Annotated in this window: 41 protein-coding genes, 1 tRNA gene and 5 pseudogenes; 29 read left to right on the top strand and 18 right to left on the bottom strand. The window is 71.7% G+C overall.

The genetic code is table 11. The annotated features are described in order from the left end of the window. Positions 1-248: 248 nt before the first annotated feature. From ACFYUZ_RS37010 to ACFYUZ_RS37000, 3 genes are all read left to right on the top strand, one after another. A complete protein-coding gene (locus ACFYUZ_RS37010) occupies positions 249-1,076 on the top strand; it encodes a helix-turn-helix domain-containing protein (RefSeq protein ID WP_389316900.1) in 828 nt (275 codons plus the stop codon). Between the two features lie 82 nt (positions 1,077-1,158). Then, positions 1,159-1,629, top strand: coding sequence for a cupin domain-containing protein (locus ACFYUZ_RS37005; protein ID WP_389316897.1), 471 nt, complete (start codon positions 1,159-1,161; stop codon positions 1,627-1,629). After that, the gene (locus tag ACFYUZ_RS37000) at positions 1,626-2,345 is read left to right on the top strand and encodes an SGNH/GDSL hydrolase family protein (RefSeq protein ID WP_389316894.1); all 720 of its coding nucleotides are present in this window, start codon (positions 1,626-1,628) and stop codon (positions 2,343-2,345) included. Before ACFYUZ_RS37005 ends, ACFYUZ_RS37000 begins: the two co-directional genes overlap by 4 nt. A 212-nt stretch (positions 2,346-2,557) precedes the next feature. On the opposite strand, the gene ACFYUZ_RS36995 is transcribed toward ACFYUZ_RS37000, so the two are convergent. Continuing rightward, positions 2,558-2,631: transfer RNA gene (locus ACFYUZ_RS36995), tRNA-Met, on the bottom strand. A gap of 260 nt (positions 2,632-2,891) precedes the next feature. Between ACFYUZ_RS36995 and ACFYUZ_RS36990 the strand changes: the two are divergent. From ACFYUZ_RS36990 to ACFYUZ_RS36970, 5 genes and pseudogenes are all read left to right on the top strand, one after another. Continuing rightward, positions 2,892-3,058: pseudogene (locus ACFYUZ_RS36990) on the top strand (IS5/IS1182 family transposase); the annotation flags it as partial. A gap of 568 nt (positions 3,059-3,626) precedes the next feature. Next, complete coding sequence (locus tag ACFYUZ_RS36985; RefSeq protein ID WP_389316891.1) at positions 3,627-4,715, top strand: UDP-glucuronic acid decarboxylase family protein; 1,089 nt, start codon at positions 3,627-3,629, stop codon at positions 4,713-4,715. Positions 4,716-4,822: 107 nt separating this feature from the next. Next, the gene (locus ACFYUZ_RS36980; protein ID WP_389316888.1) at positions 4,823-6,712 is read left to right on the top strand and encodes a glycosyltransferase family 2 protein; all 1,890 of its coding nucleotides are present in this window, start codon (positions 4,823-4,825) and stop codon (positions 6,710-6,712) included. 34 nt (positions 6,713-6,746) lie between these two features. After that, positions 6,747-7,769 (top strand): UDP-glucose 4-epimerase GalE, encoded by a 1,023-nt coding sequence (gene galE / locus ACFYUZ_RS36975; RefSeq protein ID WP_389316885.1) that lies wholly within the window; start codon positions 6,747-6,749, stop codon positions 7,767-7,769. Positions 7,770-7,815: 46 nt separating this feature from the next. Further along, positions 7,816-9,252: a UDP-glucose dehydrogenase family protein gene (locus ACFYUZ_RS36970; protein WP_389316882.1), complete on the top strand. Its 1,437-nt coding sequence runs from the start codon at positions 7,816-7,818 to the stop codon at positions 9,250-9,252. A 317-nt stretch (positions 9,253-9,569) separates the two neighbouring features. On the opposite strand, the gene ACFYUZ_RS36965 is transcribed toward ACFYUZ_RS36970, so the two are convergent. Next, the gene (locus tag ACFYUZ_RS36965; RefSeq protein WP_389316928.1) at positions 9,570-11,204 is read right to left on the bottom strand and encodes a right-handed parallel beta-helix repeat-containing protein; all 1,635 of its coding nucleotides are present in this window, start codon (positions 11,202-11,204) and stop codon (positions 9,570-9,572) included. A 619-nt stretch (positions 11,205-11,823) separates the two neighbouring features. On the opposite strand from ACFYUZ_RS36965, the pseudogene ACFYUZ_RS36960 reads away from it, so the two are divergent. Then, positions 11,824-12,298, top strand: a pseudogene (locus tag ACFYUZ_RS36960) (IS5 family transposase); the annotation flags it as partial. 123 nt (positions 12,299-12,421) lie between these two features. Here ACFYUZ_RS36960 and ACFYUZ_RS36955 read toward each other — a convergent pair. Further along, positions 12,422-12,832, bottom strand: coding sequence for a hypothetical protein (locus tag ACFYUZ_RS36955; protein WP_041133290.1), 411 nt, complete (start codon positions 12,830-12,832; stop codon positions 12,422-12,424). A gap of 232 nt (positions 12,833-13,064) precedes the next feature. Here ACFYUZ_RS36955 and ACFYUZ_RS36950 point away from each other — a divergent pair, with 232 nt between their 5' ends. Together ACFYUZ_RS36950 and ACFYUZ_RS36945 are read left to right on the top strand one after the other, a co-directional pair. Next, complete coding sequence (locus tag ACFYUZ_RS36950; protein WP_389316879.1) at positions 13,065-14,948, top strand: galactose oxidase-like domain-containing protein; 1,884 nt, start codon at positions 13,065-13,067, stop codon at positions 14,946-14,948. A 43-nt stretch (positions 14,949-14,991) separates the two neighbouring features. Next, positions 14,992-17,265 carry a Dyp-type peroxidase gene (locus ACFYUZ_RS36945; protein ID WP_389316877.1) on the top strand — a complete coding sequence of 758 codons (2,274 nt, stop codon included), beginning with the start codon at positions 14,992-14,994 and terminating at the stop codon, positions 17,263-17,265. 641 nt (positions 17,266-17,906) lie between these two features. Here ACFYUZ_RS36945 and ACFYUZ_RS36940 read toward each other — a convergent pair. Beyond that, on the bottom strand, positions 17,907-18,284 hold the full coding sequence (locus ACFYUZ_RS36940) for a hypothetical protein (protein WP_389316874.1): 378 nt from the start codon (positions 18,282-18,284) through the stop codon (positions 17,907-17,909). An 839-nt stretch (positions 18,285-19,123) separates the two neighbouring features. Continuing rightward, a complete protein-coding gene (locus ACFYUZ_RS36935) occupies positions 19,124-19,255 on the bottom strand; it encodes a hypothetical protein (protein ID WP_389316871.1) in 132 nt (43 codons plus the stop codon). Positions 19,256-19,456: 201 nt separating this feature from the next. Here ACFYUZ_RS36935 and ACFYUZ_RS36930 point away from each other — a divergent pair. Next, a pseudogene (locus tag ACFYUZ_RS36930) lies at positions 19,457-19,600 on the top strand (pyridoxamine 5'-phosphate oxidase); the annotation flags it as partial. Between the two features lie 98 nt (positions 19,601-19,698). On the opposite strand, the gene ACFYUZ_RS36925 reads toward ACFYUZ_RS36930, so the two are convergent. Beyond that, complete coding sequence (locus ACFYUZ_RS36925) at positions 19,699-20,694, bottom strand: alpha/beta hydrolase (protein ID WP_389316868.1); 996 nt, start codon at positions 20,692-20,694, stop codon at positions 19,699-19,701. 62 nt (positions 20,695-20,756) lie between these two features. Further along, a complete protein-coding gene (locus tag ACFYUZ_RS36920) occupies positions 20,757-23,540 on the bottom strand; it encodes an AAA family ATPase (RefSeq protein WP_389316866.1) in 2,784 nt (927 codons plus the stop codon). A 680-nt stretch (positions 23,541-24,220) separates the two neighbouring features. Here ACFYUZ_RS36920 and ACFYUZ_RS36915 point away from each other — a divergent pair. From ACFYUZ_RS36915 to ACFYUZ_RS36890, 6 genes and pseudogenes are all read left to right on the top strand, one after another. Then, entirely contained in the window at positions 24,221-24,478 is a 258-nt protein-coding gene (locus ACFYUZ_RS36915) for a hypothetical protein (protein ID WP_389316864.1), read from the top strand. A 12-nt stretch (positions 24,479-24,490) separates the two neighbouring features. After that, positions 24,491-24,784 (top strand): annotated as a pseudogene (locus ACFYUZ_RS36910) (hypothetical protein); the annotation flags it as partial. After that, complete coding sequence (locus tag ACFYUZ_RS36905; RefSeq protein ID WP_389316925.1) at positions 24,785-25,216, top strand: helix-turn-helix transcriptional regulator; 432 nt, start codon at positions 24,785-24,787, stop codon at positions 25,214-25,216. Between the two features lie 63 nt (positions 25,217-25,279). Continuing rightward, positions 25,280-26,251, top strand: coding sequence for an alpha/beta hydrolase (locus ACFYUZ_RS36900; protein WP_389316862.1), 972 nt, complete (start codon positions 25,280-25,282; stop codon positions 26,249-26,251). Positions 26,252-26,601: 350 nt separating this feature from the next. Next, positions 26,602-27,504 carry a PP2C family protein-serine/threonine phosphatase gene (locus ACFYUZ_RS36895; protein WP_389316860.1) on the top strand — a complete coding sequence of 301 codons (903 nt, stop codon included), beginning with the start codon at positions 26,602-26,604 and terminating at the stop codon, positions 27,502-27,504. A 111-nt stretch (positions 27,505-27,615) separates the two neighbouring features. Then, entirely contained in the window at positions 27,616-28,581 is a 966-nt protein-coding gene (locus tag ACFYUZ_RS36890) for an MASE1 domain-containing protein (RefSeq protein ID WP_389316858.1), read from the top strand. Between the two features lie 159 nt (positions 28,582-28,740). Here ACFYUZ_RS36890 and ACFYUZ_RS36885 read toward each other — a convergent pair whose 3' ends face one another. From ACFYUZ_RS36885 to ACFYUZ_RS36870, 4 genes and pseudogenes are all read right to left on the bottom strand, one after another. Further along, the gene (locus ACFYUZ_RS36885) at positions 28,741-29,214 is read right to left on the bottom strand and encodes an ATP-binding protein (RefSeq protein ID WP_389316855.1); all 474 of its coding nucleotides are present in this window, start codon (positions 29,212-29,214) and stop codon (positions 28,741-28,743) included. 200 nt (positions 29,215-29,414) lie between these two features. After that, positions 29,415-29,630 (bottom strand): DUF6243 family protein, encoded by a 216-nt coding sequence (locus ACFYUZ_RS36880; RefSeq protein WP_389316851.1) that lies wholly within the window; start codon positions 29,628-29,630, stop codon positions 29,415-29,417. 396 nt (positions 29,631-30,026) lie between these two features. After that, the gene (locus tag ACFYUZ_RS36875; protein WP_389316848.1) at positions 30,027-31,403 is read right to left on the bottom strand and encodes a DUF5685 family protein; all 1,377 of its coding nucleotides are present in this window, start codon (positions 31,401-31,403) and stop codon (positions 30,027-30,029) included. Positions 31,404-31,549: 146 nt separating this feature from the next. Then, positions 31,550-32,037, bottom strand: a pseudogene (locus ACFYUZ_RS36870) (transposase); the annotation flags it as partial. A 334-nt stretch (positions 32,038-32,371) separates the two neighbouring features. Between ACFYUZ_RS36870 and ACFYUZ_RS36865 the strand changes: the two are divergent. The 6 genes from ACFYUZ_RS36865 (at position 32,372) to ACFYUZ_RS36840 (ending at position 41,106) form a co-directional block, all read left to right on the top strand. Further along, on the top strand, positions 32,372-33,682 hold the full coding sequence (locus ACFYUZ_RS36865) for a peptidoglycan DD-metalloendopeptidase family protein (protein ID WP_389316845.1): 1,311 nt from the start codon (positions 32,372-32,374) through the stop codon (positions 33,680-33,682). Between the two features lie 522 nt (positions 33,683-34,204). Continuing rightward, positions 34,205-35,362 carry an acyl-CoA dehydrogenase family protein gene (locus tag ACFYUZ_RS36860; RefSeq protein WP_389316841.1) on the top strand — a complete coding sequence of 386 codons (1,158 nt, stop codon included), beginning with the start codon at positions 34,205-34,207 and terminating at the stop codon, positions 35,360-35,362. Then, a complete protein-coding gene (locus ACFYUZ_RS36855) occupies positions 35,362-36,990 on the top strand; it encodes a 5-guanidino-2-oxopentanoate decarboxylase (RefSeq protein WP_389316838.1) in 1,629 nt (542 codons plus the stop codon). Before ACFYUZ_RS36860 ends, ACFYUZ_RS36855 begins: the two co-directional genes overlap by 1 nt. After that, positions 36,987-38,192: a Glu/Leu/Phe/Val dehydrogenase dimerization domain-containing protein gene (locus ACFYUZ_RS36850; protein ID WP_389316835.1), complete on the top strand. Its 1,206-nt coding sequence runs from the start codon at positions 36,987-36,989 to the stop codon at positions 38,190-38,192. The genes ACFYUZ_RS36855 and ACFYUZ_RS36850 overlap by 4 nt, the downstream gene beginning before the upstream one ends. Next, complete coding sequence (locus ACFYUZ_RS36845; protein ID WP_389316831.1) at positions 38,189-40,324, top strand: acetate--CoA ligase family protein; 2,136 nt, start codon at positions 38,189-38,191, stop codon at positions 40,322-40,324. Before ACFYUZ_RS36850 ends, ACFYUZ_RS36845 begins: the two co-directional genes overlap by 4 nt. Beyond that, on the top strand, positions 40,321-41,106 hold the full coding sequence (locus ACFYUZ_RS36840; RefSeq protein WP_389316828.1) for an SDR family oxidoreductase: 786 nt from the start codon (positions 40,321-40,323) through the stop codon (positions 41,104-41,106). Before ACFYUZ_RS36845 ends, ACFYUZ_RS36840 begins: the two co-directional genes overlap by 4 nt. A gap of 191 nt (positions 41,107-41,297) precedes the next feature. Here ACFYUZ_RS36840 and ACFYUZ_RS36835 read toward each other — a convergent pair whose 3' ends face one another. Further along, positions 41,298-42,857, bottom strand: coding sequence for an APC family permease (locus tag ACFYUZ_RS36835; protein WP_389316825.1), 1,560 nt, complete (start codon positions 42,855-42,857; stop codon positions 41,298-41,300). A gap of 132 nt (positions 42,858-42,989) precedes the next feature. Between ACFYUZ_RS36835 and ACFYUZ_RS36830 the strand changes: the two genes are divergently transcribed. The 4 genes from ACFYUZ_RS36830 to ACFYUZ_RS36815 all read left to right on the top strand — a co-directional run bounded on the left by ACFYUZ_RS36830 (position 42,990) and on the right by ACFYUZ_RS36815 (position 48,103). Then, positions 42,990-43,610, top strand: coding sequence for a TetR/AcrR family transcriptional regulator (locus ACFYUZ_RS36830; RefSeq protein WP_389316822.1), 621 nt, complete (start codon positions 42,990-42,992; stop codon positions 43,608-43,610). A gap of 88 nt (positions 43,611-43,698) precedes the next feature. Further along, on the top strand, positions 43,699-45,189 hold the full coding sequence (locus ACFYUZ_RS36825) for a flavin monoamine oxidase family protein (RefSeq protein ID WP_389316819.1): 1,491 nt from the start codon (positions 43,699-43,701) through the stop codon (positions 45,187-45,189). Continuing rightward, a complete protein-coding gene (locus tag ACFYUZ_RS36820; RefSeq protein WP_389316816.1) occupies positions 45,186-46,064 on the top strand; it encodes a TetR family transcriptional regulator C-terminal domain-containing protein in 879 nt (292 codons plus the stop codon). The genes ACFYUZ_RS36825 and ACFYUZ_RS36820 overlap by 4 nt, the downstream gene beginning before the upstream one ends. Positions 46,065-46,126: 62 nt before the next feature. Then, complete coding sequence (locus ACFYUZ_RS36815; RefSeq protein ID WP_389316812.1) at positions 46,127-48,103, top strand: FAD-dependent oxidoreductase; 1,977 nt, start codon at positions 46,127-46,129, stop codon at positions 48,101-48,103. Between the two features lie 97 nt (positions 48,104-48,200). Here the strand turns inward: ACFYUZ_RS36815 and corA are convergent, their stop codons facing one another. The 6 genes from corA to ACFYUZ_RS36785 all read right to left on the bottom strand — a co-directional run bounded on the left by corA (position 48,201) and on the right by ACFYUZ_RS36785 (position 56,438). Further along, positions 48,201-49,280 carry a magnesium/cobalt transporter CorA gene (gene corA, locus ACFYUZ_RS36810; RefSeq protein WP_389316922.1) on the bottom strand — a complete coding sequence of 360 codons (1,080 nt, stop codon included), beginning with the start codon at positions 49,278-49,280 and terminating at the stop codon, positions 48,201-48,203. A 320-nt stretch (positions 49,281-49,600) separates the two neighbouring features. Beyond that, a complete protein-coding gene (locus ACFYUZ_RS36805) occupies positions 49,601-52,732 on the bottom strand; it encodes an NACHT domain-containing protein (protein ID WP_389316809.1) in 3,132 nt (1,043 codons plus the stop codon). Between the two features lie 191 nt (positions 52,733-52,923). Next, positions 52,924-53,409 (bottom strand): hypothetical protein, encoded by a 486-nt coding sequence (locus ACFYUZ_RS36800; protein ID WP_389316807.1) that lies wholly within the window; start codon positions 53,407-53,409, stop codon positions 52,924-52,926. Between the two features lie 226 nt (positions 53,410-53,635). Further along, positions 53,636-54,622, bottom strand: coding sequence for a hypothetical protein (locus ACFYUZ_RS36795; protein ID WP_389316804.1), 987 nt, complete (start codon positions 54,620-54,622; stop codon positions 53,636-53,638). Between the two features lie 44 nt (positions 54,623-54,666). Continuing rightward, complete coding sequence (locus ACFYUZ_RS36790) at positions 54,667-55,182, bottom strand: hypothetical protein (RefSeq protein ID WP_389316801.1); 516 nt, start codon at positions 55,180-55,182, stop codon at positions 54,667-54,669. Positions 55,183-55,244: 62 nt separating this feature from the next. Then, positions 55,245-56,438, bottom strand: coding sequence for a peptidoglycan recognition protein (locus tag ACFYUZ_RS36785; RefSeq protein WP_389316798.1), 1,194 nt, complete (start codon positions 56,436-56,438; stop codon positions 55,245-55,247). 1,083 nt (positions 56,439-57,521) lie between these two features. Between ACFYUZ_RS36785 and ACFYUZ_RS36780 the strand changes: the two genes are divergently transcribed. Further along, the coding region (locus ACFYUZ_RS36780) for a CBS domain-containing protein (RefSeq protein ID WP_389316918.1) at positions 57,522-57,671 on the top strand (150 nt) is incomplete at its 3' end.

The following is a 57,671-nucleotide window of genomic DNA, read 5'->3' as shown; positions in this document are numbered from 1 at the left end:
GACACCCGAGACGGCACCGCCCGCCTGCCCCGTGACGGTCGTGCTGCCCGACGGACAGGCCGTCCAGGGTCGGCTCTGCGCCCGGCAGTGGACGAAGGAGACGTGGGTGTACTGGGTCCGGGATCCCCATGTGGGAGACGGTCGACAACGAGGGGTGCCGGTAAGAACCGTGTCACCGGCCGCAAACGGTGGTGATCAGTCCTTGGACGGTGATCTTGCCGACCTGGGCGGCTCGTACACTGACGAAAATGGAGGACCACACGGCCACCGGGATCGGTGCACGTCCGGCGCCCGCCTTGCGGCGGTACGTCGACTCGTATGTCGGTTTCGACCTCCGCGGACTCCCGGCGGGGGTGCACTGCGGCCCGCCGAGCCGCGCGCTCACTGCGGTGATCAGCCTGTCCGACCCTTTGGAGGTGGCGGCGGGCGTCGACGACGGGTCGCCGGTCATCAGATTCGGCAGCGTGGCCGGCGGTCTGATGTGCCGGTCCGTCGCGATCCACCACGACGGACGCCAGCAAGGCGTGCAGGTATCGCTGACACCGCTCGGGGCCCGGGCCATCTACGGCATGCCCGCCGCCGAGCTCGCCCACCGACTGGTCCCACTCGACGAGCTTCTCGGAACGCTTGCCGTCGAGCTGGTCGACCGGCTCCGAGCGGCGACAACATGGACCGCGCGGTTCACCGCGCTGGACGAATTGCTCCTCCGAGCTGTCGGCCGCGGAGCCGGCGGCGACCACGTGCGCCCCGAGGTGGCCGAGGCGTGGCGCCGCCTCGTCGCCGCGCGGGGTTGCGTCCAGGTCGGTGCGGTCGCCGCGGAACTCGGCTGGAGCCGTCGATACCTCACCGAGCGGTTTCGCGGCGAGGTGGGCCTGTCACCGAAGACCTTCGCCCGAGTCTTGCGCTTCGAGCACGCGCACGAACTGGCGACGGCGCACGACCCGCTCCCGTGGGCCGATGTGGCAACCGTCTCCGGCTACGCCGACCAGGCCCATCTCGTTCGGGACTGGCGCGAGTTCACGAACCGATCGCCAACGGCTTGGCGTCGCGGCGAAGTCCTCCTCGGAGCCGGGTAGCCGCCAACCGTCTGCCCGTCGCGTCAGCTTCTCTTCCCTTTCCTTCAAGACCGCCCGATCGCTGTCGTGGACGATCGTCGGCATGAGACTCGTCAACCACGAACGCAACGCCGTGGATCTGCGGACCACCCCCGTGCACCTCGGACCGGGGTCGAGAGCGAAACCCGTCGAGGGCTTCGCCTGGGACCCGGAGGTGCTCCAGGCCTACAGCACCGCGGTCGCGGCAGACGGCGCCGAGGGCCGGATGGTGATGATCTTCGACGGCGACGGCCTCGGCGACCATTGGGAGAGCCACCCTGCAGGCGACGAACTGGTCGTTTGCCTCAGCGGGTCAGTGACGGTCACCCGCAACGTGGACGGGGTTCCCGACCGCGTTCTGCTCGGACCGGGCGAGGCCACCATCAACCCGGCCGGGACATGGCACGTGGTCGACATGGAGGGGCCGACGTCCATCCTGTCCATCACCGCGGGCCTCGGCACCGAACACCGTCCTCGGACCGACACCCGCCCGACCGAACGCGCCGGCACGCCCGGCCCGGAGGAAGCGCCGTGACGACACGCATCGCGTGCCTCGGCGACAGCCTCACCCGCGCGCAGTTCAGCGTCGACTACCTGGATCTTCTCGGACGACGCCACCCTCCCGGTGCCGTGCAGGTTGCCCGCTTCGGCGCCAACGGCGACTTCGCCCACAACCTCTTGCAGCGCCTCGATGCCGTCGTCGCGGACCCGCCCGATGTGATCACCGTGTTGATCGGGACCAACGACGCCCGAGCGAGCCTCGCCGGCTACCCCGTCGAGCAGGCCATGAAGCGCAAACAGCTCCCCGATCGCCCGTCGGCCGGCTGGTTCCAACGATGCCTGGGCGCCGTCGTCGCACGGCTGCGATCGGAGACCGACGCGACGATCGGTTTGCTGTCGCTCCCGGTCCTCGGCCAACAACTCGACGGAGCAGCGGCACAGGCATCGCAGGCGTACAGCCGGATGATCGCCGAGGCCGCCGCCACCAACGAGGTGGCCTACCTTCCGCTCCACGAACGCCAGATCGAGGAACTGCGCCAAGCGGACCCACCGCCGATTCCATACCGGGAGGCGACGCCCGCAGCGGTCGTCGGCGTCCTCGTCCAGCACGCGGTGCTGCGCCGCAGCCTCGACACGATCTCACGACGCCGAGGTCTCGTCCTCACGACCGACCACATCCACCAGAACAGCCGCGGAGCCGCCCTCATCGCCGAGGTCATCGACACCGGTCTGCTGATCCAGAGCACATAGCTGGTTCCGGCGCCCGGCCGGTCGGATGCCGTCTACCGCGCGGAGGTGGCATCCGATCCAGGCGGTCAACACCTACGGCACCAAGATCGACCAACGGTTCTACAACGGGGAGGCCTCGTCGGCCCGGGCGACGAGAACCGGACGGCCGGCTTGAGGTGCAGGCGCACGCATGAGGCCCGGATCCCGTGGATCCTGGCCTCATGCCACTTCAGTAGCGGGGACAGGATTTGAACCTGCGACCTCTGGGTTATGAGCCCAGCGAGCTACCGAGCTGCTCCACCCCGCGTCCGGCACCAGACGAGGCCGAACCAGGTGCGGGACATGCCCCGAAGAGCACGCCGGTTCATCGACAGGTACCGCAGCGCCGACCTGACGGCGTCCACTCCCCGCCAGGTGTACGAGGGCTCGCCACGACTGCGTCCGGTGGAGGCTTCCCGATCAGCTGCACCGGCTCCTCGGCAGCCTCCGTATGTCAGCGACCGCGAACACCATCAGCCGGCCACGCTGGTGGAACAGTCCTCCGCCCCCGGTTTCCGTAGCCACGGGCGTGCGCTCCTCGTGCCGAACCCGTCCGGTCGGCGCACGAACCTGACCGTGCGGCGGTTCGTCCCGCTGTTCGGGGTCTCGAAGTCGGCGGCGGACCGGATCATCGATCGCCTCGGCCCGATGCTCGCGCCCGGCCGCGCAAGCGGTTCGCGAAGGGCGCGCAGCTCTTCGGTATCCGGCGCTCGTCCGGGGCGGTGATTCGAGGGAGCCGCCTCGCACGGCCGGGACCGCCGCAGGGTCCTTGGATCCGGTGGTGCCGCGGTTGCGCGCGTTCGACCCGTGGCCGCCGGTGCGAGGGTCCGGTCCCGCAGGGCCGCCGTGCACCTCTCGCAGGTGCACGGATGATGTCGGGCGCACGAGTGGCTACCACTCGAGGATGGCGTCCTCGGAAGGATCTGAAGCGGTGGGGGCCATCGACGTGGCGGGCGCGAGGGTTGGGTCCGAGGGCCACCGCGGACACCGAGGGAGACACGTGCGGGTGACACCGTCCGATTGCTCCGTTCGACGTGCGGCATAAGCACGAACTAGGCAGTGAAGCCGCGCACTCCCCTGCAAGTGACCCGCCGATCAGCCCAGCCCACGATTCACCTCCGCAAAAACTACTACGTATGCCCATACCCTCATTCCACGTCTTCCGGGATGGCTCGGATTTTCGGATCGTCAGGCCATTCCGTCACTCAATCGTAAGTGCGAGCGGATATCGAGGTCATTCCGCTTCTCATTCCTGGAGAACACATGCGCGTTGCCGTGACCGGTGGCGGTGGTTTCCTTGGCTCACACCTGTGCGAGACGCTTCTGCGGCGCGGCGACTCGGTGGTGTGCCTCGACAATTTCTCGACGGGCGATCCCGAGAACATCGCCCATCTCCTGGCCCACCCGGCCTTCGAGTTCCAGCACGCCGACGTGAGTGTGTCCGTGGAAGTCGCCGGCCGGGTCGACGCCGTCGCCCACCTGGCTTCCCCGGCCTCCCCTCCCGACTATCTGCGCCATCCGCTGGAGACGCTCGCGGTCGGGAGCCGCGGCACCGAGAACGCCCTTCGCCTCGCCCTGCTTCACAGCGCGCGCTTCGTGCTCGCCTCCACGAGCGAGATCTACGGCGATCCGATGGTCCACCCGCAGGAGGAGACGTACTGGGGCAACGTCAACTCCATCGGCCCGCGCAGCGTCTACGACGAGGCGAAACGATACGCCGAGGCGGTGTCCGCCGCGTACCGCCGCACGCACGGAGTCGACGTCGGCATCGCCCGGATCTTCAACACCTACGGCCCCCGCATGCGCCCTCACGACGGTCGCGTGGTGTCCAGCTTCATCACCCAGGCCCTGACCGGCGAACCGCTCACCATCTACGGCGACGGCCGCCAGACCCGCAGCTTCTGTTACGTCGACGACCTGGTCCGCGGCCTGGTCGCGCTCCTCGACTCCTCCGAACTGGGGCCCTTCAACCTCGGCAATCCGGTCGAGCGCACCGTCTCCGAACTCGCCGGCATCGTGCTGGAGATGACCGGCTCGGCATCCGAGGTGAAGCACCACCCGCTGCCGGTCGACGACCCGGCCCGCCGTCGCCCGGACATCACCCGCGCCCGCGAGGTACTGGGCTGGGAGCCGGAGGTCGACATCACCGAGGGCCTGCGTCGCACCGTCGCGCACTTCGCCGCCCACGCGGATCGCCTCGCCGCCTCGGCCGCGTCGATCCGCGGCGGACAGGACGAGACGGTGCCGCTGGCCGCGTCGGTATCCCTGACACCGCAGACGATCCCCGGCCCGACCGGCATCGGCACCGGCGTCGTGTCCTCCACGCCCGGGGCCACTGTCGCGGGTGGCTGATCCACGCGCCGCGGCGGGCCTCCCACCGTTCCTGCCGCGGCCCGGAGTCCGTCGAGCCTGCTCCCCCGGCCCCTCGTCCTGTCGCACCGCCTGGAGAACCTGCTGCCATGACGTCATTGGAGCAAGGTCCCGCCCACGGGACCGGCATCACCCAGGAACCCCCGCTCCCCTCACCGGCTCCCGGCTCACCGGCGGAGTGGGAGGCGCTGGAGGCGGAGATCCGCGCCCTGTCGAACGGCATGGTGGCCTCCATCAGCCCGGACGGTCCCGTCCTGGCGCGCCCGGCGCGCGGGCTCACCACCCGCCCGTCCAGCTTCGTCCGGGCGTTCTCGCGCTTCCACCGCTTCCTGGTCGCCGTGCTGTCCCTCGGGTGGGCGGCCTGCCTGGTGTGGTTCTGGATGTGGTGGCTCGAGCCGTCCCACCGCGTCGGGTGGACCGGCCTGGTGGTCAACAGCGCACTGCTGCTCTACCTGGCCTATCTGCCGGTGCACTTCCTCGTCGCGCTGATCCGGATGCGGCGCTTCGATCCGGCGGTCGAGGTACCGCGGCTGCGTGCCGCGTTCGTCGTGACCCGTGCCCCGTCCGAGCACTGGGACATCGCCCGGAGGACCTTGGAGGCGATGCTCGACCAGGACTATCCGGACGCCTATGACGTGTGGCTGTGCGACGAGGACCCCACCGACGAGATCACCGACTGGTGCCTGGCTCACGGTGTCAACGTCTCCTGCCGCCGTGGCCGCGCGGACTACCACAGGGCCACCTGGCCGCGGCGGACCCGGTGCAAAGAGGGCAACCTCGCCTTCTTCTACGACCACTGGGGCTACGAACACTACGACGTCGTCGCCCAGCTCGACTGCGACCACGTGCCGCACCCGCGCTACCTCGCCGAGGTCGTCCGACCCTTCGCCGACCCCGCCATCGGATACGTCGCCGCCCCGAGCGTCTGCGACGCCAACGCCGACCAGTCGTGGGCGGCGCGCGGCCGCCTACAGCGCGAGGCTCTCTTCCACGGCCCCGTACAACTCGGCTACTCCGCCGGACTCGCCCCGCTGTGCATCGGTTCCCACTACGCCGTTCGCACCGAGGCGCTGCGGGACATCGGTGGCCTCGGTCCCGAACTCGCCGAGGACTTCTCGACGTCGTTCCTGCTCAATTCGGCCGGCTGGCAGGGCGCGTTCGCGATCGACGCCGAGGCACACGGGGACGGCCCGATCACCTTCGGCGCGATGATCACCCAGGAGTTCCAGTGGTCACGCAGCCTGGCGGCGATGTTCTTCGGGATGCTGCCGCGTCACCTGAGCCGGATGCCCGGAAAACTGCGGATCCGCTTCTCCTGCGCGCTGCTGTACTACCCGCTGCTCGCCCTGACCACGGTGATCGGCATCGTGCTGCCGCCGATCGCGGCGGTCACCGGCGTTCCGTGGATCAACGTCAACTACTTCGAGTTCCTGGCCCGCTTCTGGACCATGTCCGTCTGGCTGATGCTGCTCACGCTGCTGTGCCGCCGGGCCGGGCTGCTGCGCCCGAAGGACTCGCCCGTGATCAGCTGGGAGATCTGGCTCTTCGGCCTGGCCCGCTGGCCGTACGTGGCCTGGGGCGTGGGGGCGGCGCTCATGCAGAAGCTGCGGCCCCGCCCGGTCACCTTCAAGGTCACGCCGAAGAAGCGCGACGGCCTCGAACCGCTGCCGCTGCGCGCCGTGGCGCCGTACCTGGTGATCACGCTGTTCCTGTCCTGCACCGCCGTCGCCGGCCAGTTCACCGGCCCTGCCTTCGGGTACGTGTTCCTCTGCATCCTGGGCGCCTTCTCGTACGCGGCGGTGACCCTCGCGGTCTGCTCCCTGCACATCGGGGAGACGGCGCGCGCCGCCGGCGTCCCGCGGCACCGGGCCTTCCGCACCGCCGCCGTCCCGCTCGCCGCGGGGCTCCTCGCCCTGATCCCGCTGGCGCTCGCCGTCGGCGTCTTCCCCACTTATCTCGCCGGCTTCTACGCCTGGTGACGGCCCCTACGACCGATCGAGAAAAGAGGTTTCCGTGCCCCAGACCGTCCTGGTCACCGGCGGCGCCGGTTTCATCGGCAGCCACACCTGTGTGGAGCTCCTCCGCGCCGGCCACGAGGTCGTCGTGCTGGACGACCACTCCAACAGCTCGCCCGAGGTCCTCGAACGGGTCACGAAGATCGCGGGCCGCCCCATCGCGGCGGCCCACGTCGCGGACGTACGCGACCGGCGGGCCCTCGACGCCGTCTTCACGAGCCACCCGATCGAGGCGGTGATCCACTTCGCCGCGAAGAAGGCCGTCGGCGAGTCGGTGCGGATCCCGCTCGCGTACTACGACATCAACGTCGGCGGCACGACGGCCCTGGTCTCGGCCATGCACGAGCACGGCGTGCACCGACTGGTGTTCTCGTCCTCCTGCTCGATCTACGGCGACGCGACAACCGTCCCGCTGACCGAGGAGTCGCCGGCGGCGCCGACCAACCCGTACGCCACCACCAAGTGGACCTGCGAGCAGATCCTCGCGGACGTCTGCCGGCACGTGCCCGAGCTGCGGGTACTCGCCCTGCGGTACTTCAACCCGGCCGGCGCCCACCCCACCGGACTCCTCGGCGAGGACCCGAGGGGCGTGCCGAACAACATCATGCCGTTCCTCACCCAGATCGCCGTGGGCCGCCGCGACGAACTCAGCGTCTTCGGCGCCGACTTCCCCACCCCGGACGGCACCGGGATCCGCGACTACGTCCACGTGGTCGACGTCGCCGAGGGGCACCGCACCGCCCTGGACCACATCGACGACGAGCCGGGCATGCGGGTCTTCAACCTGGGGACCGGGCGCGGCGCGTCCGTCCTGGAGCTCGTGCGCACCTTCGAGGAGGTGTCGGGGCAGCCGATCCCGCACCGCGTCACCGAGCGCCGCCCGGGCGACGTCGCCGAACTCGTCGCCGACCCCACGAAGGTCGCCTCCGCCTGGAACTGGACCGCACAGCGCGACCTGGCCGCCATGTGCCGTGACGCGTGGACCTTCCAGCAGCAGAACCCGTACGGCTACGCGCCCTGACCCCTCGCGCAGCACACCACCCCGCGTTCAGACAGGAGAACACCGCATGCGGTTGACCGTCATCGGAACGGGCTATCTCGGAGCTGTGCACGCCGCGTGCATGGCAGACATCGGACACGACGTCCTCGGCGTCGACGTCGATGCCGAGAAGATCTCGGCCCTCACCGAAGGCCGGACCCCCTTCTACGAGCCCGGCTTCGACGAAGTCCTCACCCGCGCCCTCGCCTCCGGACGCCTGCGCTTCGGAACCAGCCTGCGCGAAGCGGCGGTGCACGGCGAGGTCCACTTCATCTGCGTCGGCACCCCGCAGCAGGCCGGCTCCCGCGCGGCCGACCTGCGGTACGTCGAAGAGGTCGTCGACGGGCTCGTGCCGTACCTGCCGGCCTCGTGTCTGGTGGTCGGCAAGTCGACGGTGCCGGTGGGCACCACCGCGCGCCTGACCGACCGCATCGCGCGGCTCGTTCCGACGGGCGTACGGGCCGACGTGGCGTGGAACCCCGAGTTCCTGCGCGAGGGCTTCGCGGTCGAGGACACCTTGCGACCGGACCGGATCGTCGTCGGCACAGTCGGCAGGGAGTCGGACGAGACGTTGCGCCGGCTGTACGCCCCGATGCTGGACGCGGGCGTTCCGTACATCAGCACCGACCCGAGCACGGCCGAGCTCGTGAAGGTCGCGGCCAACTCGTTCCTCGCCACGAAGATCTCCTTCATCAACGCGATGGCCGAGGTCTGCGACGCCGCGGGCGCGGACGTGGTCACCCTGGCCGACGCCCTCGGCCACGACACCCGGATCGGCCGGCGGTTCCTCAACGCCGGCCTCGGCTTCGGCGGCGGATGCCTGCCCAAGGACATCCGGGCGTTCACCGCCCGCGCCCAGGAGCTGGGCGTCGGTCCCGCGGTGACCTTCCTGGACCAGGTCGACGCGATCAACGAACGGCAGCGGACGCGGACCGTCGAACTCGCCCGTCGGCTGGCCGGGGGCGACCTGACCGACCGCCGCGTGACCGTCCTGGGCGCCACCTTCAAGCCGAACAGCGACGACGTGCGTGACTCGCCGGCGTTGGCGGTGGCGGTGGCCCTGCACCGCCAGGGCGCCGACATTCGGGTGCACGACCCGGAGGGCACCGCGAACGCGCGCCGGACCCGTCCGGAACTGCGTTGCGAAGACGACCTCCTGACGGCCTGCCGGGGAGCGGAGCTCGTTCTGCACCTCACCGAGTGGGGGCAGTACCGCGAGCTGGATCCGGTGAAGCTGGCCCGGGTGGTCCGCAAGCCGGTCCTCGTCGACGCGCGCAACGCGCTGCCGCACGACGAGTGGCGGGCCGCCGGCTGGACCGTCAAGGGGCTCGGCCGTCCCGCGCCGGCGGACCGGCCGCCGGTCGCTCCGGCAGGAGAGGCCCTGCGGGCCACGATCGCGTCGCCGGCCGTCGAAGCGGACCACCCCGGCCTTCCGTACCCGGCGCTGCCGGCCGGCAAAGTCTAGGGCGTGTCCGGAAAGTAGCGCCGTCTGCCCGGAGGGCAGGGCTCGCGGCGTCCGGTGCGTGCGAGCGCAAGGCGGAGGAGGCCGACGATGGCGGAGCCATGGCGGCCGACGACAACGCGGCGATCGTGCGTGCCGGGCGCCGCGAGCCAGGCGGGACTTTCCGGACACGCCCTAGGCCGTCCCCATGACGCCGCCCCACCCCGCCGGGGTGGGGCGGCGTCATGGCATGTCCGATCGCCGAGGACGTCGCGCGGGAATGCGCCGGGGAGATCGAGGGGAGCCGGCGTGCGTCGGCTCCCGAGGCATCGATGTCCGGCTCAATGGGCGGTGCGCTCCTGCGCGGCGCCGGGGCGCAGCTCATCCGGGAGCCGGTTGCCGAAGTAGTCGACGGAACCCGCGTCGACGCCCGATGACTGCGAGCCCATGCTCGCGGACGCCCCCTCCTCGCAGCTCGGCACCAGGTTCTCGGCTCCGGCCGGGTCGGTGACGGAGACGGTAAGAGCGCGCAGGCACGGGTCGTCGCCGGTGCCGGTCGGCTCGCCGTCGAGGAGTTCCTGGCCGGAGGCGGTACGCCAGTCGTCGAGGTCGGCGAAGCGCCGATTCCCCCAATTCAGCGACCAGGGACCCATGCTGTAGTAGACGTTGCCACGCAACTGGTGCGTGCCGGGGAGATACGGCGACTCGGCGTCGATCAGGGGACCACCATCGGTGGCGAGGATGTTGCCGTGGACCTTCACACCGCTCATGCCGTCACTCAGCCGCAGGGCCGGGGGTCGGTTTCCCGCCGCTTCCGCGGAGGCGAGACCCTTCGTCCGCATCACGACCGTGTTGTTGTGGATGTTTACGTTCTTCATTCGGGCGCCGTAGGCGACGATGCCGCCGTACGCGGGGAGCTTCCGCGCATCGTCCCAGCTCATGTTGAAACGGACGACGTTGTCCCGGTGGGCGCCGGTCGCCCGTCCGGAGTAGACGAGGAATCCCGGCCCGTCGTTGCCGTAGGCGAGGTTGTACTGCATGACCGAGTGGGACACGTTGTTGTCCAGGCCGAAACCGCCGCCGTCCACCCGGGATCCGGTCCGGTTCCGGTAGGAGCGGTTGTTCTCCAGGACCACTCCGGTCGAGTCGTACACCCAGATGCCCTCGGGACCTTCTACGGCGTCCGCCGCGGAGCGCGCGCCGTTGTCGTGGGCCACCGAGAACCGCACCTTCGCGTCCCGGACGCTGCCGAGGGCGATGCCACTTCCGGTGTTGCGGCTGTCCCTGCCCGGAGCGCCGCTGTTGGAGAACGCCGTGACCCGCTCGATCCACAGCCCGGAGTGTGCGTAGACGGGGTTGCCCGGCTCGAACTCCGGTCCGTAGAAGACGAGTCCGGCCTCCAGGTTGTGGTGGACCGAGACGTCGCTGATGCGCACGTCGCTGTAGCCGGTGGCAGCGTCGTCGTCCGTACCGATGCTGATCCCGTTCTGGAAACCCCGCGCCTCCACGTTCGTGATCCTGACGTGGGCGAGCTTCTGCTTCCCGGGGCGGGCGGCGCGGAAGGCGATCCCGACTCCTTCGCGCAGCGCCTGCTGGTCGCCGACCAACGCGATGTTCCTGATCTCCACGCCCGCGGTGTCGCGCACGGTGATGCCGGAGGTGCCTCGGGGCGCGATCGTGGCCCGGCCCCTGCCGTACGACTCGATCACCACCGGCCGCGCCGCGCTGCCCGCCTCGCCCTCCTCCAGGGTGACGGTGCCGCGGAACCGTTCGCCGCCCTTGAGCCGGAGCCTGTCACCAGGCCGGAAGTTCGCGGTGTTCGCGTGATCCAGGGTCCTCCAGGGCTTCTCCGGCGACATGCCGTCGTTCTTGTCGTCGCCGTCCGCACTCACGTAGAAGGTGAACGGACCGCCGCTCGCGGGGCGGGCGGGCCGGTAGATCCCCGGCACGTCGCACCCCGTGAGCAGCAGGAGCACCAAGGCCGAGACTCCGACCGCGGCCCTCGTCGTCCGGCACCGTTTCACCGCGTTCACCCGCACCCCCTGAGGGACGTTCCAGCGCCATATCAGGCATGTGAAGCAGCAGACTGTCACAAAGGGGACATGTGGAGCGTCAGCGCACGTGCGGCATCCGAGTCACGTGCGGGCTCGGCTTCGCCATGCCGGTCGGGGCGGCCGTGCGCACGCCGTCGACCACCCCGCCTCGGACGCGACCAAGATCCGGACCATTCCCGGATCGCACCACTGGACTCCCCCAGGACCACCGTTCGGTCCCCTCCCGCACGACTGCGGCGAAGACGTCTCCAGCACGAGATCCTCGTCGGCGGCCGCCAGCGTTTTCGTCACGCAGACGAGGAACGGGGTCGCCACCTGCTCACGCACGTACTCCGGTTCCTGGCCTCCTTCACCGGGTCGTCCGCCGTGCTCCCCTTGGCGGACGCGTCCCGCAGGACGGTCTTCAGGACCCGGAAGATGTTCACCTGGTTTTCCGGCCGCTCCGTCGCTCTCCATCGCCTCCAGGAAACGCTCGACCACCATCGGCGTGACCTGAGACGTCGTCTCATATGGCCTGCTGAGTAGTCTGCGCCGTGTGGTGATGGTCGAGCGCTTGGTGCCGGATGAGCTGTGGGAGCTGTTCCAGCGGGTGGTCCCGCCCGCTCCGGCACGACCACAGGGCGGCGGCCGGCGGCGGTACGGAGACCGTGAAGTGCCGGCCGCGATCGTCTTCGTGGCCACGACAGGCTGCACCTGGCGGCAGCCGCCGCCGTTCTTCGGGCCGTCGGGGCCGACCGCACACCGCCGCTTCACCGAGTGGAGTACCGCCCGGGTCCGGGCCAAGCTGCACCGCGTCATCCTCGACGAACTGGGCTCGCGCGGCGGCCTGGACCGGTCGCGCTGCGCGATCGACTCGGTGAGTATGCGGGCCCTGAAAGGGGGACCTGACGGGTTCGAATCCCGTTGACCGGGGCAAGAGAGGCCCGAAGATCCACTTGGTCACCGAGCGGACCGGTCCGCCCATCTCCGTCGGCATCTCCGGCGCGAACCTCCACGACAGCCAGGCCCTTGAGCCGCCGGACCCCAGCGGGGTCACGTATCGAACAGCAGTCACATCGCGCAGCACACCGGCCAGGGTAGTTCAGCACCGCGGGACCGCCGGCGCGGGACGAGGCGCCGGCGGTCCCGCGGCAGGACGGTCACATGCCGTGCGTCGGCATGTCCTGTGTGCACACGACGTGGACGACCAGGTCGGCCGGCTCGATCCGCGGGTGCGCGCGGTGGGGGTGCGGTGACGGCAGGAGCTGGCCCTTGCGTACGGCGACGATCCAGCCGGTCGCGGTGTCGTTGGGGCGGCTCTCCAGGAGGTCCGCGGGTTCCTCGATGAAGCGGGCGCCCTTGCGGGCCTTGATGGTGAAGCCGCCGCTGTAGGCCTGGAAGGGCGCGGGACAGAACAGCTCGTGGGGGCGGCCGTCGGCGCCGCCGCGGATCACCTTGCCGGTGATGTGGCGCGGCGGCTGGGGCGGGTCCGCCGCGGCCGGGGCGGCGCAGAGGCCGAGCAGGGTCACGGCACTCGCGACGGCCGCGAGAGCGGCCCGAGTCGTGCGCATGGCAGTAGTCCTCCTTGGAGCGGGGGAAGGGGAGACGGCCCATTGCTAGCAGCGCGTCGATCCGCGCCCCGGTGGACACGCAGAGTGAGACACCAACGGGCCATGCCGAATCGTTCCGCTCGGACGTCAGCTCCCGAATCGCTACGGTGTGTGATCTACTCGCCCCGTTCAGTCACTCTATGTGGTCACCCGGCTCCGTCCGGGTGGCTGCCATGCGCTCTTAAGGAGCCTGATGTCCCGCAGAGGGAAATGGGCGCTCGCGGTCGGCTGTGCCGCGATCGCGCTGTCCGCCACCGCGCCCGCCGGCGCCTCCGTGCCGTCCGCCCGCTCGAAGCCCTCCCCGGCGCACGAGTCCCCCGTCCGGTCGGGCGGCGTCCGCGTCACCGACGCACAGGTACGCGCCGAGGTGCGCCCCGCCGAGGTGGAAGCCCTCGGCCAGGACGCCGCCGAGCAGCTGGCCCGCGACCGCATCGGCATGCGGGCCATGGACCACGGCTACTCGCAGCCCATGCGGACCCGCAGCCTCAAGCGGCTGACCGAGTCCCAGAAAGAGATCAACTCGGCTTTCGACGCGGAGAGCTGGGGCAAGTTCACCGAGTACTTCCCCAGCCCCGACTTCGGTGACCACGTCGCTCTGCTGCCCACGGGCAAGGTCCTGCTGTTCTCCTTCGAGCCCGTCGAGGACAGCCCGAACAAGGAGACCGCGCCCACCGACGTCATCGGCGGCGACAACGCCGGACGCGCCTACGTCTGGGACCCGAAGGAGGGCACGAAGGCCTCCGCCTTCAAGGCCGTACCGCCGCCCGTCGTCGAGGTGGACGACGGCACGGACGAGCCGCGGCCCGCCCCGATCTTCTGCGCCGGGCACTCCTACCTGCCCAACGGCATGGTGGGCGTCTTCGGCGGCAACCTCGGCGGCAACCACGGCTCCGGCGCGCACCTCGCGCTGGTCTTCGACCCGTGGAAGGAGACCTGGCTCCAGCAGCAGGACATGGCGGAGGGCCGCTGGTACCCGACCGTGGTCACCGGCGCCGACGGCCGGCAGTTCATCACCTCCGGCCACGGCGACGTGGGATGGGGCGTGCTGTCCAAGTCGATCGAGCGCTTCCCCGCCAAGGGCACGGCCGTCTCCCTGGACCCGTCGGCCGGGCCCCGGGGCCAGTCCCTCGACAGGTGGCCCGTCAAGGCCGAGTTCACGGTCGACTACCCGCACCTGTTCTCGCTGCGCGACGGCCTGATCTACGGGTTCGGGCGCAACTACGACGAGCAGTACGTCTTCGACCCGAAGCAGGAGACCAGCCGCAAGCTCACCAACCGGCCCGACGGCGGCATGCGCAACTACGGCTCCGCCGTCGCCCTGCCCAACGGCGTCAACGGCCCGGACTCCGTCCTGATCCTCGGCGGCAACCGCAACGACCCCAACACCTACAAGTTCTCCGGCGGCCGCTGGACCAAGGACACCCCGCGCGCCTTCGGCCGCACCCAGGACGACACGCTGATCCTGCCCGACGGCACGCTGTTCACCGTCAACGGCGGCTACGACATCCGCGACTACGGCAACGGTCCGTACAACCCCAACGCGGACGAGAAGTACCGGCAGATCGAGCTGCGCGACAGCAGCGGCCAGTGGCACCTCGGCCCCGTCCAGCGGCTGCCGCGCGCCTACCACTCCAACGCGGTGCTGCTGCCCGACGGCCGCATCATGGTCACCGGCGACGAGCTCCAGCAGATCGCCAACGACCCGGACGTGAAGTCCGACATGAACGGCACGATCGAGATCTACGAGCCGGCCTACCTGCACCAGGGCGACCGGCCGGCCCTGTCCGGCGTCCCCACCGCCCCGCAGGGGTACGCCGCCAACCTGCGGGTCAGCACCAGCACTCCGGACCGGGTCAGCCGGGCCGTCCTGATGGCCCCCATCACCTCCACCCACTCGGTGGACACCAGCCAGCGCCGGCTCGAACTTCCCATCACCAGCCGCGCCGGCAACAAGCTCGTGCTGCGCACCCCCGCCTCGGCAGAGGAAGCGCCTCCCGGGTACTACCTGCTGTTCCTGCTCGACGACGAGGGCGTGCCCAGCACCGCCCAGTGGGTGCAGCTGCGCCCGGGTGCCTGACCGCGCCCGACCCCGTCCGTCCCCGACACCCTCAGGGAGACTCATGCCCGCTCAGCTGACGCTGCGCGACAGCACCGAGATCCAGGGCGACATCCTGGCCGGTTTCAAGAAGGACAACGTGTCCTTGCTCCTCCTCCAGTTCGGCGACGTCACCGCCGCCCGCTCCTGGCTGGAGGTCCTCGTCCCGCAGATCGCCACCACCCGGCAGGTCGCCGAATTCAACGCCCGGTTCAGCGAGGCCCGGCGCAACTCGATGGGCGACGACCCCCAGCACCTCAAGGCCACCTGGCTGGGGCTCGCGCTCACCCATCCCGGACTCCAGTTCTTCACCAACAAGGAGAAGGTCTTCGACTCCGTGCCCGGCGGGAGCACGGTCGAGGCGTTCGTCCAGGGCGCGTCCGACCGGGCGCTGGCCCTGGGCGACACCGACGACAGCGACCCGAAGGGCTGGCTGTTCGGCTACGACCACTCCCGCGTCGTGCACGCCGTCCTGACGATCGCCTGCGACACCGAGGACGACCTCAGGAACGAGCTGGCCCGGCAGCGTGAGGCGGCTTCCCGCGCCGGGGCCGTCGTGGTCTTCCAGCAGGACGGGACCACCCTGCCCGGCGACTCCGCGGGCAAGGAGCACTTCGGCTTCAAGGACGGCGTCAGCGAGCCGGGCGTGCGCGGCTTCGAGGAGGAGGACCCGGCCCGCCCCGGCCATGTGCTGGGCCACCCCGGCACCCGGCTGATCTCGGCCGACAAGTTCGTCGTCGACGCCACCGGCGACGGCAAGCGGCCCACCGGTGTCCCGGCCTGGATGCGCAACGGCTCCTTCCAGGTCCTGCGCCGCCTCCACCAGGACGTGCCCGGCTGGTGGGCGCAGGTCGGCGTCGAGCTCAAGCGGCTCAAGGCCGCCAAGGCGGTCGACGACCGGACCACCCAGGAGTGGCTCGCCGCCCGTCTGGTGGGCCGCTGGCCGTCCGGCGCGTCGGTCGCCAACTGCCCGATGAAGCCGGCCGGGAAGCCGGAGCCCGAGCCGGACAACGACATCACCTTCAAGGACGACCCCGACGGTCTGGTCACCCCGCTCTTCTCCCACCTGCGCAAGACCAACCCGCGTGACGGACTGGTCGACGGGGGCGAACTCGTCGACGAGAAGTTCATGGACGAGCGGCGCATCATCCGCCGGGGCATCCCCTACGGGCGGCCCTTCAACCCCACCCAGGGCGAGGGAGGCGGCGCCGACGACCCCCGGGGGCTCGTCTTCGTCTGCTACCAGGCCGACCTGGTGCGGCAGTTCGAGTTCATCCAGGCCGACTGGGTCAACGACCCCGACTTCCCGCACGACCGCCCGCACCGGCCGGGCCCCGATCCCATGGTGAGCGGGCAGCTGACCGATGTGAACGACGGCCAGGTCAGCTTCGAGAGCCGTAACGCGGCGGGCGAGCGGCAGACCACGACGCTCGGGTTCCGTCCGTTCGTGAGGACCGAGGGCGCGGTGTACGCCTTCAGCCCCTCCCTGAGCACCCTGCGCGGTCTCGCCCAGGGGCGCCTGGAGGGCGGCGGGTCGGTCACGCCCGTGCCGGATCCCCAGGCGCGGCCGGTCGACGCGGTGGTCCCCCAGCCCGGGCACCCGGGCCGCTACCTCGCCTTCCAGGGCGGCAGGGCCGTCCCGCTCGGCTCCTCGGTCGGCGGTGGCGACGCCACCCTCGCGCTCGAAGGTTCGGGCGGGCGGCCGCTGTCCTTCTGGGACGACCTGCACGACATCAAGCGGGTCGACGCCGCCTGGCCCGTCCCGGGCCGGCAGGAGGTCGGCGGGGAGTCCGGCCACTGGCTGTTCTTCACGGGCGACGACGGCAGGCAGCGCTACCGGTACGTCCTCGTCGACGGACAGGAGCCCGTCCGGGTCGGGGTGGACGGCAACCGGGCGCGGCCGCTGAGCCAGTGGAGCTCGTTCGACGCCGCGCCCGACCCCGTCACCCATGTCGACGCGGTGCTCCCGATCCCCGACAAGCAGCCCGGGGGTGACGGCCGGTACCACTACTGGATGTTCCACACCACACCCGCGGGCCAGCGGTACCGGATCATCTCCCTGCAGGCCGGGGGGTACCGGGACCGCCGCGAGAGCGACGACAACGACATCTCGCTGTGGTCGTCCCTCGCGGGGGTGGAGCACGTCGACGCCGTCCAGCCCGTGCCGGGCCGGCAGCCGGGCAACGCCCAGAACTGGTACTGGGTCTTCCACAAGGGCGGCTACCGGGTGATCAGCGTCGCCGACGGCTCGGCGCACACCGACGCCGTCGTCCAGCGGGACCGCCCGCTGCCGGGCTGACCCCACCCCACCGCCGAGGCCCCCGGGAACCCACCCCGGGGGCCTTGCCGTGACCGCTCACCCGCCGGTCGACGGGTTGGGCAGGGGCCGGTAGCGGGCGTCGGCGCCGTCCGCGCCGGCCCCACCCACCGACCGCGCACCCGCCGCTCCGCCCAAGGGCTGTCCCATGATTGACCGTTGAGATGGCCGGGACAAGGTGGGCTGATCGCCGGTGGGCCGGGCTATGCGGCCTGGAGAAGGTTGTGGAGGCGGAGGATGCCGAGCATGGCGCGTGGTGGACGCCGTCGCCCTTGAGCCGGCCAGAGCACAGCGTCCGCTCCCGCCTCGTCCGCGACGATCCGTCAAGCCGGCGCGGCTCTTCTCGATGGCAACCCGCCACAGACCTTGACGGACGAGATCCGAGAGGGCGATATACGACTTGAGGTCCGTTTCCGTGCCGCCTGATCGTGTGACTGTGGGGACTCCCGGCCGATCGACGAGTACACCTCAGGCCGACGCGGCTGGGCGCCTACGTGCGCGCCACCCTGGGCGGGGCCAAGTCGCCGGTATCGGCAGCACCCCGCCGCCGGGCGGCCCGGCTCGCCGATCCGCGGGGCGGGCGGTTCTCCGTCATCGAGGTGGGCCGACGCAGGCGCGGCCGCTCACAGCCTTGACACGATCGCGCGGGCCAGCGTTTCGAGGTGCTCGCGGATCTGACTGGAGCGCTGGGCGGGGAGTCCCGGGGCAAGGGGATCAAAGGCGTAGTTGACGGCGAAGTTGACCGAGCCCTTGCGCACGTACAGATGGCCACCGATCGAGGCTTCGTCGTACAGGGCCACGTCGCCCACTCCGGCCACCGGTAGAGTGCCGGGCTTGGTGTGCCGGCTGACCTCGAAGGGCAGCAGGGCGATGAAGACGATGCGGCCCTTGGCAGCGGCGTTCACGTAGGTGCACTGCGTGAGGCCGGGCAGGGCGCTGTCGTCCCGCCTCCCCTTTGCCGGTCGGCCGAGGACCGCCCCGACCTCCTCCTCGGTCGCCAAAGCGCAGACGTCCAGCGCCGGTTTCGTGGGTGCGGCGTGCGCGGAGTCGCCGGAGCTGGTTGCGCAGCCACTCTGTGTGAACAGGACCACCAGGCCCAGAACTCCCGGTAAGAAGCTGAACCGTGCCGGCCTTCGGGAACGCGTCATGTCCGGCCCCCTCTCGTCGAGTCGGTCGTCGGAGCGTCGTCGGCCCGAGGCGCACCCGGCGCAACAGACCCTTGCAGAGGCCCATGTGATGATGCGTCATCTTCTGTTGGCTGCCAGCCTAGTGCGGCCTTCATGAAGATTTCTATGATTTACGGTTCATTCCAGCTGCCCGTAACGGCGCACACGAGCCGGTCAGCGCACCCACCGGCCTCAGCCCCGCTGGCCCTCGAAGGGGAGGACGTCCGGGCCGCCAGGATCTCCTGACAAGACCGCACCGTGATCGATGAGCTCGCCCACGACAGCGGGGCGAAAAGAAGCCCCCGGCCACCCTGATTCGGCTGATCGACCGCGTCGGGAACGAGGAGCTCAAGGCCGACCGATGAGTCCCGAGTGCGAGTTCCGGCCCTACCCCTCCCTGTCAGCCTGCCTGAGGCTCGACCTGGTGAAGACGGAGCACCGACGGGGCGCCGTGAGCGCCCCTCCACCAGTGGGGGCACCTGATCGTCGCGGCCCTCGGCAAGCGGGGTGGGCCGGTCGGGATACCCGCGCGGCGGCGATCCACGTCCTCAACGCCGGGGCGCTGCTCGTTCCCGGCCCGGCGCAGACACCGGCACCCGGTGTGTGTCCGTACGGTGCCCAGTGATCGGCGTATGCGTGAATGCCCCCGCGTACGGACGTCGGAGGAGTTCTCCTCAGAAACTCAGAGTCGCCCAGACGGCGTCGAGCAACTTCGTGCGGCGTTCCGGTGTCCAGGGCAGGCCGGCGTCGAACCCGGAGATGACTATCCCGTCGACGAACAAGCTGACCAGGTCGGCCTCCTTCACAGGGTCGGCTGTCCGGCCGCGTTCAGGACGAGAGCGAGTCAGAACCGATGGCTGCGTTCGGTAGGGCTGAGGACGGCCCACTCCACCACCGCACGCAGAGCGGCCTGACCGTCAAGAGCACGCGCTGCCGCGTCGGCTTCGGCGCGGCGGCTGTCGAGTTCCCGACGGACGGCGTTGCACAGCAACTCTTCCCTGCTGCCCACGTACGGCCGGCCCTGCGTCTCCCCCCGCCCGGAGCTGCTGTCGCAGCTGACCGCTGTGGACAAGCCGCCGGCCAGTGCGCTGGTGGTGGGGATCGAGGAGGTCTGCCCGCACTGCCCCACGTCGCTCCCGCGCAGCGGGGCCTGTGGGCAGACAGCTCTTCCGCTGGGGCTGCCATGCGCTCGGCCTTGGACTTCTCATCGGCCGTTGATCCGGTGAGAGCACGGTTCGCCTTCCCGCTCTCACCGCCCGTTGGTGAGAGCCTCCTTCAGGAAGGCACCGCCTTGACGGATGGCGGCCCTGGTGGGCGGACTGTCGCGCAGAGCGTTCAGAGACGCGAAGTCGTGGACTGTTCCGAGGTAGCGGACGGCGGTCACGGCCACACCTGCTTGCTGGAGCCGGCGCGCGTACTGTTCCCCCTCGTCCCGAACGACGTCGGCCTCGGCCGTGACGACCAGGGCGGGGGGCAGGCCCGCAAGCTCGGCGGTCGTCGCCCGTAGCGGGGAGGCCGTGGCTTCGGCGAGTTCCCGATCGTCGTCCGTGTACTGCTGCCAGTACCAGTCCAGGGCCTTGGTGGTGAGGAGGTAGCCGGACCCGAAGTGTTTCCGCGAGGCGGTGTCGCAGTGCGGGGCGGTCATCGGGTAGTAGAGCAGTTGTGCGCGCATGCGGGGACCGCCGCGCTGCTTGGCCATCATGGTGAGCGCTGTGGCCATGGTGGCGCCCGCGCAGTCGCCGGCCACCGCCAGCCTCCGACTGTCCAGTGCGAAGTCCGAGGCGTTGTCGGTCAGCCAGGTCAGTACGGCGTACAACTCCTCGAGCGCTACCGGGTACCGGGCCTCGGGAGTGCGCGTGTACTCGGGAACCACGAACACGGCTTCACTGGCGGACACGAGTTCACAGATCATCCGGGTGTGGGTCTGCGCGTCACCGAGCATCCACCTGCCCCCGTGGACGTAAAGGACCAGGGGGAGCGGGCCGCTCCGCGTCGCGGGGCGGAAGGTCCAGAAACCGACCAGTCCGGAGGGGCCGACGGGCGCCGTCCAGAACTCGGCGTCCACCGCGAAGTCGTCGAACAGGTGCCCCTGGGCTTCCAGGAGTGCCTCCCGGCCGTCGACCGGGCCGAGTTGATGCAGGTACGGCGGGTCCGCCGAGGCGTCGACCAACCGTTGGACGACGGGATCGAGGACCACGGCGGGGCGATCGGGGCCGCCTCCGCCGGTGACGGGCTTGTGCTCCACACGCCTCACCTCTCATTCCTCGTAGCGATCGGAACCTTGTCCGCCGGTCGGCTTGCCGTCGTTCACAGGACACCGAGGACGTCGCGGAGTTGGTGGCGGCTGCTGACGCCGAGCTTCGGGTACACCTGGTAGAGATGCGAGCCGATCGTGCGGGGGGACAGCTTGAGCTTCTCTCCGATCTCCCTGTTGCCCAGGCCCTGCGCCGCCAGCCGTACGATCTGCTGCTGCTGGGCGGTCAGCTCCGACAGCGGATCGGGCCGGTCGGACGGCGCGGCGACGCCGCTCGCCCGAAGCTCGGCCCGCGCCTCGTCCGCCAGGGCGGTGGCACCGAGCCGGGAGAAGGCCTCCATCGCCGAGGCCAGGATCGGGCGGGCGTCCAGCGGGCGCCGCCGTCTGCGCAGCCACTGGGCGTAGTGAAGCCGGGCCTGCGCACGGGCGAGCGGCCACTGGTCACCGGCCGGGTTGACCAGGGCCAGGCGGAAGTGGTGCTCTGCCTGCGTCGGATCGCCGACCAGCGCGGTGGCGTGGTGCAGGAGCAGCGTCATCCGCGTTGTCGTGTGCGGTCCCAGCGCCTTGCGTACCGCCTCGACGAGAGGCTCGACCTCCTCCTGGTGTCCGGTCCGCTGGGCGACGGCGGCGAGGTCGGCGATGGACCTGTGAGAGAGGAAGTAGTGCAGGGGGGTGCCGTCCTGGTGGAACAGTTGCCGGAAGTGGCGCAGCGCCCCGTCGTAGTCGCCCGCGGCTGTCGCGGCGGTGCCTGCCGCGCGCAGCAGTCGTGCGTGGGTGGCAGTGTTCTCCTCCAGGTTGACGACCGTCCATGCGGGATCCGTCAGGATCCCGGCATCGGCGGAGCGGCCGCGCAGGGCTTGCAGCGTCACGCGCAGGGCTTCGATGTCGACTTCGATGTGCTTCATTTTCTGGACGGCAGCCAGGGTCGCCGCCTCGTCCAGGAGTTCGTCGGCCTCTGCCCACCGTCCGACGTCGATCAGGGCCGAGCCCATTGCGGAGAGGGCGATTGCACCCGTTCCGATGGCTCCGTACGAGCGGAGCATGGCGAACGCCCGCCGGAAGGTGTCCACGCACAGGTCGGACTCGTCGGCCCACCAGGCGACCGCGCCCAGCGTCTGCAAGCGGATCATTTCCGCGATGCCCGTCAGCGGCTCCAGCAAGCTCGGCCGCCGGGTTCGGCTCAACAGGGCGGGGGCGTTCCTGATCGGATCCGCTTCGCAGAGGATGACCGCCCGCAAAGCGTTGACGGCCTCGTCCGCAACCAGCTCGGAGTAGGTCGTACGGACGGCACTGGTCTCGATCGCCTCGAGGAGGGGAACCAGCGGGCGCCTGACCTCGGACAGGCCCGACTGGAAGGCCACCGCGCCGATCACGGCGGTCACCGCCAGCGTCGTCCGGGCGTCCTGCGGCAGGTCTGGTTCCAGGGCGCCCATCAGGAGCTGGAACGCTTCCCGCTGATGGCCGGACATGGAAAGAGCCAGACCGGCCCCGTTCGCCGCGACGCCGAGCAGGTCGCGGTCCTCGGTCAGCGCGGTGACCTTGGAATGAAGCTCGCGCACCCAGAACGTGTCGCCCGCGTTGTTGGCGGCTCTCAGTGCCTTGGCGTACCGGCGTGCCCGATCCTCCGGAGCGGGACTGCATTCGGCGGATCGTTCCAGGGCCCGTGCGGCCGCGTAGAATCCACCGCGCTGTTCGACGAGTTCGGCGGTGTCCTCCAGGGTCGCCGCCACGGATTCGTCCTGGCCGATGCAGGCCGCGGCCAAGTGCCAGGCCTGGCGGGCTGGATCGTCCTGATGCACGGCCGCGAGGTCGATGTGCGCTCGCTGGCGCAGGTGCGCCGGGGCGCCCTGGTAGGCGCCCGCGCGCACGAGCGGGTGCCGGAAACCCACCTGCCGGCCCGCGATCGTGATCAGCCCGGCGTCCTCCGCGGGCGCCCACACCGACAGGTCCGTGCCCACTCCCGCTGCGGACATAAGGGTTCGCAGGTCCTCTTGGTCCGAGGAAGCCGCCGCGTAGAGCACCATCCGTTGGGTGACGGCCGGCAGCGCGCGCAACTGGGCGGAGAACATCTCCTGGATCCGCTGCGTCTGGGGCAGTGCGCCGTCGGCCAGACCCAGAGGGCTGCCCGATCGCACGGAACGGCACAGTTCGATGATGGCCAGAGGATTGCCGTCAGCCTGGTCCAGCACCTCGCTCCGGGCCCTGCCGGTAGGAGAACCGGGTTGCGCGTCCAGCAGGCGGGCCGCCGCCTGGACCGTCAGCGGCCCCAGCGGCAGGACCGGCAGGTGCGCGACGGCAGGGTCCGGAGCTGTCAGCCCCCTGGCCGCAAGGAGCACCGTCACCGGCTCGGCCGCCAAACGGCGCAGCACGAACCCCAGGACGTCGAGGGAGTCCCGGTCGAAGAGCTGGACGTCATCGCCGAGCATCACGACAGGTCGATGGCGCGAGGCCTCGACCAGCAGGGTGAGGACGGCGACGCGCAGCAGCATCGGATCGGCGGGTCTGGTGATCGGGGCGAGGCCGAACGAGGTCTCCAGAACCTCCCGCAGATGGCCGGGAAGATCAGCGGCACCGGGAACGAGCGGAAGCAGCAACTGGTGCAGGGCCGCGAACGACTGCTCCGACTCCCCGTCAAAGCCCTGAGACCTCAGCACACACGCTCCGGTCACCCGCGCGTGCTCGGCAGCGACCTCCAGCAACGACGTCTTGCCGCTACCCGCCTCACCGGTGATGAGCAGTGCTCGCGGGGCACTGCGACCGTGCTCGATCGCGTCCAGGATCCGGCCGACCTCCGATTCCCGGCCCGCCAGCCCGGTGACGGGCTCCGGCCGGCCCATCGCGCTGCGCCTAGTGCCCACGCTGCGCCCCGGTCGGAAGCAGTCGGGGAAACGGCACGCAGGAAGGACCCGTCGGCTCGTTCATGGTGTGGATCCCTCGTTCCGTCAGCGTCCGAAATGCGATGCGCTCCCAGGCCCTGCCAGCCAGAAGATAAAGCATACTATTGCCTCATTAGGGGCAACGGGTGAGGGCCCTTTCCGTCGAGCCCGTCATGGAGGCAACGGACAAGGCCCGAACTCGCCGGGCCGGCCGGCTGGAGTGCACGCCACCACGCGCCCGCCACCGGGACCGGGACCGGTCGATAGGACGCGGGTATCCGCCGCGTCCCATCGCGTTGCGGCAGGTTTCCAAGAGGCGTCGCCCGATTTCGCTGATGGTGAGGTAGGCGGGTACGGCGTGCCTCTCTGCGCGGCAGCCCGCCGACGCGGCTCGCACGGGGACAGGGCGGCGTCTCCCCGCGAAGGCTGCTCACCTGAGCTCGGCGCGACCGCCGCGGGCCATGACGTACGGACCAGTCGACCGACTGATGCGTCTGCCCCGGTCGCCCGGCAGGCTGGGGCACAGGCAGATCCGATCCGCAGTCCGGCCCCCGACCGGCGGGATTCACTCCGCCAGCACAGGCAGGCGACTCCCGTACGGATCTTCAACCGAGCACCCACGACGTCCAGGGAGGAAGTCCGTGCCCATTGTTCTCTCCACCGAGCCGTTGTCAGCTGCCGACCGGGCGGAGCGCTGGCATGAAGCGGTTTCCGGCACCTTTATGCCGATGGATGTGAATCTGCTGGAGAAGGAGCCGTCGCCCGGAACGATCGTCAGCAGCCGGCTCGGCACCCTGCACATCTCTCGCGTTCAGGCGGGGCCACAGGTAGTGAAGCGCGACAAGCGCCACATCTCCCGCGACGACCGCAAGTCACTGATCGTCAGCCTTCAGCAGTAGGGCACCGCGACAAAGGAGCAGGACGGGCGGGAATCCGTGATAGGACCGGGAGAATTCTCCATCAGCGACTCGTCCCGCCAGTTCGGTATCAAACTCGAAGGGGAATTCGCTTTCACCTCCTTCCATTTCCCTCGCGAAGAACTTCACGTGCGGGACAAGGATCTGCAGGCATTGACTGCCACCACCTTCACCGGCGAGGAGGGCAGCGCTGCGCTCGTGGCGACCTTCCTTGCGCGCATGGCGCGCGAAGCCGAGGGGTTCGACGAGGGTGCCGGCCGCCGGGTCGCCGCCACCGCGCTCGATCTGATGGTGCTGCTCATCGACGAGCGCCGCGGACGCCCTGCTTCCGGGGGCCCGCATGTCGCCGCCGCCTCTCTTGAGCGCGTGAAGGACCACGTCATGCGCCACCTCGGTGATCCAGACCTGTCACCGTCCAGGATCGCCGAAGCGCACTTCATGTCGGTCCGCTACCTGCACAAGCTGTTTCAGCTCGAAGGCACGACCGTGAGCGGCTGGATCCGGGCGCAGCGACTCGAACGGTGCCGTCGGGAACTCCTCCGCCCCATGGCCAGGGAGGTGGGGGTGGCGGCAGTCGCCCAGCGCTGGGGTTTTGTGAGTCCCAGTCATTTCAGCCGGATCTTTCGCGCGGCCTACGGGATGACGCCCCGTGAATGGCAACTCCAGGGCCGACCCGGAGCACACTGCGACAACACCGGCGGTGCACCGACGGAAAAGTGACCGATGGCGGCAGCCCATAGCGTGGTGATCAGGAAAGCGTTCCCGCCCCACAAGGAGCTGCAGATGCCTGATGCGACGACTCCGGCCGAGCCCGTGCTCGAACCCGAAGCCCTGGCGTTCGCCGAGGCGACGACGAACCCGCCGTACCTGTTCGACCTTGATCCGGTCGAGGGCCGCAAGGCCTTGGACGAGGTCCAGTCGGGTGAGGTCGAACTGCCGGAGATCGACGAGGAGTGGATCACCGTCACGGGCGGCCCCACCGGCAGTGTCCGGGCGCGGATCGTGCGGCCGACCGGATCCACCGGCCCGCTGCCGGTGATCCTCTACGTCCACGGTGCTGGATGGGTCTTCGGCAACGCCCGCACCCACGACCGCCTGGTCCGCGAACTGGCCGTCGGCGCCCACGCCGCGGTGGTCTTCCCCGAGTATGGTCTGTCGCCCGAGGTCCGCTATCCGGTGGCCATCGAGCAGAACTACGCCGTCGCCCGGTGGATCTCCACCCAGGGGGCCGACAAGGACCTGGACGGCACGCGACTGGCCGTAGTCGGCGACTCCGTCGGCGGCAACATGAGCGCGGCGCTGACCCTGATGGCCAAGGAACGCGGCGACGTGGCCCTGCTCCAGCAGGTCCTGTTCTACCCGGTCACCGACGCGAGCTTCGACACCGACTCCTACCACCGGTTCGCCACCGGCTACTTCCTGCGCCGCGACGGCATGCAGTGGTTCTGGAACCAGTACGCCCCCGGCGAGGAGGACCGCGCGCAGATCACCGCCTCCCCGCTGCGGGCCACCACCGACCAGCTCATCGGCCTGCCCCCGGCCCTGATCATCACTGCAGAGGCCGACGTCCTGCGCGACGAGGGTGAGGCATACGCCGCCAACCTCCGGACCGCAGGCGTAGCCGTGACTGCCGTCCGCGTCCAGGGTGTCATCCACGACTTCGTGATGCTCAATGCCCTACGCCCCACCCGCGGGGCCCAGACCGCCATCACGCTGGCCACCGACACCCTCCACACCGCCCTCCACCCGGGCTGACCCGCCGCGAGAAGATCTCGCAGGGCTCTCGGAAGGTCTCGTCGGCGGAGGAACGGCGGGATCTGGAGGCCACCGCGCATTTCGGCTGTCTCGTCGTCGCCGGTCCGCTCGGTCCGGACGGAGGTCAGGGGCGGGGCGATGCCTTCGATCTCGCCGAACCTCTGTTCGCTTCCGGCGGTGTGGGGTGGCCCCGCCGGGATCCGCCGCGTTCTCCGCCGATGAGATGCGGACGCCGTCCCCTCCGGGCAGAGTGGGGAAGGACCTGTTCGTACCGAGGTGGTCCCCGGTGGTCCCGCGTGCTGGAGACGGGACGGACTGATGCGAGGATTGTCGTGACGTCGGAGTGATCGATGTTCCGCAGACGGCCGGCCGACAACAGCGAGGACCTTCTGGTCCGGCTCGGGTCGCTGACCGCCAGGGCGCGGGAGTTGGCCGAGACGCAGCGTTCCCGTGTCGAGCTCGCCGTGGCCCTGCAGCGCGGCATGCTGCCCTCGGAGCTGCCCAGTTTTCCGGGCGCCCGGCTGGCCGTCCGCTATGAGCCCGCCAACCACGGGCTCAACGTCGGCGGTGACTGGTACGACGCCTTCTCCCTGCCCGGCGGGCAGATCGGCATGTCCATCGGCGACGTGCAGGGGCACAACATCGAGGCCGCCGCCTTCATGGGACAGGTCCGCGTGGCACTGCGCGCGCTGGCCTCCGTCAGCGGAGACCCGGGAGAGCTGCTCGGTCGCACCAACGACCTGCTGATCTCTCTGGGCGCCGACCTCTTCGCCACCTGCACCTTCCTGCGGCTCGACCCCGCTGCCGGCACCCTGGAGTGCGCCCGGGCCGGCCACATCCCCCACATCTGGGCCACCACCGACGGCCGCTCCGGCATCGACGACAGCGAGGGCGGGCCTCCGCTCGGTGTGCTCCGCGGCGTCGACTACCCGGCCACGCGCCACCGGCTCACCGGCGACGGTGTCTTCGTCCTCCTGACCGACGGGGTGGTGGAGGGGCCCTCGCTCCACGTCGACGAGGGTCTGGACCGGGTGACGCGGCTCGCCGGGATCACCGCCGTCGCCGGGCTGGACGTCGAGGCGCTCGCCACCGCCGTCATGAAGCTGGCGGCCACGGTGGGGCACGAGGACGACGCGGCCGTCCTGGTCGTCGGCCATGACGGCGGTCCGGCCCGGTCGGCGGCCGAGGAGCGGGGGGAGGGGGCTCGCCTCGGGCCGGATCGGCCCTCGGACCGGCCCGGGCCCGTGCCGTAAGGCGGCGCCCGACACGCAGGGGTCCTTGCCCGGTCGTGGCGGCCCGGCCGGTGTCTGATGGCTGACGTGTTGGATACTCGGCAGTTCCGGCCCTCTACGGAGGCGGCTGTGATGTCGCTGGCCGTGACGGTTTGCTACTACGCGGCCGGACGGCTCGGCCTGATGGGCCGCCTCGTCGTCGAAGGCGTGGTGGTCACCCCCATCTGGCCGCCCACCGGCGTCGCCGTCGCCGCCCTGCTGCTGCTCGGCGCGCGGGTCTGGCCCGGGATCGCCCTCGGCTCCTTCCTCGTCATCGCCTCCCTCACCACTCCGGGTCCCACTACGGTGGTCACCGTGGTGAGCAACACCGTCGCGCCGCTCTGCGCCTTCCTGCTGCTGAGACGGGCCGGTTTCCGGCGCGACATGGCGCGGCTGCGGGACGGACTCTCCCTGGTCTTCCTCGGCGGGTTCGGCGCCATGCTGATCAGCGCGACCGCGGGGGTCGGACTGCAGGTGGCGAAGGGCTCCCTGGACGAGAGCGAGTTCTGGCCCGCCTGGCTGGCCTGGTGGGTGGGCGACACGATGGGGGTGCTGCTCGTCGCCCCGCTCCTGCTCGTCCTCGCGGGGCCGGCCGGACGGTTCCGGTTGCGGCGCTGGAAGGAGGCGGTCTTTCTGGGGCTGACGACTCTGGTCCTCATGCCCATGGCCGTGCTCAACTCGATGAGCATGCTCTTCCTCGTCTTCCCCCTGCTGATCTGGGCAGCGCTCCGCTTCCAGCTCGCCGGAAGCATGCTGTGCGCGCTCTTCGCCTCCGTGCTCACCACCTTCGAGGCGACCTCCGGGCAGGGCGCGTTCCTGCACCTGACGGACGTCGAGATCATGGTCAAGCTCCAGGCGTTCAACGGTTCCGCCGCCCTGACCGCCCTGCTTCTCGGCTCCGTCATCACCGAGCAGCGTGCGACCCGCCGGTCGGTGCGCCGCGCCTGCCAGGAACTGGCGGAGGTCCTGGAGCACCTCGCGGCGGGCGAGCCCTCGCCGGGGCCATCCGGCATCGCCGAGAGCCGGGCAGCCCCACCCGGTGGGCACCGGGATCCGTGACACCCTCGCCGGAGCCGGCGCAGGGATCAGACCGACTCGCTCCTCCCGTCTCCTTCCAGTACGCCGGACCGGAACGCTTCTGTCCGCCCGATGTCACCGGCCCTGGGCAGAAGGTGACTCCCTGTACCTGAGCCACCGAACCAGGGATGCAACGCCCCGTTACATCGGGTGACCGGCGGCCGCGTCGCCGGGTTCGTCGGCCAGGGCGATCGCCGTGGTGATGCGCTTGCCCACCGGCTCACGGTGGACGGCGAAGCTCCGGCCGACCGCCATCACGATCTCCAGCCCGTGCTGCCCGATCCGGGTCGGATCGGGCGCGAGGACGGCCGGCAGGGTGGGATTGCTGTCCCACACCGTCACCTCGACCGCGCCGCCGACCACCTCCAGGGTCAGCAGGCACGGGCCGGGCGCGTACTTGCGGGCATTGGTGACCAGCTCGCTGACCACCAGCTCCACCACGCCCATCGCGCGCTCGGACACCGGCAGACCGTGCACGGCCTGGACGTCGGCGAGGAAGGCACGGGCCAGTTCACGGGCGACGGCGATGTCCTCGCCGCCCTCGAAGAGGCCGGATGCCGAGACGATGTCCGCCATCAGCGGCCGACCGTCCGCAACGCCTGCCGGGTGCCCCATTCCTGGTCTCCTTCACCGCGTGCCCCTGTGTGCGCGGCTCCGTCTACCCCCCGATCGGATCCTCACACCCAGCGGGGCGTCGGAGTTCCGCACCCGTCGGTGTTCGGCGTCGTCCTCCTCGTCGCCCGGCAGCGGGGCCCGGACCACGCGTCGCGGTCCGGGCCCCTCCCCTTGCGGTGCCGCCCCGCGGCGGCGGCGCGTCAGCTCTGCGCGGTGTCGTCGCCCGTCTGTCCGGCGTTCTCGGCCGTGCCGGTCTTCTCGCGCATCTTGCGCACCAGCTCCGCCTTACGGTCGGCGGCACCCTGGCGGTCGAGGTTGCGGTGCGGACCGTTGTTCTGGCGTTCGGCGCGGGACAGCCTCTTGCGCTGGCCGCCGCCCTGGCCCACGGGGTTGTTGATGTTCTTGCTGTCGGTCACGGGTTCTCCCGGGGGTGATGTGAAGTGATCTACGGATTCATCGGTGAGGGGACGGGCGGCGACGTCGGAGGACGCCGGCAGGGGCCCATCACGCTCTCACTCGTACATCGGCGTCTGGAAGAACATGACAAGGACGTTACCCCGTTCCATCGGCCCCGCACGCCAACCCCCTCGCCGCCCCGGTGCCGGCCTGGCCTTCGGCGAGCGGCCGGGGCCGGCCGTTTCCTCCGGGCACCTCGGCGCCGCCAGTATCTGCCGGTGGTCCGCCGCCCGCCCGGGGCAGGTCCGGATGAGCGTTCCCGGGCCGCCACGGGCGTGGGCAGAGGTCTCGGGGGCGCCCGCCTCGGCCGCCGCCGGACGCAGCCGACTCATGCCCCCTCCCCGGAGCACGTTCAGTCAGTCGCAGCAGTCACAGCAGCATTTGCACGGGTTGCAGCAGCCACCGCCACAGCCGTCACCCGAGCCACCGCCGGAACCACCAGAGCCGCCGGACCCATGGCCGCCGCCCGGACCGTGGCCGGATCCGCCCCAGTTGCCCCCGCCCCGACCGCCGAACCAGCCGTCACCGCCGGAGCCGTCCCTGCCGGAGCCCTCCCGCCCCGAACCGCCCCCGCGGTCGCCGTCCCCGAACTGAAACGGCTCTCCGTCCTGGCCGTCGTCTTCGCCGCAGCGGCAGCAGTTGAAGCACAGGCCGCAACCGGCGCACAACCGGCGCCATTCGCGGCACCGGCGACAATGCCCCTCCGACGGGCGGCCCGACGCCGCCGACACGCCCGCCGGGGCCGCGCCTGCGAGCGCTCCGACGCCGCACGTCGTGCCCGTGCCGGTCTCCGAGGGCGTTTCCGTTGCCGTACGGCGTCCCAGCCAGGGCAGCACGCGCAGGCCCCGCCCCTGAGGGCGGTGCCGGTGGTGACGGTGCCGAGGGTCGAAGACCCGATCGACGGCACGCTCCAACTCGCCGCCCAGAAGCACCTCTGCCAGCCGCCCGTCGACGAACACGGCGTCGGACAGGGCGAGTCGGATTCCGCGGACGGCGTCGTCGCACAGCCGGCGCACCTCGGCACGGTCCTCGCCGGTCACGGCGATCGGGTTCCACGCGCCTGACGCCTCGTCCGCGTCCAGGTCCTCCACCGCGTCCAGCAGATGGGCCAGCCGGCCGAACAACCGGCCGGCTTCCGCCAGCGGTTCGACGTTGCCCGGGCGGTCCGTGAGTACCGCGGTGTAGGCGAAGGCGGCTGCGGTCGCCGTCTCCGTGGGCTCCGTGACCGTCAGAAGCGAGCCGCCGGGGCTGGTCGACCGTTCGATCTCCGGTTGGCGCTCGACCGCCCCGAGCAGCACCGCGGTGTCGAAGCCGAGCCGCTCGCCGCCCGCGGCGCCCGCGCGGTCCCAGCCGTGGGCGATCCGGCGTGCGGCCAGCGCCACCGGGCGGCGCCCCATCAGGCCGTCGCCGTCGGCCACATGGTCACGTATCTTCGCCGCGGCCAGCACCAGCGACACCGTCGCCGCCAGCCGAGCGCCCTCGCCCTGTGCCACGTCCGCCGACCGCATCCCGCGCAGCGGGCACGGACCGGCACCCCGCCGCCAGTCCCCGGTGCGCTCCGACTGCGCCTCGGTCAGCACCGAGACGATCAGGCCGTCGTAGTTGGTGGCCACCCTCGCGAACTGCCCGTACTCACTGCGCAACGCCAGGCACAGCCCGCACAGATGCGCCATCCACTCGGTCCGCAGGCCCTCGCCCAGACGATGACGGCACGGTCTGATGATTCCGAACACCGAACTTCTCTCCCCCGTAGGAACAGCCACGCGCACGCGCCCTGGGGTCGGCTCACGCAAGCGACACCGCATGAGGCACGACCGCACAGGACGTAAACCGCGTGTGACGTCGACTCGCGGCCGACATCCTAGGGGTGTCCGGAAAGTCAGGGGAGCCGGAGCCGGAGCCGGAGGCAGGCGAGGGTGTCCATGGCCTGGTAGCGGGCGGCTCGCTTGTCGTCACGGGTGGCCAGGGCCGGGTTCTGCTTGAGCCGGCCGAAGCAGCGCTCGGCCACGTCGCGCCGCCGGTGGGCGGCCAGGCCCAGGCGGCAGCGGGCCTCGCCGCGGCGAAGGCGCCCGTTGATCCGGTCGATCCGCTCGGGGTCGTCGCGGCGATGCCGCGTCTGCGGAGGTGGGCACGGATCCTGCGGGCCGCGTAGCCCTTGTCGGCGGCCGCGCGCTGGTGGGCCCGGACCGTGGTCGAGTCGACACACGCGACCGTCCAGTCGACGGCCCCGACGGCGTCGGAGTGCTGCCGCACCTGAGCCAGGAAGCGGTCCCAGGCGCCGTCGGCGGACCAGTGCCGGAAGCGTTCGCAGACCGTCTTCCACGGCCCGTAGCGTTCCGGCAGGTCACGCCGGGCCGCGCCGGTGGAACTCCGCACCTGGCACGTCCTGCGCGATGCCGATCAGCGCGCCGGGGAGGGGACGTCATCCAGTCGATCGCGCGCTCGCGTGCCTGCTCCGGATGCGGCACTACGCCGACCCGTGGTGATCGGTCAAGGCTTCCGCGGGTCGTGAAGGGTGTGCCCTCCGGTCAACTCCGCCACGCCAGGTAACGGATCTATCACGTTCCGCGCAGGCCGGACCCGTCGTCGGAGAGGCTCACCGGCGCCGGCACCACTCCGCGCGCCGGCGCCCCCGCCGGGGGCGCGGCCGCCGAGAACCGGGCGTCCTCGCCGCCGGATCCAGACCAACGGAGGACCGACGTTGACCCGCAGACGCCGCAAGACCGTTCGCGCGCTCCTCACCGGAGCCATGACCTTCGGACTGGCCACCACCGCCACGGCGACCGCCCACGCCGGGGCGCCCCGCGCCGTCGCGAGCCCGAGCACCGTGCGCGTCGCGTCCGCGGACGCCGACTGCTCCGGTTCCGTGTCCGTCTACGGCGCCCTCGCCGACGGCCGCCTGACGTACTCCCAGATCGATCCCTCCAGCGGCGACCGCGTCAAAACCCACATAGGTCCCGATCTCGGTTTCGAGCCCAAGGCCCTGGCGACGCTGAACTTCAACACCGTCCTCGCCACCGACGCGTCCGGAACCCTCTACCGGATCGACGTCAAGACCAACAACCTCTCCCTCGCCCTGATGAGCGCGCCCACTCCGATCGGGACGGGCTGGACCCATGACAAGCTCGTCTACGACGGCCATGGACATCTCTACGGCACCGCAGGCGGCGTGCTGCTGCAGTACCTCGTCTCGCAGCCCAAGCCGGCCGGGTCCCAGCACATCGGCCAGCGCCGTGAGATCGGCGGCGGTTTCGTCCTGAAGGCGCTCACTTCCACCGGGGACGACCGGCTCCTCGCGAACACCGCCGACGGCCGACTGCTGGAGTACCGGATCGACGACGCGGGGAACTGGACCGGGAAGCAGCTCGTCGCGTCCGGCTGGTCCGGCTTCGGCAAGCTCGTCTCGCCCGGCGGCGGCCTCTACTACGGCGTCACCTCGGCGGGAGGCATGTACTGGTACCAGGACCTCGCCCCCGACGACGGCTCGGGCAGCGACATCGTCTACCACAACGACGATCCGGTCGACGTCTCCGGCTGGACGCAGACCCTGCTCTCCGCCGAGCCGGAGACCGCCGACTGCGTCGGCCGGCAGTACGCCTACGTCCTCCCCCGGTCGGCCGTCCCCCGCAGCGAGCTGGACGACCCGCACCACGACTACGCGGCGATCGACATCCAGGTCCCCATCGGCACACCCGTCCACGCCGTCACGCGCGGCACCGTGGGATACATCGACGGCGGCTTCGGGAACGGCATCACCCTCACCGACGCCAACGGCGTGACGTACATCTACGGCCACCTGGACTCCCGGGCCGTCGCCGCCGGGACCACCGTCACCCCCGGCCAGTACCTCGGCGAGTCCGGCAACACGGGCCAGTCCACCGGGCCGCACCTCCACTTCGAGATCCGCATCGGCGGCGTCAAGCACTGCCCGCAGCCACTGCTCCTGGCCCTCTACGACGGCACCACGCCGCCGGCCCCGAGCTCCCTGCCCACCAGCGGCTGCTCCTACTGACCCCGTGCGGGCCGCGGGGCCCCACCGGCCCCGGGGCCCGCACGACACCCGGCCCCTCCCAGGAGACACGGCGCTGTCGGGTGTCGGGTACGTCATGCCAACCGGAGGCGAGACCAGAGCGCACCCGGGGATCGGCACCTCCGTCGTCTGCGTTTTCGCAGACCGAAGCCCGCTTTCTCGCCCTGCGGCGAGTCGCGGGTCCGGGCTGCTTTCCCAGGTTTCCAGGACTCGCGTCGACCACGTGCCGAGTTTCCTGACGCACCAACAGGTACCGCCGGAAGGACGCCGTTCGCCCGACCGGGCCCCATCGCGACGACGCGACGAGCCCACTCAGCACTCCCCCGCGGGCATCCGCGATCACCGCCACCTCGACGAGCCGGCAGCCGGACCACCCCTCCCGGACCTCGCTCCGGAGGTGACCTCCGGAAGTGGAGGGATCCGGGGCGTTGACAGTGCCGCCGACGCCTCTCGATACTGACTGACGGTTCAGTTAACGACCCCGTTGCCCCACCTGGAGGCACCATGTCCGACCTCCCCACCGAGCTGGTTCCGTTCACCCCCGAGCAGCGTGGCATCGTCGAACTCACCCGGGCCTTCGCGCGTGACGAGATCCGCCCGCGGGCGCGCGCCGTGGACGAGGCCGACGTCGAGACGCCGTGGGACCTGTGGCACAAGGCCGCCAAGGTCGGCATCACCGGCTTCATGCTTCCCGAGGAGTACGGGGGCGGCGGCTTCACCGACGTCTTCACCCAGTGCCTCGTGCAGGAGGAGCTGTGCGTCGGCGACCTCGGCATCGGGAACCTGCTGTGCTCCAACGGCTTCTTCGCCGACCCGGTGCTCGAACTCGGCACCGAGGAACAGAAGCGGACCTGGCTCACCCCGCTGACCGGCCCCGAGACCCCGATGACCGCCCTGGCCACCACGGAACCCGGCGCCGGCTCCGACGCGGCGTCCATCGTGACGACGGCCGCCCGCACCGACGGTGGCTACCTCCTGAGCGGCCAGAAGGCCTGGATCTCCAACGCGGGGGAGGCCGAGCAGTACGTCGTCTTCGCCAAGACCGACCCCACTCGGCGTTCCAGGGGCGTGACCGCCTTCCTGCTGCGCAAGGACACTCCCGGCGTCACCTTCGGCGGGCCCATGCGCAAGATGGGCCAGCGCGCCATCGTGTGCCGGGAGGTCTTCTTCGCCGACGCCTTCGTGCCCGAGGAGGACCGCCTCGGCGAGGAGGGGCAGGGCTTCCAGGGGCTCATGCGGACCTTCGACATCTCGCGGGTCGTGCTGGGGGCGGCGGCGACCGGCGTGGCGCGGGCCGCGTACGAGTACGCACGCGACTACGCGCGCACCCGGCAGCAGTTCGGCAAGCCGATCATCGAGCACCAGGCGGTGGCGTTCCGGCTGGCCGACATGCGGACCCGGATCGAGCAGTCCCGCCTGATGACCTGGCGCGCGGCCAAGCGCCTGGACGCCGGCCTGTCCGCGACGACCGAGGCCGCCATGGCCAAACTGACCGCCTCGGAGACGGCCGCGTACTGCACCTGGGCCGCCGTGCAGACCCTCGGCGGCTGGGGCTACTCGCGCGAGTACCCGGTGGAGCAGTGGATGCGGGACGCCAAACTGGAGGAGATCGAGGAGGGCACCTCGGACATCATGCGGCTCGTGATCTCGCGGGGCCTGTGATGACGACTCCGCCCGAGGAGGGCGAGACCGTCACCGGCGGCGAGGCCGTCGTCCGCGCCCTCGCCTCGCACGGTGTCACCGACGCCTTCGGGATCCCCGGCACGCACAACCTGGAGATCTACCGCCACCTCCGGGCGTACGGCATACGTCATGTGACACCTCGTCATGAACAGGGCGCGGGATACGCCGCCGACGCGTACGCCCGGGTGTCCGGCCGTCCCGGTGTCGCGATCACCACCACCGGCCCCGCGCTGCTGAACATCGCCGCCGCCGTCGGCCAGGCCCACTCCGACAGCGTGCCGCTGCTCGTCGTCTCCCCCGGCATGCCGCTGCGGCACCCCCGGCAGTCCACCGGGCTCCTCCACGAGATGCGCAGCCAGACCGAGGCCCTGCGCGGCGTCGCGGCCTTCAGCCACCGGGTGTCGTCGGTGGAGGAGATCGGCTCGGCGGTGGCACGGGCCTTCACCCTCTTCCGTACGGGCCGGCCCCGTCCGGTGCACATCGAGGTGCCGCTGGACCTGCTGGAGACCGTGGAGCCGGCAGGGCCCGTACGGCGTGCGCCGCTCACCGGACCCCCTGCGCCCGACCCGGCGGCGGTGGGGAGGGCGGCCGAAGCCCTGCGCGCGGCCCGGCGGCCCGCGCTGGTCCTGGGCGGAGGGGCCCGGGCGGCGGCCGCGGAATGCGCGGCGCTCGCCGAGCAGCTGGGCGCGCCGGTCGTGACCACCGCCAACGGCAAGGGCGTGATGGACGAGCGCCATCCGCTCTCGCTGGGCGTGTCGCTGCACAGCCCGGCCGTGCAGAAGTGGCTGGTGGACCGCGACGTGATCCTCGCCGTCGGCACGGAGCTGGCCGAGTCCGACCTCTGGGGTCCTCCGCCGGCCCTGACGGGCACCTTGATCCGGATCGACGTGGACCCCGCCCAGATGTACGCGGGGCTCCCGGCGGACGTGCCCCTGGTGGGCGACGCACGTGCCCTGCTCGAGGCGCTGCTCGCCGAGTGCCGAGGAGGAACCGACGACGTCCCCGCGGACCCCGCCGGCGTCCGTGCCCTCCGTGCCGCCCGGGACGACGAGACCCGTGCCCGCGACGCGCGCTGGCTGCCGTACCTCCGAGCCGTGCGCCGCGTCCTCGCCGAGGACGCCGTCCTCACCTCCGACAGCGCCCAGTGCTGCTACTACGGGGCCCTGCCCCATCTGCCCCTCGGTCCCGAAGGCCGCTATCTGCACCCCACCGGTTTCGGCACCCTCGGCTACGCCCTGCCCGCCGCGATCGGCGCGAAGACCGCGTGCCCCGAGCGGCAGGTCGTCGCCCTCAGCGGCGACGGCGGCCTGCAGTTCTCCGTGCAGGAGCTCGCCACCGCCGCACAGCTTCGGCTCCCGCTTCCCGTCGTGGTCTTCGACAACGGCGGCTACGGCGAGATCCGCGAGGAGATGGCGGCCCGCGGGGACGCTCCCGTGGCGGTGGACCTGCCCGCCGTCGACCTCCCCGCGCTCGCCCGCGCCTACGGCGGCCGGGGCGCGATGGTCCGTTCGCCGGAGGAGCTCGCCGACGCCCTGGCCCTCGCGCTGACCGCTCCCGGACCCACCGTCCTCACCGTTCCCGACGCTCCCGAGGAGACCCCCCGATGACGCCCGAGACCGCGACCGCCCTCACGCACACCCCTCTCATCTCCCTCACCTGGACGGACCACGTGACCGGCCGCCGGGGCCACCTGGTGATCGACCGGCTGGTGCGCGGCGTCTCCAGCGGCGGGCTGCGGATGCGGGAGGGCTGCACCCTCGACGAGGTCAGCGGCCTGGCCCGCGGCATGACCATGAAGGAGGCCCTGCACTACGACCCGTCCGCCCGGTACGTGCCGCTGGGCGGCGCCAAGGGCGGCATCGACTGCGACCCCCGCGACCCCGAGGCGTACGGCGTGCTGGTCCGCTACCTCCGCGCGATGCGACCGTACGTCGAGCGCTTCTGGACCACCGGCGAGGACCTCGGCCTCACCCAGGACCTCGTCGACCGCGCGGCCGCCGAGGCCGGGCTCGTCTCCTCGATCCAGGCCGTGTACCCGTTGCTCGACGACGAGGCCGCGGCCCGGCGCCGGCTCGCGGACGCGTTCGCCGTGGACGTGGACGGCATCGGGCTCGACGAGCTGGCGGGCGGCTGCGGGGTCGCCGAATCGGTCCTGACGGCGCTGGACAGGGCCGGTGTCCCCCGCGCGGGGACGCGGGTGTCGGTGCAGGGCTTCGGGACGATGGGCGGGGCGACCGCCCGCTTCCTGGCCCGGGCCGGGCTGAAGGTCGTCGCCGTGGCCGACGTCAAGGGGACGATGGTCCACCCGGACGGCCTGGACGTGGAGGCCCTCCTTGCCGCCCGGGACGCGTACGGGACCGTGGACCGCGCCGCCCTGCGCGCGGACGACCGCGAACTGCCCGGCGACGCCTGGCTGTCCGCCGACGCGGACGTACTCGTCCCGGCCGCCGTCTCGTACGCGGTCGACGCCGGAAACCAGGCCGGCATCACGGCCCGCTGGATCGCCGAGGCGGCCAACATGCCGGTCCTTCCGGAGGCCGAGGAGCTGCTGGCGGCGCGCGGCATCACCGTCCTGCCGGACGTGGTCGTCAACTCGGCCACCAACGCCTGGTGGTGGTGGACCCTCTTCGGCGACATCGGCGCGGACCCGGACGAGGCGTTCGCCCACGTCCGGCGCTCCATGCGCGCGCTGGTCGAGCAGGTCCTGACCCGGGCCGAGCGCGACGGGACCACTCCGCGCGCTGCGGCGCACGGCGTCGTCGCGGACCGGCTGCCGGTGATCGCCGCACGCTTCGGCTGGTACGCATGAGCCTGGACGCCCTCTTCGATCCGCGTTCCGTCGCTGTCGTCGGGGCCTCCGCCGACCCCGCCAAGTGGGGTTACTGGCTGGCCGCCGGCGCCCTCGCCGGACGCTCCCGGCGCACCGTCCACCTCGTCAACCAGCGGGGCGGCAACCTCGACGGCGTGCCCTTCCTGCCGGACCTCGGGTCCCTGGCGACCGTCCCCGAGCAGGTCGTCGTCGCGGTGCCGCCGCCGCAGGTGCGGCCCGTGGTCGTCCAGGGACTCGCGGCGGGCGCGCGGTGCTTCACCGTGATCACGTCCGGCGGGTCCGGTCCGCAGGAGGAACGGGAACTGGCCGCGCTCGTCACCTCGCACGGCGGGCGACTGCTCGGCCCCAACTGCATGGGCGTCGTCGACACCACCACCGAACTCCGCCTGAGCTGGGGGGACTTCCCGGCAGGCGGGGTCGGGCTCGTGTCGCAGAGCGGCAACCTCGCACTCGAGATCGGCAGACTGCTGGCCCGGGCCGGGCAGGGCTTCTCCCGGTTCGTCTCGCTCGGCAACCAGCGTGACATCGACGCGGCGGACGCCCTCGACGCGCTGATCGCCCACGAAGCGACGCGCGTCGTCGCCGCGTACGTGGAGGACTTCCGGGACGGGCGGCGCCTGGCCCGCACCCTGGCCGCCGCCCACGCGGCCGGCAAGCCCGTCCTGCTGCTGACCCTCGGCCGCAGCGAGGCCTCCGGCCGCGCGGCGGCCTCCCACACGGGCGCGCTGGTGAGCGCCCGGGCGGTGGTGGACGCCGTCTGCCGCGACACGGGCGCGATCCTGCTGGAGTCGGCGGGCGAACTGGTCGACACGGCGGTGCTGTTGGCGGCAACACGGCAGGGTCCGGGGCGGAGGCGGGCGCGGGAGCAAGGCCAGGGACAGGGGCCGTGCCCCGGGCTGAGCCGGGCCGTGCCCGCGGGCGCCGCCGGCGAAGTCCCCGCGTCCCCCGAAGCGGCGCGCATCGCCGTCGTCGGCGACAGCGGCGGCCAGGGCGCGCTCGCCGCCGACGCGCTGGCCGTCCGAGGGCTCGACGTCCCCGTTCTCGACGGGGCCACCCGGGCCGCCGTCGCCGCACACCTCCCCGGCCGGGGCGGCTGCGGCAACCCCGTCGACCTCGCGGGCGCCGGGGAGGCGGACCTCCGCAACTACGCCCGGATCACCCGGGCCCTGCTCGACGGCGGGGACACCGATGCCACGCTCCTCACCGGCTACTTCGGCGACTACGCCACCGCCAACCCCGAGCAGACCCGCGAGGAGTGCGAGGTCGCCGAGGAGCTGGCGCAGGCCGCGGGAAGGGCCGGCCGGCTGCTCGTCGTCCACACCATGGCCCGCGACACCCCGGCCCTGACCGTGCTGCGCGAACGCGGCGTACCCGTCTACGAGCGCATCGAGCAGGCCGCGACCGCCCTGGCCCATGCGGCCCGGTCGGCACGCGCGACGCCGTACGCGCCGCCCGAGCGGGTGCCGTCCCCGTCCCGCCCCGTCCCGGACGGGGGGTACGAGAGCGTCCGGGCCCTGCTCCAGTCCCATGGACTCGACTTCCCCACCGCCGGGTTCGCCGGCACGGCCGACGAGGCGGCCGACGCCGCCCGCCGCACCGGATACCCGCTCGTCCTCAAGGCGATGGGCCTGGCCCACAAGACCGAGGCGGGCGGGGTGGCCCTCGGCATCGCCGACGAGACCGCGCTGCGCGCCGCCTTCGCACGGATGCGTGACGCCACCGGCGTCACCCGGTACGCGGTCGAGGAGATGGCCGTCCATCCGCACTCCGTCGAGCTCATCGCCGGAGTGCGGTACGACCCGGCGTTCGGGCCCGTCGCGATGGTCGGCCTCGGCGGGGTCACCGCCGAACTGCTCGCCGACACCGCCCTCGCCCTCGCCCCGCTCACCCCGGGGCGGGCGCGCGAGCTGCTGCTCTCCCTGCGGCACGCACCGCTGCTCACCGGCTGGCGGGGCGCGCCCGCCGTCGACCTGGACGCCGCCGCGGACGCCCTGTGCGCGCTGGCGCGGGCCGCGTCCGAGCATCCCGAGCTCACCGAACTCGAAGTCAATCCGCTGCTCGTCCACCCGGGCGGCGCGGTCGCCCTCGACGCCCATGGAGTGCTGACATGAACCGTTTCGACGGACGGACGTACCTCGTGACGGGCGGCGGCAGCGGCATCGGCCGCGCGATCGCCCTGGCACTGGCGGCGGCGGGTGCGCGCGTCACCGTGGCGGGCCGCACCCCGCAGCGGCTCGACGAGACGGTCGCCCTGATCGGGAAGGCGGGCGGGGAGGCCCTCGCGGTGCCGACGGACGTACGCGACCCGGAGGCGGTGGACGCGCTGGTGGCCGCGGCGGTCGAACGGTTCGGCAGGCTGGACGGGCTGGTCAACAACGCCGCCGGAAACTTCGTCGTCCCCGGCATCGACCTGTCCCCGGGCGGCTGGCGCGCCGTCGTCGACATCGTCCTCAACGGCTCGTACTACTGCACCCGTGCCGTCGCCCGCAGGCTGCGCGAGCAGGGCACCGGCGGCTCGATCCTCTCCGTGATCGCCACGTACGCCTGGCACGGCCACCCGGGCACCGTCCACTCGGCCGCCGCGAAGGCCGGCGTCCTGGCCATGACGCGGACCCTGGCGGTCGAACTCGCCCCGCTGGGCATCCGCCTGAACTGCGTCGCCCCGGGCCCGACGGAGACGGAGGGCGCCGGCGCGGCCCTGTGGGCCACCGACGAGGCCCGTGAGGAGGTTCTGGCCACGGTTCCGGCGGGGCGCTTCGCCGACCCCGCCGAGATCGCGGAGGCGTCGCTGTTCCTCCTGGGCGACGGGGCGTCGTACCTGACCGGCGAATGCCTCACGGTGGACGGCGGCCAGTGGCTGGGGAAGCAGGTGTACGGGCGGTCGGCCGGGTAGCGGAGCGGACCGTACGCGGCGAGGGGCGGCCCGCGGGCCGCCCCTCGGGCGTGGGTGGTCCGGACGCACGCGCGGCTGTGGCCGAGGAGAACCGGGCTCTCCCGGCGCTCCTCGGCCACACCGGCCGGCGTCACGTGCGGGACGTCCGCGCGGTCACCCGCGTGCCGGCCCTCGGGCGTCCGGCCCGGACCTCAGCTCTTCGTACGACGGGTCTTCGCGCCCGCCGCGTAGAAGACGAGGCCGATGACCGCGATGATCAGCAGCGGCACGACCTGGCTCAGCGTGTACGCGGAGCGCTGGCCTGCGAAGGCCTCGGGCAGGGAGTCCGCGGGGGAACCCTCCGTGCCGAACCAGCCGACGCCGAAGCCCGGCCAGATCAGTACGACCACCGTGAAGGCGACCAGGCCGGTCGCGAGCGCGGTGACCGTCCAGGCGCCGAGGCGACCGCCCGGGACGGCGTACGGGCGTGGAGTGTCGGGGTACTTGCGGCGCAGCACCACCAGGCTCGGGAAGGTGATGACGTACGAGATGAAGGTCGTGCAGATCGTCAGGCCCAGGCCCGCCGCGAAGTACTTCTCGCCGTCGCCCTCGGTGAGGTTGAGGGCGGCCACGAGGAGGATCGACGCGAGGACCGCCGAGAGCAGGTTCACCCGCACCGGGGTGCCGTGCTTCTCGGAGATCGCGCCGAGCCAGGCCGGCCCGGCGCCGTCGGCGCAGGCCACGGCCTGGGCGCGGTGCGCGCCCATCGCCCAGGTGACGCCGGAGGTCAGCAGGCCGATGATGAGCCCCGCGGCGGCGATGCCGCCGAAGACCGCGCCGGCACCGGTGAGGGTGACCGTGCCGTCCGCGGCGATGGAGCCCCCGTAGACCGTGAAGACGGCCTTGCAGGCGTCGATGAAACCGCCGAGGCTGCCGATCCTCTCGCCGGGCAGGACGAACATGATGCCGAGGATGGGTCCGCCGTAGAGCAGGAGCGAGGCGACGCCGGAGCGGAGGATGGAGAGCGGGATGTCACGGCGCGGGTTGCGCATCTCCTCGGCCGCGGAGCTGGGCAGTTCGAAGCCGACGTAGTTGAAGATGAGGACGGGGACGAGCGCCACGAAACCGGCGTAGGTCGGTGAGAACTCGCCGGCGGGCAGGGTGTGCACGCCGTTCCGGACGGCGAAGACGACCACCGAGACGAGGAAGAACCCCAGCAGCACGATACGCGCGAAGGCGCCCGCGATCGGCACCCACTTGCCGACCCGGACGGACTGGACGACGGCGAGCGCGCCGCCCCAGATGAAGACGAGACCGGCGGCGTACTTCCACGGACCGGGCAGCGGCGTGAAGAACTCCTCCCAGGTGGTGAGGGCGATGATGCACAGACTGCCACCCACCCAGACCGGGTTGGAGATCCAGTAGAGGATCTGGTTGAGGCCCGCGGTGAGCCGGCCGAAGGCGAGCCGGGTCCAGACGTACGGGCCGCCCTGGACGGGGAAGGCCGAGCCGAGTTCGGCGACGAGGAGCCCGTAGGGAAGGAAGAAGAGCACCGCGAGGATGGCCATCCAGGTCAGTCCCTGCGGGCCCTGCGCCGCGACCGACCCGATCGTGTCCAGTCCGACGAGGGTGCATATGAGGAACAGCAGGACGTCGAAACGGCGCAGCTCCTTGCGGAGCCGGCCGCGCTGTTCGCCCCAGCCCTCGGAGAGGTCGGGGGTCTCGGGTGCGGGCTCTTCGGCCCTGCTGGCGGTGACGGGTGCTTGGGTCACGGGGCGGACTCCTACGGCAGCACGGGGAGGGTCACGTACGGAGCGGCACATCATCTGACTGAACGGCCAGTCAGTAGCCAGCACTGTGAGCCCGGCCACACGGCACTGTCAAGAGCTGTGTAGGGTGAAGCCGTGGCCAGAGTCCGGTTGAGCGTGGAGGAACGGCGCGCGGAGATCCTGCGCGTCGCCGTCGAGCAGATCGAAGCCCGTGGCGTCGGCGGTGTACGCATCGCGGACGTCGCCTCGGCGCTCGGAGTCAGCAGTTCCCTGGTGCTCTACCACTTCTCCACCAAGGAACTGCTCGTCGCCGAGGCCTTCGCCCACGCCGCCGAGGGAGACCTCGCCCACCTGCGCAGACTGCTGGACAAGCCCCGTACCAGCGCCGCGCTCCGGCTGCGCTCGGCCGTGCGTTGGTACGCGCCGACCGGGCAGGCCAAGGGCTGGCGGCTCTGGATCGAGGGCTGGGCGGCCGCGCTGCGCGAACCCGCCCTCAGGAAGGTCGCCCACGACCTCGACCAGCAGTGGAAGGCCGCGATCGCCGACGTCGTCGCGCAGGGCGTGGCAGCCGGCGAGTTCGTCTGCGACCGCCCCGAGGACGTGGCCTGGCGTCTGACCGCGCTGCTCGACGGACTGGCCGTGCAGACGACCTCGTACAAGGGACCGCTCGGCCGCGCCACGATGCTGGAGTGGGTGGACGACGCACTCGTGACCGAACTGGGCATCGACCACGAGACGCTGACGGCCGGTCGATAGGCCCGCGCCTCCCCCACCGGCCGTGCGGCGCGATCCTTCTGCCGCAACCATTGACGCGCCCGTCAGTGTTGCCGCATCCTCTCGGGCCATGGAGAGACAGAGCGGAACGCGTCTGATCGAATCCGATGTCGTCGTCGTGGGCGGAGGGTACGCCGGGCTGGCCGCGGCCCTCCGACTCCACGACCACGCCGTCGACTTCACCCTGGTCGAAGCCTCCGACCGGGTCGGCGGACGGGTCCTGACCGAGATCCGCCCGGGCGGCGGACCCGTCGACCACGGCGGCCAATGGGTCGGCCCCACACAGACCCGCCTCGTCGAACTCGCCGCACGCTTCGACTGCCCCACCTTCCCGACCTGGGAGAAGGGCAGCCACATCGAGGTCTGGCACGACGGCGCGAGGGTCCCCTACACCGGCGCCGCGCCCGCCGACGGGCCCGGCACGGCCGAGTACGTCCGGGTCACCGAGCTCCTCGACGAGTTCGCCCGCACCGTGGACACCGTCCGGCCGTGGCGCACGGCCCGCTTCGAGGAATGGGACGCACGGACGGCACAGTCCTTCTTCCGGTCCGAAACCGGCGACGCGGACGCCCTGCGCCGCCTGGCCCTCGCCGTCCAAGGGCTGTGGTGCGCGGAGCCCGACGAGATCTCGCTCTTCCACGTGCTCTTCTACATCGCCGCGGCCGGCGGCTTCGAGCAGCTGATGGAGACCCGCGGCTGCGCCCAGGACAGCCGGTTCGCCACGGGCGCCGCCGGCCCGGCCCGCGCGGTCGCGGCCCTGCTCGGCGACCGCGTCCGCCTCGGCGAGCAGGCACTCGCGATCGCGTACGACGCCGACGGCGTCCGCGTCCGCACCCCGACCGCCCTGCTCCGGGCGCGCCGGGCGATCGTGGCCCTGCCCCCGCACGCCGTACGGGCCATGGACTTCCTGCCACCCCTGCCCGCCGCCCGGGACGGCTGGCTGTCGCACAGCCCGATGGGACGCGTCGCCAAGGTCCACGCGGTCTACGACACGCCGTTCTGGCGCGAGGAGGGACTGTCCGGGGTGGCGACCCTGTACGACGACGGGCCGATCGGCGTCGTGTTCGACAACTCCCCGGAGGACGGTTCGCACGGCGTTCTCGTCGGATTCGTGTACGGCGACCGCCTGGACGGCTTCGCCGCCCTGGACGAGGCCGACCGCAGGGCGGCCGTCCTGGACAGCCTCGTCTCCGTGGCCGGCCCCCGGGCCGGACGACCGCGCGACTACACGGAGAAGATCTGGTCCCAGGACCCCTTCGCCCGGGGCGGATACGAGGCCTACACGACGCCCGGCGGATGGAGCGGGCACGGCGAACGCGGCTGGCGGGAGCCGACCGGCCCCCTGCACTGGGCGGGGACGGAGACCGCGTCGGAGTGGAACGGCTACATCGACGGCGCGGTGTCGTCGGGGTACCGGGCCGCCGACGAAGTCCTCGCCGATCTGGCCAGGGCGGACGAGGCGAGCGGGTCGGAGGAGGCAGACGAGGCAGACGAGGTGAGCGGGTTGGACGAAGTGGGCGGGGCGAGCGGGTTGGACGAAGTGGGCGGGGCGGCGCGATGACAGCGATCCGGCGGGCACAGGACGACGACGCCCGGGCCGTGGCGGACCGGGCCCGCCTGGTGGTGCGGTCGGCGGCGGTCAGCCAGCGTGAGTTCGCCGCCCGCATCGGCATGGAGCCCACCGCACTGTCCAAGGCCCTCAACGGCGGCCGCCGCCTCGCGGACCGCGAACTCGCCGCCATCGCGCGGATCGGGAAGGTGTCCCTGCGGTACCTGCGGACCGGGGAGGGCCGGCCCCCCACCGCCCCGGACGGCCCGGTGGTGCCCGAGGCGCGACGCCGCGCCGACGCCGTCGACGCGGAGGTCCGCCGGGCCCAGATCCTCGAGGAGACCGCGCGGCTCATCGCCCGGCGCGGCTTCCACCAGGTCCGGGTCGCGGACATCGCCCGCGCCTGCGGAACCAGCACGGGCACGATCCACTACCACTTCCCCACGAAGGGCGACGCGCTGCGCGCCGCCCTGCACCACTACGCCGAGCGGCTCCACCAGCGACTCGAAGCCGAGTTCCGGGACGCGGACGGGCCGGTCGAGAAGCTGCGGCGGCTGATCGACGTCCAGCTGATCAGCGGCGAGGACGACAACGACGAATGGTCGGTGTGGGTGCAGTCGTGGAACGAGGCGATCCTCGACCCCGACCTGCGGGAGGGCCAGCGCGAGATCTACGCCCGCTGGCGGCGGACCGTGCTCGACCTGGTGCACGCCTGCCAGTACGAGGGGATGGCCGGGGACGCCGATCCGGAGGCGCTGACCAGCCGGTTCACCGCTCTCGTGGACGGCCTGGCCATCCAGGTGCTGGCGGGGAACGGGGAGATGTCCCCGGCCCGGATGCGGGACCTGCTCCTAGACGCGTTCGAACCGCACATCACGCTCCGCTGACGGGGCGCGGCGGCGGCTCTCCTCCGGCCGCCGCCCGCCCGGCGCCCGAGAGAGGACGTTCCATGACGACGCTGTTCCCCCACCTGTTCAGCCCGCTGAGGATCGGCGGCGTCACCGTGCCCAACCGGATCCTGTCCTCCGGCCACGACACGGTCCTGGCCGAGGACGGCGCGGTGACCGACGACCTGATCGCCTATCACGAGGCCCGCGCCGCGGGCGGCGTCGGCCTGATCGTGCTCCAGGTCTCCGGCGTGCACGAGTCCGCCCGCTACACCACGCACGTGCTGATGGCCACGGACGACGCGTGCGTCCCCGGCTACGCCCGGCTCGCGGCGGCGGTGCACCGGCACGGCACGAAGGTCTTCGGCCAGCTGTTCCACCCCGGCCGGGAGATCCTGGAGTCCGAGGACGGCACCGCGCCGGTGGCGTGGGCGCCCTCGGCCACGCCGAGCGAGCGCTTCCACGTCATGCCGCGCGCCATGACCGAGGCGGAGATCCGCGAGGTCGTCGACGGTTACGGACAAGCGGCGCGCCGACTGCGCGAGGCCGGACTCGACGGCGTGGAGGTCGTCGCCAGCCACGGCTATCTGCCGGCGCAGTTCCTCAGCCCCCACGTCAACGTCCGGACCGACGGTTGGGGCGGCGACCGCGAGGGGCGGCTGCGGTTCCTGCGCGAGGCTCTGCGCAGCGTCCGGGCGGAGGCCCGGCCGGGCTTCGCCGTCGGCCTGCGCATCTCGGGCGACGAACTCAGCCACGACGGCCTGGACACCGAGCTGGTCCTGGAGACCGTCGCCCGGCTCGACGCCGAAGGCCTCCTCGACTACGTCTCCGTGTGCGCGGGCAGCTCGTCCAGCCTGTCCGGGGCCGAGCACATCGCTCCGCCCATGTTCCGGCCCGCCGGTTACACCGCCCCGCTCGCCGCGAAGGTACGCGCGGTGGTCGGCGTCCCGGTGATGGTGGCCGGCCGGATCAACCAGCCGCAGGAGGCCGAGCGGATCCTCGCGGACGGGCAGGCCGACGCCTGTGCGATGACCAGGGCGCTGATCTGCGACCCGGACCTGCCGGCCAAGACCGCCGAAGGCCGCACCGAGGAGATCCGTGCGTGCGTCGGCTGCAACCAGGCCTGCATCGGCCACTTCCAGCTCGGCCACCCCATCTCTTGCATCCAGCACCCGGAGACGGGGCGGGAGCGTCGCTTCGGGGTTCTGCCGCTCGTGACGCGGCGCAAGAAGGTGCTGGTGGTCGGCGGCGGCCCGGCCGGTCTGAAGGCCGCGGCCGTGGCGGCCGCACGCGGCCACGACGTGGAACTGCACGAGGCGGGCCGGCGCGTGGGCGGTCAGGTGCTGCTTGCCGAACGGCTTCCGGGACGGGCCGAGTTCGGAGGTGTGATCACCAACCTGGAGGGCGAGGCGCACCGCGCCGGAGTCCGCGTCGTGACGGGCTCGCGCATCGACGCCCCGGGCCTCGCCGCCCCGGCCGCGGACGCCGTGATCCTCGCGACCGGGGCCCGGCCCCGCCGGCCGCGCCTGGAGCTGGTGGACGATCCGGTGGTGCTGGACGCCTGGTCGGTGATCCGCGGCGACGCCGAGATCCCCCGCGGCCGCCGGGGGCGGATCGTGGTGGCGGACTGGCGCGGCGACTGGATCGGCCTCGGCACCGCCCTCCTCCTGGCCGGCCGGGGCCGGAAGGTGACCCTCTGCGTGACCGGCTTCGCGGCCGGCGAGCACCTGCAGCAGTACGTACGCGCCGCCATGCTGGCCCAGGCGGTGCGCGCCCGGATCGAGATCGTTCCCAACGTCCGGCTCCACGGCGCGGACGACGACACCGTCTACCTCCAGCACACCCTGACCGAGGACCCGGTGGTGCTGGAGGGCGCGGCCGGAGTCGTACTGGCGCAGGGCCACCTCCCGGTCACCGACCTCGACCCGCTCGCCCTGGGCGTCGCGCCCGACCGTGTCTTCGCGGTGGGCGACCGCGTCAGCCCGCGCACGGTGGAGGAGGCGGTACTGGAGGGCCTGACGGTGGCGTCCGGGCTGTAGACATGGCGATTCCGCCGCCGCCGAAGGGGCCCGCACATCGTTGAGCCCTGAGCTCTTCGGGCGCCGCCGGGGCGTGGACGCGCCTCCCGCACGGAGGTCAGAGCCAGCCGTTGCGGCGGAAGCCGCGGTGGATGACGAAGCAGGCGAGGGCCATGATGCCGAGAACCATGGGGTAGCCGTAGGTCCAGCGCAGCTCGGGCATGTTCTCGAAGTTCATGCCGTAGACCCCGCACACCATCGTCGGGACCGCGATGATGGCGGCCCAGGCGGTGATCTTGCGCATGTCCTCGTTCTGGGCGACGGTCACCTGCGCGAGGTGAGCCTGGAGGATCGAGTCGAGGAGCGTGTCGTACGAGGCCACCTGCTCGGTGACCCGCGCCAGGTGGTCGGCCACGTCACGGAAGTACGCGCGTATCTCGGCTGCGATGATCGGCATCGGCTCGGAGGCCAGGCGTTGGAGCGGCCGGCCCAACGGTGCCACGGCCCGCTTGAGTTCGAGGAGCTCGCGCTTGAGCTGGTAGATCCGTCCGACATCGCTGCGGTGGCCCTGCTCGGAGAAGACCGCGGTCTCGATCGCGTCCAGGTCGTCCTGCACGGCCTCCGTGACGGCGAGGTAGTCGTCGACGACGTGGTCCGCGATCGCGTGCAGCACCGCGGAGGGTCCCTTCACGAGCTGCTCGGGCTCCGACTCCAGGGCCTCACGCAGCGGACCGAGCGAACCGTGCCCTCCGTGGCGGATGGTGATGACGAAGTCGGGCCCCGTGAAGGCCATCAGCTCGCCGGTGTCCACCACCTCGCTGGTGGCGGTGAGCTCGGCGTGCTCCACGTACCGCACCGTCTTGAAGACGGCGAACAGTACGTCGTCGTACTGCTCGAGTTTCGGCCGCTGGTGGGCGTGGACGGCGTCCTCCACGGCCAGCGGGTGCAGCCCGAAGAGTTCGGCCAGCCCCGCGAACTCCTTCTCCTCCGGTTCGTGCAGGCCGATCCACACGAACCCGCCCGACTTCCGCACGCGCCGCACGGCCTCCTCGACCGACCGGCCCCCGTCCTGTCGTACGCCGTCCCGGTAGACCACGCAGTTGACCACCGCGCTGCCGAGCGGCGAACGCGCCGGGTGACTGAGGTCCACAGCACGCCGGTACGTCCGGCGGACGGCGCTGCGCAGGCGGTGGATCATCGACACGGGGAACTCTCCTTCGGCAGATCGCCGCCAGTCTGCCACCAGCCCTTCTGGGTGCAGAAGTTCTACATCGCCGCCCCGATCGCCGCCGTCCTCGCCGTCCCCGCCGGCCGGATCCGGCTCATCGCCGCCGACCGGACCGACGCCACCGTCGCGGCTCACCGCCGCCGACGGCGACGTCGAGGTCGGCCGGCTGACCGGCCCCGCCGAGATCAGCACCGCCCGGGGCGACATCCGCATCGCCGAGGCGAACAACGGCACGGTCACCACGACCACCCAGGCCATCGCGGCGAACGCGCCGCTCATCCGGAGCGGGGTCACGGAGACTGCGTGAGGTGCCGCGCGGCATAGCGCACCTCACTGGTCGGCCCCCGACTGCGTCCAGACGTCGTTGAGGACCTTGTCGGCGAGATCCGGCTGTCCGGGACGCGCGTGAGGGGTGTCCCCTCGGGGACCGGAGCGGCGGGGAGGCCGTAGGTGCGGCGGATGCGGTCGAGGACCTGTCGTACGAGCGTCTCCGCGGCCTCTCGGGCCTGTCGCTCGGTGCCGAACTCCAGCGCCACGTCCACGGCCACCAGCGCGTTCCCCATGCGGCCACGGGCCCAGCCGACGGGGACGTCCTCATCGGCGCGGCTCGACCGGGGATCGGGGGACGAGGCCCACTCCGTGCCGGCGGCCAGGGACCAGTCGGTGCCCGAACTCCGTACCCGGGCGTCCAGCAGCCCGGGGTGCTCCACCTCGTACTGCGCGCGCTCGGCACTGTCGGTCATCCCCGCTCCGGCGGCGAGGGCCACGGTCAACACGACCTGCGTGTCGGGTCGCAGCGCGGACCGCTCCGTCATCACGCACGAGGTGCGCGCACGGGCACGGCGGTCGTCGGCGGTTTTGGGCTGGTGGAAGCCGTCCTCCAGGAAGTGCCGGGCATCGGAGAAGATGTCGGCGGGCGGCTGACCGCCGAACCCTCTCCCCGGGTGCTCCATGAGGGGACGTACGGACGGGAGGGGAAGCAGCTCGCAGGCCGGGGCGAGGACGCGGAGCGGTCCCATCGCGCCGGGGGCCGAGAAGACCGAGCCGACCAGGAGGACCACGGTGGTCGCGCCCACCGACGCGGACAGCGCGCCGGCGCCCAGACGCCGTGCCCGGCCCGTACTGCCTTGCGCGTCTTGGGGCTCCGGCCCCGCTGCCAGGCTGCGCTGCAGTTCGATGTGCCGGAACCGGTAGACGCCGCCGGTCTGCCGCAGCACTCCGCGGCGGTGCGCGTCCGCGAGGAACGCGGTGAGCCGCCGGGGCAGGCGTCCGGTCGAGGCGAACCACCAGCGTGCCACCGTGAAGCGGCCCCACGCAGACATGGCGCAGCTCCACAGACACCACCACACGGCCAGCGCGCCGAGCACGGCGGCCCAGCGCCAGGGGGTGACGGCGTCCGCTCCTCGCCCCAGGCCCCAGAACAGGAGGGTGGTGATCACCGGGACGGGCAGAGCCTTCTGCGCGGACAGCATGCTCCGCGTGTGCGGGAAGGTGAAGGGAGCGAGGGCCAGCGTGGCACGGCGGTCCTCGCGCAGCAGGGCGACGGGGTCGCTCGCCTGCAGGTCGGCAGGCCGGCGGACCACGTCGAGTGTCCGTGAGACGGCCACGAGCGGCACGAGCAGCAGGAAGGAGGCGAAGAGGATGGCGACGCCGTTGCCTGATGCCACGGCCCAGATCCACACGGCGAGCCCCGCCACCGGCATCACCACGGAGAGTACGGCTCCCACCGGCCGCTCCCGCAGGGAGTCGAGCACCTCACGCCGGGGCGAGTGGAGCCGCTGCGGAGGACCGGCGGCGCTTCCGTGCTCGGCGATCCAGTCGAGCGTCCCGGTGCACAGGGCCGCGGCCAGCGTGAGAAGGCCCGCGCGGAGTCCGAGGCCCGGGACGGTCGTCTCCCCCGGCGCCGGCAGGGCGGTGGCTGCGACCGCCACCGCGAGGAGCAGTCCCAGCGGGAGGGAGACCAGCAGGACACGGAACGTCCACGGCACCTGCTCTTCGAGGTGCCACCAAGCGATGTCCTGCCCGGGGCCTCGGGCGAGACGGGCCAGGTACCGGCGGGCGCGACCCGGCGTCACGCGGTCGTGCCGGCCCGGAACCGCGGCCGGGTCCGGCTGGTAGGCGGTGTCGACGAAAGCGTTCAGCAGGTGCCGTTCCACCGCCTTCCGGGTGGTGAGGTCGCGCTGTTCCAGGAGGTCGTCGGGGCGCGCGGTGGTGTCGCTGTAGACGGCTCGGGCCAGGGAGACCATGAGCGGAGTGCGCAGAACCTCGTGCAGACGCCGCGCCGCGGGATCGTCGGAGCCGGGGCCTCCGGGATCGGGGCCTCCGGAATCGGGAGCGCGGGGGTCCGGGTCGCCGGATTCCGGGGCAGGGAACGTGGCGACGGCGGCCAGCCGTTCCAGGACGCGGTCCCACTTCGTCGTGGAGTCGTCCCGCTCCCGGCTGGTGAGCGGCAGGTAGGCGCGCAGCTCGGTCAGTTCCAGCGGCTGGAGCTGGACGGCCGCCGTCTTGGGGATGCGCAGTTCGCCCGCGTTCACCGCACCGGTGAACTCGGCGGTACGGCTGGTGAGGACGAAGCGGGCGGCGGGAAGCAGACTTCTGCACAGCTGGGCGAGGGCCCTGGAGCGTGTGGCGTCGGGGAGCTCGTCGAAGCCGTCCAGGACGGGCAGGACGCGTCCGGACGTGATGAGGCCGTGAGCGGTGGCACGCGCGGAGGCGGAGGAGCCGTCGTCCGCCAGGACCCGGGAGTGCGTCTGGGCGAGCCATCCGGCCGCCCACCACCACAGAGGCGTCCCCTCTCCGGGGTCCCATGACGAGACCGGGAACACGACGGGCACCGGATCGCCGGGCCTGCGTCGCGCCAGCAGCTCCGCGGCCAGGTGGAGGACCAGCACCGACTTTCCGGCGCCGGCCTCGCCGAGGATCACGAGGCGGCCGTGCGGCAGGCTCTCGTACGTCCGGACGATGTGGGAGAAGGAGCCGTCGAGCCGGGGCACCGCCTCGCCGGCGCCCGCGAGGTTCACCGCATGGTCGCCGATGCCGCTCGGGGCCGCCGTCCAGCGCACCGGCAGCGGACCGGGATCGTGCAGGCGGACGGCGGCCTCCTCCCGTGCGTACTGCTCGGCGAGGGTCCGCGCCAGCGACGAGGCCGCCTGGCTCAGCGCTTGGTCCGACGGAGGCTGCCGGGGCCGACGCCGGGAGCGTGCCCTTCCGAGGACGACACCGGCCGCGGCACCCAGAACGAGACATGCCGCAGCGACCCACCGGTCCGTGGTCTCCGAGCCCAGCAGCGCGCCGTCCCCGGCCAGGCCGATGGCGAGCGCGACGCCCATGAGGAAGGCGAGTGCGGGCTCGGCCCGTTCCCGGCGCGGTGGCGGGGACTGCGGCGGGTAGACCATCTCGCCGGTCTGGTACGCGTGCACCACCAGGGCAGGCCTGCCCCCGTCCGCCTGCGGGACGTGGAGATGGACCTGCGCGGCGTGGTGGAAGGCAACGCCTCCGTGGTCGGCGTGGACCGTGACGCCCTGGTGGGGGCCCGCATCGCCGTCACCGGGGTCGCCGTCGCCGCCGCCCTCGACGGTGTGGGGTGGGCTCGTGTCAGCCGGTGCCGGTCCGTTCAGCCCTGGGTCGGATCCGGCGCCGGAGGGACGGAGAGGTTCACGTCCCCGTTCACGACGCCGGCCGCGACCGATCCCCGGTCGGCGTGGATCCGGACGTCGCCCTGTACCGCGATCCCGCCCGCGCCCGTCGTCGCCGGGCCGGGCGGAGCGTGGCGCCGCAGCAGCCCGCGCAGCGCTTCTGCCGCACCGTCCCGTTCGTCTTCCCGCAGCCCCTCGAGCAGCTCCTCGATGCGGGACCGCCACACCGCGTCGTGCCCGACATGCGCACGTTCCGCGGTCGCCTCGCCGTCCTCCCGTGCGACCGCGAGCTCCGCGGCGGTACGGTCCAACCGCTCCAGTTCGGCTTGCTGGCGCCGCTCGTCACCGCGCCCGAACCACTGCGCCAGCGCCTGCCGCAGTCCGGCCCCCGCATCCGTACCCGCGGCCTGCACCACCGCGGCCCCGCCCATACTGGCAAGCGCTACCAGGGCCTGCTCCAACATCCCCGCCCCCTCCTCGCGCCCGGCCTGCCGGGACCCCACCGTATCGCGTAACTCGGCCTCCCCGTCGGGCAGATGGCGTCCCACGAGCTCCGCCAAGACCTCCGCTTCACACGGCGCGGGATCGAGGCGCGGCGCGGACGGGGGCCGTCGTCGTCGCGCGGGGTCGGCGCGTTGACCGACCCCGCGCCACCCCGCGCGACCGACGCCACATCGGACGCGGACGGGTTCAGCCGGCCAGTTCCGCGTCGGCCGCAGCCACCGCGTCGCTGTTGCGCGTGCGGGCACCGTTCAGCCTGTCCTGGTGCTCGGCGATCTGCGCCTTCTGGATCTTCGACTCCTCGGCGAACCACACCGCGACCAGGTCCGTCTTCTCCTTGCAGTCGATCTCCGCCGTGGCGACGGCGATCTCCTCCTTCGACGCGGGCCCGCCTTCCGCGTGCGGCGCGATCTCCGCCGCCTCGAACGGGGTGGCGGCCGCGTAGCCTTCGGCCTTCATGCACTGCGACCAACCGGCCAGGGCCTGCTTCACGGCCGGGGCCCGCATGGACTCGGTGAAGCTGTTCCCGTTCAGCTCGGAGACGAACGTCAGGTCTTCGGCCGTGGGCTGCGTCAGCTTGCCCTTCGCCCACCCGAAGCAACCGCCCTTGTGGATCTTCTTGCCCTTGTAGGACTCGGGGGCGGGTCCGGCGGCCCGGGCCGCACCGGGCACGTTCGGCATGGTGGGCCTGGAGTGCCCGGTCAGCACCTGAACCTGTTCGTCGGTCAGCTCTGGCATCTTCTGCCGCACCTGGCGGGTCAGCGCCTCGGGCAGCCCGTACCCGTACCGGGCAGCAGCCTGCCGGTCGGTGAGCCCGTATCTGCGCTCCATGTTGGCGTCGTTGTCGTTCGGCGGCGGAGTCGTGCCGGCCAGCGGCAGCTCGACGGAGAAGCCGTAACCGGCCATGCACTTCTCCTGGAGATTCCGCGACGCCTGGTCCAGGGCCACGGTGTCCTGGTAGGTCTGCATGTACGTCTCCAGCGGCAGGGACAAGCCCTTGGCCAGACCCCGCTCCGGAGTCGCCTTGGGCCAGTTCGCCTTGTCCACCATCGGCTTGTTCTCCGCCACCGGCGCGGTGCCGGCATCGGTCGCGGTCCCCGCGCCGCATCCGGCGAGCAGGGCGGTCGTCGCCGCCATGGCCGCGGCGGCGAGGCCCGCGCGCTTGTTCCAGGTCATGAGTGGTGTTCCGATCTGCGAGAGCGGTGGCAAGGGGCGGTGGCTCAGGCGAAGTGCTGGGACGCGTTCTCGTTCTTGAGCGCCGAGATCAGGTTGGTGAGATTGCAGTCGCCCCAGGGCTCGTTGTGGGCGAAGTACTGCGAGGTGCCGCCGTAGCCCGAGTTGTAGTACACGCGGTAGTTGTCCGAGGAGGAGCAGTTCTGCACCGAGGCCGCGTTGTTCTTCACGTACTGCCACGCCCCGTTGCCGTTCCCGTTGAAGACGTAGCGGTACGTCGTCAGGGTCGACCCCTGGTACTGGCTCGATCCCCAGTAATCGGAGACGTTCCCGTAGAAGGCGGCCCAGCTGGTGATGTAGCGGCCGTCCTGGACGGCGTACTCCTTGGAGTTGTACAGCAGCCAGAGGTCGCCTTCGGAGCAGGTGATCCACGGAACGTCGCAGTTGCTGGTGACCGTGTATTCGGCGGCGTGAGCCGGGGTGGCGGTGACCAGCAGCCCGATGCCGGCAGCGAGAGCGGTGAAGGCCGCGGACATCCTGGCCCGAGCTGAGGTGTTCTTCATGCTGTGCATTTCCTTCCCCGATGGCGGAAAGCCCTTTTCCGTGCGGTCGTTTCCGGGCGAGGTCAGCCCGTCTGCGCCGCCGAGGCGAGGGTGCGGATGACGGACAGGTCGGCGTACAGGTTGTTGCCGGGGCACTCGGTCGGGTAGCCGTCGCGGTGGCCCGAGATCCGGTTCAGGGTGACCTTCTGGCCCTTGGTGTACTTGCCGTTGTCGGCGGCCGCGGCGAGGACGACGGTGCCGGCGGCGTCGTAGCCGTACAGACCGAGCTTCCAGGCGGCGACCCCGGCCACCGCGTCGAGCACGGGCTGCGAGGAGATCGCGTCGTTGTAGTTGCCGAGGACGGCAACGCCGGTGGTGTCCGTGTTGAAGCCGTAGGTCTGCGCGCCCAGGACCGGCTTGTCGATGCCGCCCGCGCGACCCTCGAAGACGGTGCCGCACTTGTCGACGAGGAACTGGTAGCCGATGTCGTTCCAGCCCTGGCTCTGCACGTGGTACAGGAAGATCGCGCGGATGATGTCCGGGGACTGGTCGCAGGTGTAGTCGTTGGTGCCGGCGGTGTGGTGGGCGAACACCACCTTGGTGTCGGTGGTGTACGTCGGCGGGTCCTTCACCAGCGACTCGTCGGCGTTCCAGCCGGAACGCGGGACGACAGCGGGCCGCGGAGCCGTGCTCGCCGTGGCCGTGGCGGTCGTCGTGGCCGTGGCGGTCGTCGTGGCCGTGGCCGTGGCCGTCGTCGTGGCGGGTGCGGCGGCGTACGACGTGGCGGAGGCCGCGACCGTCTCCGGGGCCACCAGCTCCACCCGCAGCCCGGCGGGCAGCTTCGACAGCTTTCCGTGCCGCCCGGTCACCCGGACCTGGACGCCGTCGGACGGCCCGGTCCACAGCGGCTGGGTTCCGGCACGCACCCCGCCTGCTTCGGTGGCGGCCCCGACCTCGGGCGTACGCACGTCGAGTTCGAGCTCACGCCAACCGGACCAGACACCGGTGACGCTGTCGCGGGTCCGGACCTGCGCCGTTCCGCCGAGTTCGGCGCGCGGGTCGGCCCAGGTGACGCCGAGCATGCTGAACGGCGCGGTGCTCCGGGCGGACAGCGCGCGCTGGGCGGGGTCGGAACCGTGCAGCGCGATGCTCCGCACCCCGGCCGGACTCTGTGCCGCCGGCGCCACCGGGGAGGTGAGACCGAGGGTCGCGAGGGTGACGGCGGTGGCCGCCACGACCCTGGCCGTACGACGGAAACGGAAGAGGTGCGGGGTCACTGGGCTCCTTCAGGGGCTGTGGGTGATTCGGGGGTGGAGAGTTTCACTGCTGCACGTGGCCCGGCCGAAGACGCGGGCGGCGATGGCGCGTTCGCGCCGCACGCCAGCGGCAAAGCCGAAGCGACGGCGATGCCGTCGCGGTCACGACGGCGGCCGTCCAGGCACCGGGAAACCCTTGTGGCATGCGGGGTTTCGGAACCGTCTGGTCCTGCTGGTCCTACCGGCTGTTCGCTCGTCGGCACGGCCACGCTCTCTGTCGATGAAAATTCCCCCGGGTTATACATCATCGGATTCAACGAATGCCAGGCAGTGGAAAATTCGGACATGGCGACCCTGATCACCATCACCCCGCAAGGGAAATGCCCTATATGCGTGAACGGTTGACGAACCATCAACTCCGTGTCGGAGAATCCTCCCGCCACGATCGCCCACCTCCGGCGAGGCCGCTTTTCCGTGAACGGAAGGTGGCCTGGTTCGGCATGCCTTGAGGCGTGCCGGTCGAGGGCGGATCGACCGTGACCGGCGACGGAGCACCCGCGCCGGTGCGTCGGTGCGTCGGTGCGCCCCTTTCGCCGAGCGCGGGAGGGGTTCCGATGAGGAGAATGGCGTGAAAGCGATATACGGGTGAGCGATAGCCTGCCTCGTGGTTTCGGCGAAAGACCCCATGCGGCGGGCGAGCTGTCGGGCCATGTCTGGAAATGCCGCCGTCGTGTGATCAAAGGGATTCCGTTCCGGCGTCGGACCGGCCTCTCCTGGCAGGACCTGCCTCCGAAGGCCGGATCGACTGGAGCACGGTCAGCGCTGAGTACGCGCTCGTCGACAGCTCTGACGTCTCAGGAGGAGCCGTCGAATTCGGTCAGGACGAGCACCGGCTCGTCCTCGGCGAACCCACGTGCTTCGGCATCGACGTACGCCTGCTGCACCTGCTGCGCGTGTCGAGGTCGGCGAGGAGTTAGGGGGTCGGGCACGGCTCGCACGGGCCGAACAGGGCCCCGGAGGGGCCATCCGGCCCTCCTCCCCCTGACGGAACGCGGCCAGACTGGGAGGGGACACCGTAGGCCTTCGATCCTCCGGGAGAACGGGATGACCGCCTCGCGCCACACCGTCAGTGACGTCATGACCCGCACCGCCATCGCCGTCGGGCGTGACGCGCCGTACAAGGAGATCGTCGCGCTCCTGGACCGCTGGAAGGTGAGCGCCCTGCCCGTCCTGGAGGGCGAGGGACGGGTGATC

Source organism: Streptomyces sp. NPDC004266 (genome assembly GCF_042874095.1).
In the GTDB taxonomy this organism is placed as follows: Bacteria; Actinomycetota; Actinomycetes; order Streptomycetales; family Streptomycetaceae; genus Streptomyces.
Note: the sequence above shows the minus strand (reverse complement) of the source record. Positions and strands in the feature narration are given on the sequence as shown.

Excerpts from the sequence above, each read along its gene's own strand:
- ACFYUZ_RS36900 (WP_389316862.1), top strand. The coding sequence starts at position 25,280 with ATGCCTGATGCGACGACTCCGGCCGAGCCCGTGCTCGAACCCGAAGCC.
- ACFYUZ_RS36860 (WP_389316841.1), top strand. The coding sequence starts at position 34,205 with ATGTCCGACCTCCCCACCGAGCTGGTTCCGTTCACCCCCGAGCAGCGT.
- ACFYUZ_RS37005 (WP_389316897.1), top strand. The coding sequence starts at position 1,159 with ATGAGACTCGTCAACCACGAACGCAACGCCGTGGATCTGCGGACCACC.
- ACFYUZ_RS36985 (WP_389316891.1), top strand. The coding sequence starts at position 3,627 with ATGCGCGTTGCCGTGACCGGTGGCGGTGGTTTCCTTGGCTCACACCTG.
- ACFYUZ_RS36890 (WP_389316858.1), top strand. The coding sequence starts at position 27,616 with ATGTCGCTGGCCGTGACGGTTTGCTACTACGCGGCCGGACGGCTCGGC.
- ACFYUZ_RS36905 (WP_389316925.1), top strand. The coding sequence starts at position 24,785 with ATGGTGCTGCTCATCGACGAGCGCCGCGGACGCCCTGCTTCCGGGGGC.
- ACFYUZ_RS36815 (WP_389316812.1), top strand. The coding sequence starts at position 46,127 with ATGACGACGCTGTTCCCCCACCTGTTCAGCCCGCTGAGGATCGGCGGC.
- corA (WP_389316922.1), bottom strand. The coding sequence starts at position 49,280 with ATGATCCACCGCCTGCGCAGCGCCGTCCGCCGGACGTACCGGCGTGCT.
- ACFYUZ_RS36845 (WP_389316831.1), top strand. The coding sequence starts at position 38,189 with ATGAGCCTGGACGCCCTCTTCGATCCGCGTTCCGTCGCTGTCGTCGGG.
- ACFYUZ_RS36970 (WP_389316882.1), top strand. The coding sequence starts at position 7,816 with ATGCGGTTGACCGTCATCGGAACGGGCTATCTCGGAGCTGTGCACGCC.
- ACFYUZ_RS36855 (WP_389316838.1), top strand. The coding sequence starts at position 35,362 with ATGACGACTCCGCCCGAGGAGGGCGAGACCGTCACCGGCGGCGAGGCC.
- ACFYUZ_RS37010 (WP_389316900.1), top strand. The coding sequence starts at position 249 with ATGGAGGACCACACGGCCACCGGGATCGGTGCACGTCCGGCGCCCGCC.
- ACFYUZ_RS36955 (WP_041133290.1), bottom strand. The coding sequence starts at position 12,832 with ATGCGCACGACTCGGGCCGCTCTCGCGGCCGTCGCGAGTGCCGTGACC.
- ACFYUZ_RS36850 (WP_389316835.1), top strand. The coding sequence starts at position 36,987 with ATGACGCCCGAGACCGCGACCGCCCTCACGCACACCCCTCTCATCTCC.
- ACFYUZ_RS36895 (WP_389316860.1), top strand. The coding sequence starts at position 26,602 with ATGTTCCGCAGACGGCCGGCCGACAACAGCGAGGACCTTCTGGTCCGG.
- ACFYUZ_RS36820 (WP_389316816.1), top strand. The coding sequence starts at position 45,186 with ATGACAGCGATCCGGCGGGCACAGGACGACGACGCCCGGGCCGTGGCG.
- ACFYUZ_RS36945 (WP_389316877.1), top strand. The coding sequence starts at position 14,992 with ATGCCCGCTCAGCTGACGCTGCGCGACAGCACCGAGATCCAGGGCGAC.
- ACFYUZ_RS36920 (WP_389316866.1), bottom strand. The coding sequence starts at position 23,540 with ATGGGCCGGCCGGAGCCCGTCACCGGGCTGGCGGGCCGGGAATCGGAG.
- ACFYUZ_RS36795 (WP_389316804.1), bottom strand. The coding sequence starts at position 54,622 with ATGACCTGGAACAAGCGCGCGGGCCTCGCCGCCGCGGCCATGGCGGCG.
- ACFYUZ_RS36840 (WP_389316828.1), top strand. The coding sequence starts at position 40,321 with ATGAACCGTTTCGACGGACGGACGTACCTCGTGACGGGCGGCGGCAGC.
- ACFYUZ_RS36950 (WP_389316879.1), top strand. The coding sequence starts at position 13,065 with ATGTCCCGCAGAGGGAAATGGGCGCTCGCGGTCGGCTGTGCCGCGATC.
- ACFYUZ_RS36980 (WP_389316888.1), top strand. The coding sequence starts at position 4,823 with ATGACGTCATTGGAGCAAGGTCCCGCCCACGGGACCGGCATCACCCAG.
- ACFYUZ_RS36790 (WP_389316801.1), bottom strand. The coding sequence starts at position 55,182 with ATGAAGAACACCTCAGCTCGGGCCAGGATGTCCGCGGCCTTCACCGCT.
- ACFYUZ_RS36825 (WP_389316819.1), top strand. The coding sequence starts at position 43,699 with ATGGAGAGACAGAGCGGAACGCGTCTGATCGAATCCGATGTCGTCGTC.
- ACFYUZ_RS36885 (WP_389316855.1), bottom strand. The coding sequence starts at position 29,214 with ATGGGGCACCCGGCAGGCGTTGCGGACGGTCGGCCGCTGATGGCGGAC.
- ACFYUZ_RS36800 (WP_389316807.1), bottom strand. The coding sequence starts at position 53,409 with ATGTTGGAGCAGGCCCTGGTAGCGCTTGCCAGTATGGGCGGGGCCGCG.